We start from the raw sequence: 55702 nt of genomic DNA, 5'->3' as shown, positions 1-55702 counted from the left end.
CGGCCTTTATCGGTGCAGCCTGCCTGGCGCTGTCCGTGCTCGTCGCCTCGCCGGTGCTGCAGTTCGCCTTCCTCTGCATTGCGGCCGCGGGCATCTTTGCCGGTCAGCCGGTGTTCTGGAGTCTGCCGTCGCGCTTCCTGAAGGGGGCGGGTGCGGCAGCCGGTCTTGCGGCAATCAACTCGGTCGGCAATCTCGGTGGCTTCATCGCCCAGAACGTCGTGCCCTGGATCAATGATGCGACGGGCAGCAATATCGCGCCGATGTTCTTCCTCGCGGCCTGCCTTGCCGCGGCCGGTGTGCTGGTCATCATCGTCGGCCAGATGCTGGCCCGGCATTCCGATGATGTCCCGCCCGCAGCAAGCACGGGCACCCGGTAGTCGCGAGGCGACTGGAGACAAACAAAAAGGCGGGCCTAGGCCCGCCTTTTCTCATGCCGTAACGGCAGATCTTATTCAGCAGAACCTTCTGCTGCCTTGGCTGCTTCTTCAGCGGCCTTGGCTTCAGCGGCTTCCTGAGCTGCCTTTTCGGCGGCCAGTGCCTGTGCTGCTGCTACCTTTTCGGCTTCCAGACGTGCCTTTTCCTCAGCGATGGCGGCGCGCTCGGCGTCGTTCAGCTTGCGGGCGCGGGTGCCGGTGTTCTCGACGATACGAGCCGACTTGCCGCGACGATCGCGCAGGTAGTAGAGCTTCGCGCGACGGACCTTACCGCGGCGAACGACTTCGACGCTTTCGACGAGCGGCGAGTAGATCGGGAATACGCGCTCTACGCCTTCGCCGTAGGAGATCTTACGAACGGTGAAGCTCTCGTTGATGCCGCCGCCCGAACGAGCGATGCAGACGCCTTCGTAAGCCTGTACGCGGGTACGGTTGCCTTCCTTGACGCGTACGTTGACGCGCAGGGTGTCGCCGGCGGAGAATTCAGGAAGCTTGCGCTGAGCTTCGATCTTGGCTGCCTGTTCGGCTTCCAGCTGCTGGATGATGTTCATCGGTCAAACCTTTTCAGTTCTTCTGAAACAGCCAGAGCGCCAACGTCCTTGGTCACCTCATCCGAGGGCCTCGCGACGCGCCTTGCGGCAGGCGGATTCTGCCATTCTTTGTTGCTGGTCGACGGGAATAATCCCATTTCCGCGGGCGGCAATACACCAAGCCCGAGCATTTGTCATCCCGTTGTCGTGATTTTTTGCCGCCAAAGGCCGTTGATGCACCGGCTGGAAGCAGATATCCCGATTTTCGGGAAGAGGAAACACCAATGACAATAACGATGATGCTGCTGCTGGCCGCGGCTGGCTTCCTGTCGGGCGCCGTCAACGCCATAGCGGGAGGAGGAACGTTCCTGACCTTCGGGGCGATGACGATCGCCGGCATTCCGCCGATTTCCGCCAATGCCACGTCCTCGATCGTCCAGTTTCCGGGTTACGTGACATCGACGCTCGCTTATCGCGCAGAGATCATGCATCGCTGGCGCAGCGTCGTCGTGCTCGGCGTGGTTTCGCTGTTCGGCGCGCTCGCCGGCGCCCTTATCCTGCTGTCGCTTGACAATCCGTCCTTCAGGGCGCTGGTACCGTGGCTGCTTGCCGCGGCGACCGCGATCTTCGCCGCCGGCCCATGGCTGAAGCCGAAGGTTACGGCGGAGCACAGCGCGAGCACGCCGACGAGCATCATCAGCCAGTTTCTGAACGCCATTTACGGCGGGTTCTTCGGCGCCGGCATGGGCATCATGATGCTGGCGGTGCTGGGGATCACGACGGGCGGGAGCTACCATCATCTGAACGCGATGAAGAACCTCTTCGCCATGCTGATTGCCGCCGTGGCGATCGTCGTCTTCATCGGCGGCGGCGTGGTGGCATGGCCGCAGGCGCTGGTGATGATCCCGGCCGGAGCGCTCGGCGGCTATTCGGGCGTGTGGCTTGCCCGTCGCGTGCCGCAAACTGTGCTGCGCTGGTGCGTGGTGGCGGTGGGCACGGCGCTGACGGTCTATTATTTCGTGACTGGGTAACAAGCCTCCTGAGCCCGAGCGAAGCGCCAGGCGAGCAGTTTGCCTTGCTCAGTCGCCGGTCAGCAGATCGGGCCGCCGCTGTTCGGTGAGGCGCAGTGCCTGTTCCAGCCGCCACTTCTCGATCGCGGCGTGATTGCCCGAAGTCAGCACTGGCGGGATTTCCCGGCCTTCGAAAACTGCCGGGCGGGTGTAATGCGGATGCTCCAGAAGGCCGTGCTCAAAGCTCTCGTTGGTGCCGGAATGGACATTGCCCATGACGCCCGGCAAAAGGCGTATGATGCTGTCGAGGACCGTCAATGCCGCCGGTTCGCCGCCGGAGAGAATGTAGTCGCCGATCGAGACTTCCTCGAGCTGGCGTCCGTCGATCACCCTTTGGTCGACGCCTTCGAAGCGGCCGCAGACGATGACCACGCCCTCGCCGTCCGCCAGTTCACGCACTCGGCTCTGGGTCAAAGGCTTGCCGCGCGGGCTCATCAGCAGGCGAGGCCGTGTGTCGGCGGCAACGCTGTCGATCGCGCTTGCCAGGATATCCGGTTTCAGCACCATGCCGGCACCGCCGCCGGCGGGGGTGTCATCGACCGTACGGTGCTTGTCTCCGGCAAAGTCACGGATCTGCACCGTGTCCAGCGACCAGTCGCCCCGTTCCATCGCCTTGCCGGAAAGCGAGTGGCCAAGATGGCCCGGAAACATTTCCGGGTAGAGCGTCAGGATCGTCGCGCGGAAGGTCATTCCTTGTCCCTGGACTTGCCCTTGGGGGGAGACCGAAACCCTTCGCGTCATCGTCGGGGTTCTCGATCAGGCCGGCGGCCTCGGGGTCGATGAGAATTCTGCGTGCTTCCAGGTCAATCTCCAGAACAGCAGCCTCGGAGAATGGAATGAGGGCAGGGCGGCGGCCCGGTCCTTTAAGCTCCAGAAGATCACCGGCGCCGAAATCGAAGACCGCGCTGACCGTGCCGTAGCTCTTGCCACTGGCGTCGACGGCCTCAAGGCCTTCGAGATCGGCATAGTAGAACTCGTCCTCCTCCAGTTCCTCGTCCGGCAGGTTCTCCCGTTCGACGAACAGTTCAAGGCCGTTCAGGGCTTCGGCGGCATTGCGGTCGTTGATCCCGCGGAAGCGAACGATGACGACGGTCTTCGCCTCACGGATCTCGAGGATCTCGAAAACCCGGCCGTCTTCGGCATAGAGATTGCCGTAGTCACCGAGCGCTGTCGGATCATCGGTGAAGGAGCGGACACGCACCTCGCCCCTGAGGCCCTGGGCTGCGCCGATCGTCGCCATGAGGATGGGGTTTTCGAGCTTTGTCATCCGATCTTTCCATTTGGCTGCGCTCATTTAATCAGACAGCCACGAAATGCAAACAGCAAAACGGGCGGCGCGTCACCGCACCGCCCGTCCGTCATGAAGTCGCAGCTATTATTCTGCGGAAGCTTCGGCAGCAGCTGCCTTTGCGTCTTCGATCTTCTGAGCCTTTTCAGCAGCGCGCTCGGTAGCCTTCTTGCCCGGCTTTGCCTTTTCCGGGTTGTTCTTGGCTTCGCGGGTCGCGATGTTGGCGTCAGCGAGGAAGCGCAGAACGCGGTCGGTCGGCTGGGCGCCCTTGGCGATCCATTCCTGGATGCGCTCGGCCTTCAGCTCAACGCGCTTTTCGTTGTCCTTGCCGAGCATCGGGTTCCAGGAACCAACGGTCTCGAGGAAACGGCCGTCACGCGGCGAACGGGCGTCGGCAACGACGATGTGGTAGTACGGGCGCTTCTTGGAACCGCCGCGAGCGAGACAGATCTTCAGGGACATTGCTTTACTCCTTGGTTGCCGATGGCCGCTTTCGGGCGGGTCGGGTCTTGTTTGGGGCCACCATCCGGTGGGCCATTTGGTGTTACGGGCCGCCTTCGGCGGGCCGCGGTTTGTGTGAGGCCGCCGTCAGACGGGCTCGGTTCATGCTGTTATTTCGCACCGCCGTGTTCGGCGGCGATGGCTTCATGGTGCCGGATGACTTCCTTGATGACGAAGTTCAGGAACTTCTCGGCGAAATCCGGATCCAGATTGGCTTCCTTCGCCAGACGGCGGAGGCGGTCGATCTGGTATTCCTCGCGCGCCGGGTCTGCCGGCGGCAATTCGTGCTGGGCCTTCAGGACGCCCACTTCCTTGGTGCAGCGAAAGCGCTCGGCCAGCATGTGCACCAGAGCCGCGTCGATGTTGTCGATCGACTGGCGGTAGCTCGAAAGCCGGGCCTTGATCTCGGGGTCAACCATCGTCGCTGCTCCTTACTTCTTCTTGCCCGGCAGGCCCGGGAAACCGCCGAGGCCGGGGAGCTTGGCTCCACCCAAACCAGGAAGGCCGCCCATTCCGCCGGGCAGGCCGCCGCCGGGAAGACCCGGCATGCCGCCCGGCTTCAGGCCCGCTGCTTCCGCCTGCTTCTGCAGGGCTTCAAGCTGCTTCGGATCCATCTTCGACAGGTCCGGCATTCCGCCCCCAAGGCCACCCATGCCCATCTTGGAGGCAAGGCCGCCCATCATCTGCTTCATCATGCCGCCCTTGCCCTTGCCGCCCATCATTTTCATCATGTCGGCCATCTGGCGGTGCATTTTCAGAAGCTTGTTGATTTCCGCAGCATCCGTGCCCGAGCCGGCAGCGATGCGCTTCTTGCGGGAGTGTTTCAGCATGTCCGGGTTGGCGCGCTCTGCCTTGGTCATCGAGGAGATAATGGCGAGCTGGCGGTCGAACATCTTGTCGTTCATGCCGGATGCGGCGAGCTTGTCCTTCATGCCGGCCATGCCCGGCATCATGCCCATGATGCCGCCCATGCCGCCGAGCGACTTCATCTGCTTCAGCTGTTCGGACAGGTCGTTCAGGTCGAACTTGCCGGACTGCATCTTCTTGGCCATCGCAGCGGCTTTTTCCGCGTCGATGTTTTCGGCGGCCTTCTCGACCAGCGAGACGATGTCGCCCATGCCGAGGATGCGGTCGGCGATGCGACGGGGATGGAATTCCTCCATCTCCGTCATCTTTTCGCCGACGCCGATCAGCTTGATGGGCTTGCCGGTAACGGCGCGCATCGACAGCGCTGCACCGCCACGGCCGTCGCCGTCCATGCGGGTCAGGACGAGGCCGGTAATGCCGACGCGCTCATCGAAATTGCGCGCCAGATTGACGGCATCCTGACCGGTCAGAGAGTCAGCGACGAGCAGGATTTCATGCGGATTGGACTTCCGCTTGATCTCCGCCATTTCCTGCATCAGCGGTTCGTCGATATGGGTACGGCCGGCAGTGTCGAGGATGACGACGTCATGGCCACCAAGTTTTGCTGCCTGCACGGCGCGGGCGGCGATATCGGTCGGCGACTGGCCGGCAATGATCGGCAGCGTGTCGACTTGCGTCTGGACGCCGAGCTGGCGCAACTGTTCCTGGGCTGCCGGACGGCGCGTATCGAGCGACGCCATCAGCACCTTTTTCTTCTCGCGATCGGTCAGCCGCTTGGCGATCTTGCCGGTCGTGGTCGTCTTACCCGAGCCTTGCAGGCCGACCATCATGATGACGACGGGGGCGGCTGCGTGAAGATCGATGCCGACGCCTTCGGAGCCGAGCATCTCGACCAGCTCGTCATGGACGATCTTGACGACCATCTGGCCGGGCTTGATCGACTTCAGGACCTCGGCGCCGACCGCCTTTTCACGGACCTTGTCGGTGAAGGCGCGCACGACTTCGAGCGCCACGTCGGCTTCCAGGAGCGCGCGGCGAACCTCGCGCAGGGCGGCGGACACATCCGCTTCGCTCAATGCGCCACGGCCGGTCAGTCCATTCAGAATGGAGCCAAGACGGTCCTGGAGGTTTTCAAACATCGTGTCTTCCTTCTTCGCTTCCGGGGAGGTCTCAGAAACGTCGGGTCTTTTGCCGGCAAAAACAAGACGCCCAAACGCGGGCAAAGCCAAAAAGCACCCGAGGGCGCAACGCGCTGTCGGATGTTGACCTCCGGGATCGATTTATACCTCGAGGGGTCCCGGTCGGTGGCTCCAAGTCTTGTAACTTGTCAGCAGATCGCCGGGCTTAAACAGGAAATGGGACGGAGAGTCAAGGTCCGCGGGCTGTTTTGCCGGCGGTTTGGGCCGCCGTCCAGCGAGGGCGGCCCCGGAGGATCACTTCTTGGCGTAGCGGGCGGCGTATTCGGCCTTGTATCTCGCTATGCCGCTACTCAGGCTCGCGGCTTCCGAATTGCCCGACATGCTTCTTTCACGCAACTGGCCGATCCAGTAAGCGCCGTCCTGGCTATATTCGTAGACAGTCAGCCCATGTTCTTCCAGAACCTTCTGCGGATCGATGCCGGCATCGGTGGCGGCCTCCATGTGACCGGTGACGCGGGCATAATCGTCGAAGCTGGCAAGCTTACGCTTCGTTTCCTGCGTACTGGCGGCAAAGCGGCCGGCATTCAGGTTGCTGAAGGCCTGGCCATAATAGGTGATCAGCTTGAAGTCCTTGTCGTCCTTCAAGGCCTTGGTGAAGGTCTCGTTGACCTCCTCGAACTGCTGCTTGTCGATCGAGAGCGTCTTCAGCACGTCGTCTTCGCTGGTCTTGTTGGAAAGGCGCGCCGCTGCAGAAGCCCATTCATCGAAGGTTACGCCGTGGACCGGCGCGGGGATTTCCTGGGCGGAAGTTACAGTGGCGAATAGCGAAATTGCGCCGGCGATCATCATTGTCTTGAGAAAATTCATTATCTGTCCATTAATTGTTGCGCTCTGAGCGCCGGGAATATGCATGGCCTAAATAGGCGCAGTGCAGCCTCAAGCAAGGCGCTGCCGTTGCTTGCGAGAATATTCATTTGGACTATATTGAATATTCATTTGGTTCCTTGTGGGTGGAGCAACGCCATGTCTCTTTATATACGCGATCCCAAGGTCAACGAGCTGGCTGATGAAGTCATGCGACGGCTTGGTACCAAGACCAAGACGGAGGCAGTGCGCGTGGCGCTGGAAAGCGTTTTGAAGCAGGCGGACGAAGTGCTTTCTGTCGAAGAGCGAGTCAGGCGAATTCAGGACCGGGTGGCTGCAAGGATGGGCCCATTCAATGTCGAGTTCGACGAAAAAGCGTATATGGACGAAATGTGGGGCGAGTGATGTTTCTCGATGCGTCCGCGGTTGTCGCTATCCTTACCCGTGAGAATGATGCGGCTGAGCTGCTTTCGAAAATATCCGCATCCCGTAGTCCTATCCGCTATTCATCAATTACAGTCTTCGAGGCCGTCATCGCCATCGCGCGCAAGAATGCCATCACTGTTCATGGTGACCAACGCCCCACACCGCCGCATATGATCGAAGAGGCCCGACAGGATGTGACCGCTTTCATGGCAAGCATCAACGCCACCGAAATCGATCTCCCTGTCGGCCTCCACGAGACTGCGCTCAATGCCGCAAAGACTTACGGTCGCTTCGTCGACCATCCGGCAAAACTCAATTTTGGCGATTGCTTTGCTTATGCCGCGGCGAAAAACCTGAAAGTCCCGCTGTTATATGTCGGCGACGATTTCTCGCGGACGGATATCGAGGTCGCGTGAACGTGTTCACATCTTGCGCATCGGCTATCTCCCCTTGACGTAACCTCCTGTTACACAAGTTCTATGAACAGACGCGCATTTTTCAAATGGACCGGTCTTGTAGCCATTGCCACGCTTGCCGGCGGTGTTACGGCAAGGAGTGCCATGGCTGGCAACAAGTATTATTCCGGTCCAGTTTCCGATCATTTCGACGGGACGCATTTCTTCAATCCGGGTGGTGAAGAGCCGCGCGGTGGGCTCGATCTGCTGCGCTGGAAATTCGGCAACGGCAATATTCCCTGGCCGGATACGTTTGCCAGCCCGTTTCCGCAGGCGGTGCCGGAAACACGCGTCACCGGCGATCGCATCGTAGTGACGATGATCGGCCACGCCTCGATGCTGATCCAGGTGGCGGGCCTCAATATTCTGACCGATCCGGTCTGGTCGGAGCGCACGAGCCCCTTCAGCTTTGCCGGGCCGAAGCGGGTCAATCCGCCGGGCGTCCGCATCGGTGATCTGCCGCCGATCGATATCGTGCTGGTCACGCATAACCATTATGACCATCTCGATCTCGAAACGCTCTGGGTGCTGCAAGGGCGCGACAAGCCGCATTTCGTCACGCCGCTCGGCAATGATGCGATTATTCGCACACGCGTGCCGGATGCTAGGGTCACGGTGATGGACTGGGGCGGAAGCGAGACGGTCGGGCCGGGCGTCATCTTCCATTGCGAGCCCTGCCATCACTGGTCGGCGCGGGGATTGGGCGACCGGCGTCAGGCGCTTTGGGCAGCCTTCGTGTTCGAGACGCCTGCGGGAAAGATCTACCATATCGGCGATACCGGCTTTCACGACGGGATCAATTATCGCGCCGTCGGCGAGAAGCATGGGCCGTTCCGACTGGCCAACCTGCCCTTCGGCGCCTATGAGCCGCGCTGGTTCATGAAACCTCAGCACCAGAACCCGGAAGAGGCGGTCGAGGGCATGCAACTTTGCGGCGCCTCCTTCGTTGCCGGTCATCACTGGGGAACAGTGAAGCTGACGGACGAGGGCATCGAGCAGCCGGTCGATGCGCTGCATGCGGCACTCGACGCCCGTGGCATTGCCCAAGAGCGGTTCCGGCCGATGCGGCCGGGTGAAATTTTCGAGGTTCCGGGTCCACGTCCGGCTTGACGTGACCCGGTTCGATTTGCTTCATGGGAAAACATGAGTGTGTGAGGAAAGAAATGCAGATCGAGCTCGAACGTCCGACGGAAGCCACCCGCATCCAGCGCCTGAAGGCGTTGACGACCGGCACCCATGACACGCTCGACAAGCGCATCATGCGGGCGGAACCATTCGCCAGCCGCGAGCGCTATGCTCTTTTCCTCGACGTTCAGCACAATTTCCACGCCGATGTGGCGCCGCTTTATGCATCCGCCGAACTCAATCGTATCCTGCCGGGCCTCGCCGACCGCTGCCGTCTGGAAGCGTTGCGGCAGGATGTGCTGGATCTCGGCGGCGTGGCGGATGATCTGCGTTCGACCACCGGTCCGCTGAGCCCGGCCGCAGCGCTCGGCTGGGTCTATGTCGCTGAAGGCTCAAATCTCGGTGCTGCCTTCCTGCGCAAGGAAGCGGCCAAGATTGGCCTGTCGGATGATTTCGGTGCCCGCCACCTTGCCGGCCATCCGGATGGCCGCGGCCTGCATTGGCGCAATTTCGTCGCTGCCTATAACGACCTGCCGCTGACCGAGGCCGAAGAGTTGGAAGCAGCGGAAGGCGCCAAGGCCGCGTTCCGCCGCGTGCATGGTCTGGTCGAAGAGATTTTCGGCTAAGCCTTTTTGACGGGGCGCTTCAGCGTTTCGTCGCTACCCAGATTACATGTTTTGCACCACGCTTGCCATTCGCCCGGGTGTTTACGACTTCGGTGTCGTAACCGCAGTTGTCGAGGCGTTTCGTGAAGGCACTGTCCGGGCCGGATGACCATACCGACAGGACGCCGCCCGGGCGTAGTGCCTGATGGGCAGTGCGCAAACCGCGCGTATTATAAAGCGCGTCGTTGCTCTCCCGCGTCAATCCGTCCGGACCGTTGTCGACATCGAGCAGGATGGCGTCGAACATGCTCTTCGATCCGCGGATGGGCTCGCCGACATCACCCTGATAGATTTTCGTGCGCGGGTCGTCGAGGCAACCCTTGAATACTTCCGCCATCGGTCCGCGCGCCCACCGGACGACGGCTGGAACCAGTTCGGCGACGGTGACGGTGGCTTCCGGTGGCAGAATCGAAAGTGCGGCGCGCAGGGTGAAACCCATGCCAAGCCCGCCGATCAGGATGGATGGCTTGGGGCGATCCTTGATCTTTTCCCAGGATAGCGTGGCAAGCGCTTCTTCGGATCCGCTCAGCCGGCTGTTCATCAGCTCGTTCGATCCGAGCATGATGGAAAATTCCTGGCCGCGCTGCTTCAGCCGCAGCTCGCCGCCATCGTCCGGTATCTTCGCGCTGTCCAGTTGAACCCAGGGGAGCATGATCAAAGCCTCTTTTTGCGGCTCCCCTAACACGCGACGGGGCGGCGCGCCAATCTTTAGGGCCATGTACCGGCACTGGTAATTTGTGGCACTTTCGGCCATATACGCCTTGAAGAAGCGGGCCATTGTTGGTTTGGCGCCCGCATGTGGATCAGCATCATGGCAGGACAGGTCGAATTCGCGCGCATGAACGGGCTTGGCAACAAGATCCTGGTCGTCGATATGCGCGGTCGTACCGACAAGGTGACGGCTCAGGCAGCGATCGCGCTCAATGCCGATCCCGCGACCCAGTTCGACCAGATCATGGCGATCCATGAACCGAAGGCTGAAGGCACTGATGCCTGGATCGACATCCTGAACTGCGACGGCACCAAGGCGCAGGCCTGCGGCAACGGCACGCGCTGCGTGGTGCAGGCGCTGGCCTCCGAGACGGGCCGCAAGACCTTCACCTTCCAGACCGTCGCGGGCATCCTCAACGCGCAGGAACACGAGGACGGTACGATTTCCGTCGACATGGGCAAGCCGGTGTTTGCCTGGGACAAGATCCCGCTCGCCGAAGAATTTTTCGACACCAGCCGCATCGAGCTGCAGATAGGGCCGATCGACAAGCCGATCCTGCATTCGCCAGCCGCGATGTCGATGGGCAACCCGCATGCGATCTTCTGGGTCGACAAGGATCCGATGAATTTCGACCTCGAGCGTTTCGGCCCGATGCTGGAAAACCATCCGATGTTCCCGGAAAAGGCTAATATCACGCTTGCGCAGGTCACATCGGGTGACTCGTTGCGCACCCGCACATGGGAGCGTGGTGCGGGCCTGACGCTTGCCTGCGGTTCCGCCGCCTGCGCCGCTGCCGTATCCGCCGCCCGCACCGGCCGCACGGGCCGCAAGGTCACGATCGATGTCGCCACGGCACCCACGCGCCAGCCGCTCGTCATCGACTGGCGGGAAGACGATCATGTCGTCATGACCGGCCCGGCCGAATGGGAATGGTCGGGCAAGGTCGATCCCGAGACCGGCGCCTTTTTCCGTGACGAAGAGCCAGAGGTGAAGGTCAATTGAGTGGCGTCGAAGTCATAACCTTCGGCTGTCGGCTCAATACCTATGAATCGGAAGTGATGCGGGCCGAAGCCGAAAAGGCGGGGCTCAACAATGCCGTGCTGGTCAATACTTGCGCCGTCACCGGCGAGGCCGTGCGCCAGGCACGCCAGGCGATCCGCCGGGCAAGGCGGGAAAACCCGCATGCGCGCATCATCGTCACCGGCTGCGCGGCGCAGACGGAAAAACAGACTTTTGCGGACATGGCGGAAGTGGATGCTGTCCTCGGCAACGAGGAGAAGCTGAAGAGCACCTCCTATCGCGGCCTGCCGGATTTCGGCGTTTCGGCGGAAGAAAAGCTGCGCGTCAACGACATCATGAGCGTCAGGGCGACCGCGCCGCAGATGGTCAAGCATATCGACGGGCATGTGCGCGCCTTCATCCAGGTGCAGAACGGCTGCGACCATCGCTGCACCTTCTGCATCATTCCCTATGGCCGCGGCAATTCCCGCTCGGTGCCAATGGGCGCCGTCGTGGAGCAGGCCCGCAGGCTGACGGAGAGCGGCTATCGCGAAATCGTGCTGACCGGTGTCGATGCGACGAGCTACGGTGCGGATCTGCCGGGCCAGCCGACATTGGGTTATCTCGCCAAGACATTGCTGAGGCAGGTGCCGGACATCCTGCGCCTACGTTTGTCTTCGATCGACAGCATCGAGGCGGACAATCATCTCTGGGACCTCATCGCCGACGAGCCGCGCTTCATGCCGCATCTGCATCTATCGCTGCAGCATGGCGACGACATGATCCTGAAGCGGATGAAGCGTCGTCACAGTCGTGCCGAGGCGCTGGCCTTCGTCGAACAGGCGCGGCGGCTGCGGCCCGGGATCACTTTCGGTGCCGACATGATCGCAGGTTTCCCGACGGAGACGGAAGATATGTTCGAAGGTGCGGCGACGCTGGCGGAAGAGGCCGGTATCTCCTTTCTGCATGTCTTCCCCTACAGCCCGCGTCCCGGCACACCGGCAGCGCGCATGCCGCAGGTGGGTCGCGCGCTGGTGAAGGAGCGCGCAGCGAGGCTTCGTGCGCGCGGCGAGGCGCTGCATCATGCGCATCTCGAACGGATGATCGGCACCGAGCAGGTGATCGTCGTTGAAAACAACGGCATGGCGCATACGGAAAACTTTTCGCTGGTTGCAGCGCCGGGGCTGGTTCCCCGTGACATTCAGCGCGTTATGATTACAGGACATAACGGCAAATATCTCGACATGCGGGTGATGGCTGCCCACGAGCAGGCGGCCTGACCGAAACGGATTGTAAGTAATGGTAAGCTTCATCAAACGCGTCTTCACCTTCGGCGACAAGCCCGTCGAGAAACCGACGGAGACGCCCGTTGCGGAACAGGTGGCCAAGCCGGCGCCGGAAGCCGCTGCCGTCCAGGCCGAGCTGGAGCCGAAGCCTCGGGACGAGGATCTGCCGATCGCGCCGGTTGATCCGGTGACGCCAGTGGAAATGGAAACAGCCGGCGGGCCTTCGGATGATGTTGCCGAAGATACGGCGGATGATGATGAGGCCGCTGCGGTTCTTCCCGGTGTCGAGGAGACGTCGGAGCTTGGCGTCGTGCCGCTCTCCTTGCTGGAGGCCGAGGCTGAAGCCGAGACGGCCCCTTCCGCGGAAACACCCCCTCTGCCCTGCCGGGCATCTCCCCCACAGGGGGAGATCACGGATGCGCCATTGCCGGCTGCATCTGGCCTGGGTGCGGAGGCTGGAGAAGACGCGGAGGAGACGCGCGATCCCTCGGGCAGGTCCGCAGTAAGCGGCGATGCATCGTTTGATCGCGACGGTATATCGGCGGGTACTTCGTCTGAGGTCGGGCAGAGCGCGAGCCCCTTGCCGATCTCCCCCTGTGAGGGAGATGTCCGGCAGGACAGAGGGGGTAGTGCTCCAAGTGCGAGCGAAACCGTATCCAATGAAATCGCAGAGCCCGTCCTCCCGAAGGGCTTCTCCACCTCGAAATCCGAGCCGGAAGTCGCAGCCGTCGTGCCACCGGCAAAACTGACTTGGTTCCAGCGCCTGCGCGCGGGCCTTGCGCGCACCTCGTCGCAGCTCACTGGCCAGATCGCGGCACTGTTCACCAAGCGCAAGCTCGACGACGAAACCTTGGAAGACCTCGAAGACTTGCTGATCCAGGCCGATCTCGGCGTCGAGACGGCGATGCGGATTACCGGCACGCTGTCTTCCGAACGCTACGGCAAGGATGTGACCGGCGAAGATGTGTCGCGCATCATGTCGGCGGAAATCACCAAGGTTCTAGCGCCGGTCGCAAAGCCGCTGCAGCTGGACCTCAATCACAAGCCGCATGTCATCCTCGTCGTCGGCGTCAACGGTACCGGCAAGACGACGACGATCGGCAAGCTGGCGGCGAAGCTTTCGGGTTCGGGCCTCAAGGTCATGCTGGCCGCCGGCGATACGTTCCGGGCCGCTGCCATCGAACAGCTGAAGATCTGGGCTGATCGCACCAATTCCGAATTCATCGGCACCAAGCTCGGCGCGGATGCGGCGGGTCTCGCCTATGATGCCTATGTGCAGGCGAAGGAAAAGAAATCCGACGTCCTGATCATCGACACGGCCGGTCGTCTGCAGAACAAGGCGGAGCTGATGGCGGAACTGGAAAAGATCGTCCGCGTTCTCGGCAAGCTCGATCCCGATGCGCCACATACCGTGCTGCAGACGCTCGATGCGACGACCGGGCAGAACGCGATGAACCAGGTGGAAATCTTCCGCAATGTCGCTGGCGTCAGCGGGCTGATCATGACCAAGCTGGACGGCACGGCGCGGGGCGGCATTCTGGTCGCCATCGCTGCCAAGCACAGACTGCCCGTTTATTTCATCGGCGTCGGCGAGGGCGTTGATGATCTTGAGCCCTTCGAGGCGAAGGATTTTGCCGAAGCGATTGCTGGGCTCGCGCCCGCGCCGCATTGATGACACAGAAAGACGATCTGGCTCCGCGCAACCATAGATTCTAAGTTGGACCCCATGCAGACGATCGAAAGCGATACCACGCCGACCAAGGAAGAGAAGCAGCATCCCGGCCTGAAAATGGCGCTGGAGCTCGGCCCGCTTCTGGTGTTCTTCTTCGGCAACCTGCGCGGCGAGTGGCTGGTCGGCAAGTTTCCGGCGCTGTCAGCGATCGGCGGCCCGCTGCTCATCGCCACCGCACTGTTCATGGTCGCGACCGTGATCTCGCTCATCATTTCCAAGATCGTCTTCAAGCACCTGCCGGTCATGCCCTTCGTCTCGGGCATCGTGGTGCTGGTGTTCGGATCGCTGTCGATCTGGCTGCAGGACGAGACCTTCATCAAGATGAAGCCGACCATCGTCAACACGCTGTTTGGCGTGCTGCTGCTCGGCGGTCTGTTCTTCGGCAAGTCGCTGCTCGGCTATGTCTTCAATTCGGCTTTCCAGCTGGATGCCGAAGGCTGGAAAAAGCTGACGCTGCGATGGGGCATCTTCTTCTTCTTTCTCGCCATCCTCAACGAGGTCGTCTGGCGCAATTTCTCCGACGAGACCTGGGTCAATTTCAAGGTCTGGGGCACGATGCCGATCACCATCCTGTTCACGCTGTCGCAGATGCCGCTGATCATGCGGCACACCGTTCAGGACGCAGCTGTCGTCGAGAGTGAGAAGTGACGATCCTGATTCCGGGCGAGACACATTCCGCCCGGCGCTGGCTGGTTGTCGCGCTTGCTCTTTTCCTGGCCCAGATCGTTATCCTCTATGCGATGGGCCGCATTCCGATCTGCGAATGCGGTTATGTAAAACTGTTCGAGCCGGGGGTGAATTCTCCCGGCAATTCGCAGCATCTGGCCGACTGGTACACTCCCTCCCACATCATCCACGGCTTCCTGTTCTACGGGCTCGGCTGGCTCATCCTGCGCCGTGCGCCGCTTTCGGCACGCCTGTCGCTCGCGGTGCTGATCGAGGCTGCCTGGGAGATCGCAGAGAATTCGCCCTTGATCATTGACCGCTACCGTACGGCGACGATGGCGCTCGGCTATTCCGGCGACAGCATCCTGAACTCGGCAATGGATACGGTGTTCATGGCGCTCGGCTTTCTGTTCGCTGCGCGCGTGCCGGCCTGGGCCACGGTCGTGATCGCCATCTGCTTCGAGCTTTTTACCGGCTGGCTGATCCGCGATAATCTCACCCTCAACGTGCTCATGCTCGTCTGGCCGGTGGAGGCGATCCGGACCTGGCAGGGTGCACTCGGCTGAGGCTTGCTCATGAAGGGTTTTCGCTTCCGGCTGACGTCAAATTGTTAAGGTTCCAAGCCTAGGAGTACCGGCTGATATCGATGGGAGCATGATGGCTTCCACTGCAGGGTCCGATGGAACAGACCGATAATTTTGCTTATTTGCTGCCGTTCATCTTTTTTGTTTTCGGCACTATTTTCCTGATCGCCAATCGCTGGTCTCCTGGCTCTGCCCGCTATTGGGGGCTCGGTTACATCTGCGCGGCACTGGGCTTTGCCTTTCCTCTTCTGGCTTACTGGTTGCCGTTTCCCATCCAGGCGATCTTTTCCAATCTGCTCTTTTTGCGGCTTTCTTCTCCTATGGCCAGGCGCTGCTTGTCCGCTTCAAGCGCCCTACCTGGTTCTGGACCCGCTTCGAGTTCGCGATCGGTGCCTTCGCCGTTGTCTGCTGGCTGATCGTCGTCCGTGAAGATCTCAGGTCGCAGCTCGCGATCGGCGATGCGTCGCTGGCCGTGCTGCTTGCCATCTCCATTGTGGCCGTGTGGAAACATGCCCGCTCCCCGATCGACCGCATGCTGGTCGGCACGGCATCGCTTGTGGTCGCAGAGACGGTCGTGCGGGTCGCCGTGCTGCTGGCTTCGACCTCGGCCGGCGATTTCGCGTCGCTCGACCAATTTTTCGTGTCCGACTACGCCTTCCTGATGCAGGTCTTCGCCAGCATCGTCGGCTTCGTCATGGCGCTGACGGTGCTTGGCTCTGTCGTGGTGGACGTCGTGACCGGCCATCGACGCGCCGCCGAACACGATCCGCTGACCGATCTTCTCAACCGGCGCGGTTTCGAGCAGGCGCTGCCGCAGGCAGTCGATGGGGCTTTCCCGGCCGGTGCGGTGATCATCGGCGATATCGATCATTTCAAGCAGGTCAACGACCGGTTCGGTCATGCGGCCGGAGATCACGTCATCATCGGCTTTGCCGAGCGCCTAAAGGCGAGCTTCAAGAATGCGTCGGCGATAGCGCGCTTCGGCGGCGAGGAATTCGTTACCTTCCTGCCGGATGTCAGCCGCGCGGATGCGGCCGACATGGCCGAGGAGGCTCGGCTCGCCTTCGAGGCGCTGGACTGGAGCGGGCAGGGCGTGCTGGGCTCGATCACGGCGAGCTTCGGCGTCTCGACCACGGCGCCTGGCGACCATTCGGTGCATGACGCGATCGCGCGGGCGGATGCCTGCCTCTATGTGGCGAAGAATGCCGGGCGCAACCGGGTGATCAGCGAAGGTCAGAGGCCGCCGGATAGTCCGCCGACGCTTAGGGTTGTGTCCTAAGAACCGGCCTTGGCCGAAGCCTTCTCGATCGCCGGCATCAGGTCCTGCGTCAGGCTGCGCTCATCGAAGGGGCCGACCTTCTTGTAGAGGATCGTGCCGTCGGGGCCGACGAGATAGCTTTCCGGAATGCCGTAGACGCCCCAGTCGATTGCCGCCTTGCCGTTCGGGTCGATGCCGATCGCCTTGTAAGGGTTGCCGAGTTCGCCAAGGAAACGCAGCGCATTGTCGTTGCGGTCCTTGTAGTTGATGCCGACGATATTGAGGCGGCTGTCGTTCGCCAGTTCCTTGAGGATCGGGTGCTCCTGCCGGCAGGGCACGCACCAGGAGGCAAAGACGTTGACCAGCGTCAGCTTGCCCTTCATCGCAGCATCATTCAGCGCCGCGGTATTGGAGCCTTCCAGCGGCGGTAGCGTCAGTGATGGCGCGGTCTTGCCGATCAGGGCAGACGGGATGGCGGAGACGTCCAGCCCGTTGACGTCCTGGTCGTAGAGCATCTTGCCGGCGATCGTGGCGAAACCCGCAAAGACGGCAAGCGGAATGAGCGCCAGCGCGTAGCGGCGCGGCTGCGGCTTGGCTTCAGTTCGGTATTGTCGGCATCGGTGCTCATGCCGCGCCTCCGGTTTCATTGGGGGCCGCAGGTCGCGCCGAGCGTCGGCGGATGCCAGAGGCTTCGAGTTCGGCCAGCTCCTTTTGCCGGGCGCGGCCATCCAGCCACACCCAGGCGGTAAGACAGAGCGTGACGATGCCGGCGACGATATAGGACGCGCTGATATAGAAGAGGTGGGTCATATCAAGCCTCTTTCCCGGCCATGCGGGCAGCCATGCGGCGCTGGGCTGTGACGCGGCGGCGCCAGATCTCGTTGCGCATGGCGGCGACATGCAGGGTGAAGAACAGCATGGTAAAGGCAATCGCCATGATCAGCAGCGGCCAGAGGAAGGACTGGTCGATCGTCGGGCCATCCATGCGGATGACGCTGGCCGGCTGGTGCAACGTGTTCCACCAGTCGACGGAAAACTTGATGATCGGAATGTTGACGAAGCCGACGAGGATCAGCACGGCGGAAACGCGCGCCGCCTTGCCCGGATCGTCCATGGCGCGGTTGAGCGCGATCAGGCCGAGATACATCAGGAAGAGAACGAAGACGGAGGTCAGGCGCGCATCCCATACCCACCATGTGCCCCACATCGGCTTGCCCCAGAGCGAGCCGGTGGCAAGAGCAACCAGGGTGAAGGCGGCGCCGAGCGGCGCGGCGGCCTTGTGGGAGACATCCGCCAGCGGATGACGCCAGACAAGCGTGCCGATCGCCGACAGGGCCATCACCGTATAGCACATCATCGACAGCCAGGCGGCCGGCACATGGACATACATGATGCGCACTGTCATGCCCTGCTGGTAATCGCCTTCGCCGGAAAAGCTCAGGTAAAGGCCGATCGCAAACAGGATCGCGGTGATCGCAGCCATCCAGGGCAGGAGGCGCGCGGCGAGGCCCAAAACCGGGTCGGGTTGGCGAGATCGCTCAGTTTGGTGATCGCGAGACTGTCGGACATCGTATCTTCTACTCGATGGGGCTTCTTACTCGGCAAGCCGCCCGTTGACTTTGCTTCTAGTCAATCGGCTGCATTTCTCAAAGCCAGAGCGGCGCCTGCCGGACCGATTACCGCAAAAAACATCGTGATGGCCAGCAATATCAGGAAAGGCGGCATAAACGGGGCGGGATCCTGCACGGCGGCATAGGAGGCGCTGACGCCGAAGATCAATACCGGAACGGCAAGCGGCAGGACGAGGATCGAGACGAGCAGGCCGCCGCGCGGCAGCGCCACGGCGACGGCAGCGCCGACCGCACCGATGAAGGTGAGCGCCGGCGTGCCGACGAGCAGCGTCAGCATGGTCGCGCCGATCGCCACCTCGTCCATGTTCATGAACAGGCCGAGAAGCGGCGAGGCGATGACCAGCGGAAGGCCGTTGCCCAGCCAGTGCGCTAGGCATTTGACGAGCACCGTCAGCGCCAGCGGATGCTCCTGCATGAGAATGAGGTCGAGAGAACCGTCTTCGCGGTCGGTCTGGAACATGCGGTCGAGGCCGAGAAGGGCGGACAGGAGCGCGCCGATCCAGACGATGGCGGGGCCTATGCGGGAGAGAAGGTTGAGATCGGGGCCGACGCCGAAGGGGATGACTGCGACGACGGTCATGAAAAACAAGACGCCGATCAACGCGCCGCCGCCGGCGCGCACCGAGAGTTTCAGGTCGCGGAGGAGGAGGGCGGTCATCGGGTGGGCTTTCGGCTGTCGTTGCCTGCAGTGGGTGTCGGACTGCTGCCTTGGTGGATGGAGTTACCCCCTCTGCCCTGCCGGGCATCTCCCCCACAAGGAGGGAGATCACAACAGGCCTGACCTTCGCTTCTTTAAAAGTCGTGCGTTTTGCGGATAGGTGAAGGTGATCCTTTGAGCTTGCGTCTGGCCAATCTCCCCCTGTGGGGGAGATGCCCGGCAGGGCAGAGGGGGGTCGGTTGTGCAAACGATCACCACACATCCTCCATTACTCCCGCAAACCCTATCATCTTCAGCTCCTGCGCATTCTCCAAACCCAGCGGCTGGTGTGTAGCGGCAAGCACGATGCCGCCCTTGCCGAGATGATCCTTGATCAGCCCGGTAAAGACGTTCTCGGCGCTCACGTCGAGCGCTGCCGTCGGTTCATCGAGGATCCAGACCGGGCGCCAGGCGACGAGCAGCTTGGCGAAGGCCATACGGCGCTGCTGGCCGGCGGAAAGATAGCCGAAAGGCAGATGGGTGATGCCGCCGAGGCCGACAGCTTCCGCCGCCTCGCCGATGGAGACGCTCCCGAAGGGCGATCCCGCATGTCCCGCGAAGTCGCCGAGAAACTCCTTCCAGAAACAGAGGTTTTCGGAGACCGACAACTCGGCCTTCATCGCGTTGCGGTGGCCAAGGTAATGGCAGGCCTCGGCAGCGCGGATGCCGGGTTCGGAACCTTCGGAAACCCAGGTGACACGGCCGCTCTCCGGGCGCAGAAGGCCAGCGACCGTGCGCAGCAGGGTCGACTTGCCCGAGCCGTTGCGGCCGGTCAGGATAAGACTTTCGCCTGCACCTAGAGTGAAGGAAATATCCTTGAAAATCAGATCTTCACCGCGCCTGGCGCTCAAATCTTCGGCGGTCAGCCGCATTGCCTGGACCTTGTTTGGGTTTTCAATATCTAGCCGCAAAAAATCTGCCGTGCCCTGCGACAAAGGGTCTGGAAGGGTTCTTAGAAACTATCTATATACATGGCAACCACGCCAGCGGCCGGCGTGATTTCCACTCAGCGCCGGACCTGAAGACCAAAATCTTCTCGTGCGGACAGCGGAAATGGTCGCACCCGCATCCTATAGTGCATCTTAAAAGTGCATAGGTGTCCGCACGCGCGTGTTGGCTCTTGATATCAGCGGGGTTATAATCCGTGACCAAATCTATCGATAGCTTTCAATGTCGCTCCGTCCTTACCGTGGGCGGTAAGGACTATATCTATTACAGCCTGCCGAAGGCCGAAGCGAACGGCCTGCTCGGCGTTTCCAAGCTGCCTTTCTCGATGAAGGTTTTGCTTGAAAACCTGCTTCGCTTCGAAGACGGCCAGTCCGTTACCAAGGAGCAAATCCTTTCGGTCGCCGAATGGCTCAACAACAAGGGCCTGACCGAGGCCGAAATCGCCTATCGCCCGGCCCGTGTCCTGATGCAGGACTTCACCGGTGTTCCGGCGGTTGTCGACCTTGCCGCCATGCGTGACGGCATCAAGTCGCTTGGCGGCGATCCGGAAAAGATCAACCCGCTCGTCCCCGTTGATCTGGTCATCGACCATTCGGTCATCGTCGACGAATTCGGCACGCCGACCGCATTTTCCCGCAATGTCGAACTGGAATACCAGCGCAACGGCGAGCGTTACCGCTTCCTCAAGTGGGGTCAGCAGGCGTTCAAGAATTTCCGCGTTGTGCCTCCTGGCACCGGCATCTGCCACCAGGTCAATCTCGAATATCTCGGCCAGACCGTCTGGACCAACGAAGAGGACGGCGAGACTGTCGCCTACCCGGATACCTGTGTGGGCACCGACAGCCATACGACGATGATCAACGGTCTCGGCGTTCTCGGCTGGGGTGTTGGCGGTATCGAAGCGGAAGCCTCGATGCTCGGCCAGCCCGTCTCGATGCTGCTGCCTGAAGTCATCGGCTTCAAGCTGACCGGCAGGCTGAAGGAAGGCGTGACCGCGACCGACCTTGTTCTGACCGTCGTGCAGATGCTGCGCAAGAAGGGCGTGGTTTCCAAATTCGTCGAATTTTTCGGACCGGGCATGGACAACATGCCGCTCGCCGACCGTGCGACGATCGGCAATATGGGTCCCGAATACGGCGCGACGTGTGGTTTCTTCCCAGTCGACGGCGAAACCATCAACTATCTCACCATGTCCGGCCGCACCCATGACCGGATCGCGCTGGTCGAGGCCTATTCAAAGGCTCAAGGCATGTGGCGCGATGGCGATGGTTCCGACCTCGTCTTCACCGATACGCTGGAGCTTGATCTCGGCGATGTCGTGCCGTCGATGGCCGGACCGAAGCGTCCGGAAGGCCGCATTCCGCTGGAAAACATCGCGTCCGGTTTCGCCGGCTCGATGGATGCCGACTACAAGAAGCCGGGTCAACTCGATAACCGCTATCCGGTCGAGGGTGCCGATTTCGATCTCGGCCATGGCGACGTTGCGATTGCCGCCATCACGTCCTGCACCAACACGTCGAACCCGAGCGTGCTGATCGCCGCCGGTCTGCTTGCCCGCAATGCCGTTGCCAAGGGCCTGAAGACGGCTCCATGGGTGAAGACCTCGCTTGCACCGGGATCCCAGGTGGTCGGCGAATATCTCGCCAAGTCGGGCCTGCAGAAGGATCTCGATGCGCTCGGCTTCAATCTCGTCGGTTTCGGCTGCACGACCTGCATCGGCAATTCCGGTCCTCTGCCGGCGCCGATTTCCAAGACGATCAACGACAAAGGGCTCATCGTTTCGGGTGTTCTCTCGGGTAATCGTAACTTCGAAGGCCGCATCTCGCCGGACGTCCAGGCCAACTATCTTGCTTCGCCGCCGCTCGTCGTCGCTTATGCGCTCGCCGGAACGGTGCAGAAGGACCTGACAAATGAGCCGATCGGCGAGGACAAGGATGGCAAGCTCGTCTATCTAAAGGATATCTGGCCAAGCTCGCACGAGGTGCAGGACTTCATCCAGAAATACGTCACCCGTGAGCTTTATGAAACGAAATACGCGGATGTCTTCAAGGGCGACGAAAACTGGCAGGCCGTGCAGATACCAGATGGCGATACCTATGCCTGGGACGACAAGTCGACCTATGTGCAGAACCCGCCTTACTTCGTCGGCATGGGCAAAAAGGGCTCCGGCTTGAAAGATATCAAGGGCGCCCGCGTGCTGGGTCTCTTCGGCGACAAGATTACCACCGACCATATTTCTCCGGCCGGTTCGATCAAGGCGTCCTCGCCAGCCGGCGCGTATCTGACGGAAAACGGTGTCGCCGTTGCGGACTTCAACCAGTACGGCACGCGCCGCGGCAACCACGAAGTGATGATGCGCGGCACCTTCGCCAATATCCGCATCCGCAACCACATGCTCGGCCCGAACGGCAAGGAAGGTGGCTACACCATCCACTATCCGTCGAAGGAAGAGATGTCGATCTATGATGCGGCCATGAAGTACAAGGAAGAGGGCACGCCTCTCGTCATCTTTGCCGGTGTCGAGTACGGCAACGGCTCGTCGCGTGACTGGGCGGCAAAGGGTACCAACCTGCTCGGCGTCAAGGCCGTCATCGCCCAGTCCTTCGAGCGTATCCACCGTTCGAACCTGGTCGGCATGGGCGTCGTGCCCTTCGTCTTCGAAGAGGGTACGACCTGGGCTTCGCTCAACCTCAAGGGTGACGAGACGGTCACCATCGAGGGGCTGGAAGGCGACATCAAGCCGCGCGAGTGGAAGGTGGCCAAGATCACTTACGGCGACGGCACGGTGAAGGAGATCAACATTCTCTGCCGCATCGATACGCTGGACGAGGTCATCTACATGAACAATGGCGGCATCCTGCAGACGGTTCTGCGGGATCTCGCCGCTTAAGGCTCACACATAGCGCCCGCCGGTCATCCGGCGGGCGTTTCTCTTTCCGACTAGTCCGCAGCGCATCGCATCTTTTCAGGCTCTCCTCCCGTGTCCCTCATCATCTTTATCGGAATGGCAGTCACCGTCTTTCTGACGTCGCTGCTCTCGGGCATCTTTGGCATGGCAGGCGGTTTGATCCTGCTCTGGGTGCTTCTCTTCCTCTATCCGGTCGGCACCGCAATCGCGATCCAGGGTGTCATCCAGATGGTGTCGAACGGATCGCGGGCATGGTTTTCCCGCGCCTATATCGACTGGAAGATACTCTCCATCCTCTGCTCGGGCGTGGCGGTATCCGCTCTCATCCTGTTCATCACCAACTATACGCCAAGCCTGATCGTGGTTTTGATCGGTGTCGGTCTGATGCCGATCCTCGTCTGGCTGCCGGTCAGCAAGCTGCAGCTTGACGCTTCCCGTCCCTCGCACGCTTTTCTGGCGGGCTTGCTTTCGGGTGGCATGACGATCAGCGTCGGTGTTGCTGGTCCGACGGTCGACATCTTCTTCATCCGCACCCAGATGGACCGGCGCAAGGTGATCGCTACCAAGGCCTCGATCCAGACGCTATCGCATCTCGCCAAGATCGCCTTCTATTGGGATGCCGCCTCGCAGCTGCCGACGGTGGACATGATCGCCGTGTTGATTGCGGCTCCAATCGCCATCCTCGGTGCGCTGGCCGGTAACGGCATTCTGCAGAAGATGACGGATGCGAATTTCCGCTCCTGGACCCGCTGGGTCGTGACCGGCGTCGGCGCCGTCTACCTTGCCCAAGGCATTCTCAAGCTGATCTGATCAAGATCGAGTGACAGCCGCAAATTTGTCTTTGAAAATCGAGATAGGATCACATTTACCAATCTCACCCGTTCGTGACTTTCTCTTGAAATTGTGGATGGTTACTTTCCGCCAGCCCGCCTGATAGTTGTTGTCTCCCGTTGGTCGCCTATGCCTGTGATTGCTCCTGCCAAAAGAGGTCCGCTGCCCATGCCGTTTTGCTTCCGCGCCCTGATCGTCCTTGCGGGACTGCTCGTCAGCAGTGCCGCATTCGCCGGCGAGACGCGGACGCCCAAAGGCGTGATCGAGCTTTTCACCTCCCAGGGCTGTGCCTCGTGTCCGCCGGCAGATTCGGCTCTGTCGCAGCTGGTCGCGCAGGGCGATATGGTGGTCCTCTCTTACCATGTCGACTACTGGAACTATCTCGGGTGGACCGACACGCTGAGCTCGAAGGAAAATACCGAGCGTCAGTATGGTTATGCCAAGACGATGGGACGCAGCGGCGTCTACACGCCGCAGGCCATCATCAACGGCCGTGAGCACGTCAAGGGAACCGACACAGCTGTCGTCAACGCCAAGGTCGACGGCATGCAGAAGAGCGGCCAAGGACTGACCGTGCCGATCGGTGCAGCCATTCACTGCGACGAGATCGAGATCGAGATCGGCGAAGGGCAGGGCCAGGCGGAAGTCGTCGTCGCCTATTTCACCAAGCGCCAGATGGTGGATGTGACAAAGGGCGAGAACAGCGGCAAGAACATGGAATACTGGCACAGCGTTTATGACGTTCAGTCGGTTGGCATGTGGAACGGCAAGAAGATGACGCTGACGCTTCCGGGCAAGGCGCTCGGCAAGACGAAGAAGGACGGCTGCGCGATTTTGCTGCAGACCTCTGGCCCAGGAGGCGAACCTGCTGCCATAATCGGGGCCACAGTTCTGATGGCCGGCCGCAAGAAGAACTGATCCGTACTTTGTCTGGATGAAGCGCGTTGGCTGATGGCCCGGCCCAGAAACATTGGGGGCTGGGGGTAAGGGTCAATGCACCAAACCGGGCCAATGGCGCTAGGACGCGCCAACCAACAACCGCAAGATGGATGGCGAATTGGGCGCTCTTTTGTCCGAATTTGGGCAGATCAAAAAAACCGCAAGGTTCATGTCGGCGGGCTTTTGACGGCGCGTTACAGCCGCAACGGCAGGCTTGCATTTTTATCCCGCTGGGGCACACTGTCATACCAACGACATGTAACCATTGGAGCTTTGATGGCTGATCAACCTGATTTGCCAAGGGGCGCAAAGGCGCAGGGCGCAGGCGTCGTCGTCAGTCTCAACGAATATCGACAGAACCTCGATCCAATCCCGGTGACGTTTCACCGCCGGGAGCTCGATGCCATTCTATGGATCTATGGCCGGATGGTGGGCGAAGGCGAGTGGAAGGACTACGCCATCGATCACATGAAGGACAAGGCGGTGTTCTCCATCTTCAAGCGATCCGGTGAAATGCCTCTCTTCACGATCGAGAAGAACCCGAAGCTGGCGGCGAAGCAGGGCGCCTATTCGGTGGTCAATACCAACGGTATGATCCTGAAGCGCGGTCACGAACTGCCGCAGGTGCTGAAAGTCTTCGACAAAGTACTGAAGCTGGTCGATTGACGGGCTTGTGCCCGGTCATCCGACGAAAAGCGAACCGGGATAGGCGGAGAGATGCGGGTCCGTTTCCTTGCCCTCGCCAAGCGCGATCTGCATCAGCGTCGTATCCAGCCATCTGCCGTGCTTGAAGCCGGTGCCCTTGAGGGTGCCGGTCAGTTCGAAGCCGAGGCTCTTGTGGACGGCGATCGAAGCGGGGCTCGCGCCGCCGATGACCGCCACCATCTGGCGGAAGCCGAGTGTCTCGCAACGCGCAAGCAATTCTTTCAACAGCGCCTTGCCGATGCCTTTTCCCTGGGCTTCCTTTGCCAAGTAGATCGAATCCTCCACCAGCCAGCGATAGGCGGGGCGGGTGCGGAATGCCGAGGCATAGGCATAGCCGAGAAGCGTGCCGTCATCGGCCTCGGCGACAATATAGGGATAGCCTTTCTCCACTATACCGGCATGCCGGCTGGTCATTTCCGTAAGGTCCGGCGGAGTGATCTCGTAGCTCGCCGTGCCGGTCAGCACGCTGTCGCGGTAGATTTCGGTAATGGTGGAAAGATCGGCGGGGGAGGCGTCACGGATCGAAAATGTCATGGTGCGAAGGCTATGCGCTCGTGAAATCGACAATTGCCGCAGGCTAAGCCAGCCCCGAAAATCGGGCAACAAAAAAGGCGGCCCGGGGGCCGCCTTCTCTGGTCTCGTTTCCGAGCTGCTTATTCGTCGCGGTTGCCCATGAACTGCAGCAGGAAGGTGAAGAGGTTGATGAAGTCGAGATACAGGGTCAGCGCACCCATGATAGCCATGCGGCCGGTCGCGGTGGCGTCGTTGCCTTCCCAGTACATTTCCTTGATCTTCTGCGTGTCGTAGGCGGTGAGGCCGGCGAAGATCAGCACGCCGATCGCGGAGATGGCGAAGCCCATCGCGGACGACTGCAGGAAGATGTTGACGATCGACGCGATGATCAGGCCGAACAGACCCATGATCAGGAACGAGCCGAGACCCGACAGGTCCTTCTTCGTCGTGTAGCCGTAGAGCGACAGTGCGCCGAACGAGGCCGCGGTGACGAAGAACGTCTGGACAATGCTCTCACCGGTGAAGACCAGGAAGATCGAGGACAGCGAGAGACCCATCAGTGCGGCATAGACCCAGAAGGTCATCTGCGCAGCCGGAACGCTCATCGAGTTGATGCGGAAGCTCAGGAAGAAGACCATAGCCAGCGGAGCCAGCATGATAACCCACTTGAGCGGACCGCCGTAAAGCGCCTGCGCTACAGCCGGGTTGGAGACTGCGAAAGCGTAGGTGCCGTATGCAGCAACACCGGTGATCGCAAGACCGAGAGCCATCAGGTTGTAAACCCGAAGCATGTAAGAGCGAAGGCCCTCATCGATCATCGCGCCCGACTGAGCGCGGGACTGCGCCATTCGGTTCTGGTAGTTGTTGAAGTCAGCCATTGTTTCCTCTTTAAGCTCCGGAATTAGTCACGGTGTCGGGCCCCCATAATTCTGACCCAGGCGCCGCTGCGGAGCTCCAGCAAGCCTATCGCAGAATATGATGCGAGATCGCCTTACATACAAGGGGCGTCGTGCGGGAAAAACATCAATCATCGGCGTGATTTAGCAACCTATAGGACATTCTGACGCGAATTTGATTGGCGATGCGGCCAATGATGCAACTAATGCGCGATTAAAGTTCCCGCAGGACTGGCGCAGCTTTTTGGCCAAGAACTCGCCAGGTCCCAATCAGACCTATGCCTACCGTCAAGACGAGTGACAAGATGATCGTCGTCACCGCAACATCCGGCAGGAAGGCCGACTGCATGCGCATGATGCGGGCAACGACGAACCATGCCGCGACACCACCGGCCAGGAGGGCGAAGATCGCGGTTGCGGCGCCCAGGATGACATATTCGTAGCTGAAGGCGCGCATCAACATCGCGCGCGTTCCGCCAAGCGTCTTCAAGACGACCGCATCATGGGTGCGCGCCCGGTTTCCGGCCGCAAGCGCACCGGCGAGAACGAGAACTGAAGCAACGAGCGCTACGGCGGCGGCGGCACGGATCGCGGTTGCCAACTGGCCGATCAGCTGGTCGACGATGTCGATCGCGTCCTTCACACGCACGCTGGTGATGGTCGGATAGGTATCTGTGACCGTGCGCAGGATTTCCGCTTCCTTCGCGGCCGAAGCCGAAGGATCGGTCAGGGTCGCAAGCCAGGCATGCGGCGCGCCGCGGAACGTGTTGGGCGAGAAGATCATGACGAAATTTATCGACAGGGATTCCCACTGAACATCGCGAAAGCTCGCGATCTTGGCTGTGACGTTGCGGCCGAGCACGTTAACCGTCACCGTGTCGCCGAGCTTCAGGCCGAGCTCACCTGCTTCTTCGGCGGAGAAGGAAACGAGCGGCTCGCCCTCATAGTCCGCAGGCCACCATTCGCCCGCTGTGAGGGCCGAGCCTTCCGGCAGGTTCCGGGCATAGGTGGTGCCGCGGTCGCCGCGCAGAACCCAGCGGCCTTCCGGCGGTACGTTCATCTGGCTCACGTCCTGGCCGTTGAAGGCGACGATGCGGCCGCGCATCATCGGCACCTCGAAGACCTTGGCCTCGGGCGCCTGCTGTTTCAGAAGCTGGCGGAAGCCTTCCACTTCTGCGCTCTGGATGTCGACGAAGAAGAAGTTCGGCGCCTGCGCGGAAATGCGTCCGTTCAGCTGGTTGCGCAAATTTCCGTCGATCAGTGCCAGCGTCACCAGCAGTGCCAGGCCGAGGCCGAGCGACAGCACGACGGACGGGGTCAGCGCGCCCGGGCGGTGAATGTTGCCGATCGCAAGCCGCAGCGCCGGTGAATTGACGCGCGGGCTCCTGCGGGCAAGGGCGGTAATGCCGGCTGCGACGACACGCAGAAGCAGGAACGCGCAGGCGACGGAAATGAGGAAGAGCGAGGCGATGCGACGGTCATCGGCCCAGAGGATGGCGAGTGCTGCGAGTGCGGCAAGTGCGATGCTCGCGGCAAGAAGATAAGGCCAGGACGGCAGGCGTCGCGCTTCAAAGCCTTGTTCGCGGAAGAGCGCGGTCGCGGGCACTTCGCGCGCATGGCCGAGCGGCAGGATTGCGAAAGCGAAGGTGACGATGATGCCGAAGGCTGCGGCGATCGCGAGGGCAGAAGGATAGAGGGTGCCGCTTGCGGGCACGGGCAGCACGCCCTGCAGGTAATGGAACGCAATGAAGGGCGAGACGGCGCCGATGACTAGGCCGATCAGGATGCCGATCGCAGCGAGGAGCATGATCTGGATAAGGTAGATCATGGTCACGACCGAGGCCGGGGCGCCCAAACATTTGAAGGTCGCAATCGTGGTGCGCTTGGCATCGAGGAAGGCGCGCACCGCATTGGCGATGCCGACGCCGCCGACGATGAGAGCGGTGAGGCCGACGAGAGTGAGGAATTGTGAGAAGCGGTCGACATTTTCGGCCAGGGCCGGTGCTGCGCGGTCGCTGGTACGGACCGACCAGCCGGCGTCGGGGAATTCCTTGTTGGCGCGCGTGACGATCGCTCCACGTGTCGAAGGCTCGGCAAGGCGGATCTTGTAGGAATGCTCGACAAGGCTGCCGACCGTGATCAGGCCGGATGCCGCAAGCGCGTCGCGGCTTACCATCAGCCGCGGTGCAAAGCCGAAGCCGTCGGACAGTGCGTCGGGCTCGTTGGTGATCGTGCCGTGGACGACAATGCGCGTGTTGCCGAGAAGGAGCTCGTCGCCCGGCGAAAGCCCGAGGCGGTCCATCAGCAGGGGAGCGGCGAGCGCACCATAGGCGTCGTTTTCCTGCTTGAGGAGATCGAACACCGGTTGCTGCGGCTGCGTTTCGACCGCGCCATAGAGCGGATAGGCGCCATCGACGCCCTTGACCTCGACAAGCGTCTGGCCGGAGCCGTCCGCCTTGCGGACCATGGAACGCAGGCCGGTCGAGACGCTGACCTCGCCGAGGCTGTTCAGGAAGGCCGCTTCCGGTTCGCTTGCCTCGCGATTGTTGAGTTCAAAGCGCAGATCGCCGGCAAGCAGCGACTGGCCCTGGCTCGAAATGGCGCCGGTGATGGCCGTCGATACGGAATTGACGGTGGCGATCGCGCCGGTTCCGAGCGCTATGCAGGCGAGGAAGATGTAGAAGCCGCCGAGGCCGCCGCGCATTTCGCGAAGCGCTAGGCGAAAGGCTATCGAGAGCCGCGCCATGGCCGGGCTCATGCAGAGACCGCCCGGCTGGTGTTGCGATCGGCGCTGTCTTCCACTATCTCGCCGGACCGCACACGGATCTGGCGGGTGCAGCGGGCGGCGAGACTGTTGTCATGGGTGACGAGAAGCAGCGTCATGCCGCGTTCGGCCTGTTTGCTGAACAGAAGGTCGGCAATCTGGCGCCCGGTCTCGGTGTCGAGGTTTCCGGTCGGCTCGTCTGCGATCAGCAGGGCAGGCGAAGGGGCGAGCGCGCGGGCGATCGCGACACGCTGCTGTTCGCCGCCTGAGAGTTGGCCCGGATAGTGGTTCAGCCGCTCGCCAAGGCCGACGGCCGTCAGTTCGCCTTTTGCGATATCGAATGCGTCCTTCGCGCCGGCAAGTTCCAGCGGCACGGCGACGTTTTCCAGCGCCGTCATATTTGCGATCAGGTGGAAGGACTGGAAGACGATGCCGATATTGCGGCCGCGGAACTCTGCCAGCTTGTCCTCGGAGAAGGTATGAAGGGGAGCGCCATCGATGACGATCTCGCCGCTGTCGAGCCGTTCCAGTCCCGCCAAGACCATCAGCAAGGTCGACTTGCCGGAGCCCGACGGACCGATGATGCCGACCGCTTCGCCGGCCTCGATCGACAGATCGATGCCCTTCAGGACATGGACGGAGGCCGCGGCGCTTCCTAGAGTAAGGTCGGCATTTTTGAGGTCGATAACGGTTTTAGTCAAAATGAACGGCCCTATATCAAAGGATATGCCGAGCATTTTCGCCCGGCCTCGGCAGAAAATCTAGGAGACGTCGTGTGAGTTTTAAAGCAAGCCTTCTTCACTTCGCCGTCATGGTGGTCGTTTGTCTTGGATTTTCTCCTGCAGGTGCCCAGGAGCGAGCGGTCAATCTGGTTGGTTTCGGCGATAGTCTGATGGCGGGTTACCAGCTCGCACCCAATGAATCCTACACGGCCCAACTGGAAGCGGCGCTGAAAGCGAAAGGGCAGAACGTCACGATCACCAATGCCGGGGTTTCCGGCGATACAACCTCGGGCGGCCTGTCGCGCATCGACTGGTCGGTGCCGGACGGCACTGACGGTGTCATTCTCGAACTCGGCGCAAACGATGCGCTACGGGGCATCGCGCCCGAGCAATCGGAAAAAACCTCGATCTGATGCTTTCCAGGTTGAAGGAGAGGAAGATCCCGGTGTTGCTCATCGGCATTCTTGCGCCACCCAATATGGGAGGCGATTACGCCGAAAAGTTCAACCCGATCTACAAACGGCTTTCGGAAAAATATTCCGCGCCGCTTTATCCGTTCTTCCTCGACGGCGTGGCGACGGTCAACGGCATGCAGCTCGAAGACGGCATGCATCCTAATGCGAAAGGTGTGGCCGTTATGGTCGAACGTTCGCTTCCGCTTGTGGAAGCATTTCTAGGGGACATTAGTTCGGCAAATAAATAACCGCTTGCGCGGAACGGCATTGCATGATTCGCTGTTAGTATCTGCAAGAGATTCGAGGAGGTTCTGCGTATGCCGAGACTTTTCACCGCCCTCGAAGTTCCGCGCAATGTTGCCATGTCACTGTCTCTCCTGCGGGGAGGTATACCAGGCGCGCGATGGATAGACGTTGAAAACTATCACATTACTCTGCGCTTCATTGGTGACGTCGACAACCGCACCGCCGACGAGATCGTTGACCGGCTAGATCGTATCGACCGGCCCGAATTCCAGACGCAACTGACCGGGATCGGTTCATTCGGATCGAAAAAGCCGCATTCAGTCTGGGCTGGAGTATCCGTTTCGCCTGAGCTTATGGCGCTTCAGGGTGAGATTGAGCGGATTTGCCAGCAGCGCATCGGTCTGCCGCCGGATCCGCGTAAATTCATGCCGCATGTTACGCTCGCACGGCTGAAGAACTGCCGCCTTGATGACGTGGTTCACTATCTTTCGGGTCGCGGCAATTTCTACACTGCTCCCTTCACCGTCTCGCGCTTCGTATTGATGTCATCGAAGGAATCGGTCGGCGGCGGGCCGTATCTGACTGAGGAGATTTTCTCCCTGTCCGAGGTTCATTCGGCTTACGAATATGGCGAGATGGAGCCGGCGAAGCAGTATTTCTGAGGTCTATCCTCATGGCTTATGAATTGCTGGATGCCGAGGCAGTATCGCGGGAATTGGTCAGTCTTGACAGTTGGCATCTCAGCGCCGACGGGCTGTCCATCTCGAAAAGCTTCAAATTCGACAACTTCATCGAGGCTTTCGATTTCATGACCGAAGCGGCGATCGTTGCGGAAAAACTCAACCATCATCCTGACTGGAGCAACAGTTATTCGCGCGTCGATGTTAGCCTGACGACGCATGCGAAGAAGCAGCTGACCGATCGCGACTTCAAGCTTGCGGCGGCGATGGACAAGGCGGCGGCTCGCCGCTCGTGAAACCAACGCCTTTGAATTCCCGCCTGGCCGGTCCCATATGGATGATGGGTAACTCGACGGAGCTTCCATGGACGACGTGAAAATCGGTGAAATTCTTCTTCCCGGTGACGAGGATACGCAGAGCCGCCGCGAAAAGCAGGTGCGTGCCAAATTCTGGCCGACGCTGAAGCGTGCTGCGCGTTACGTCCCGTTCAGCCGGGATCTCGTCGCATCTTATTATTGTGCCGTTGATCCCAAAACACCGATGCGCGTGCGCGGCATTCTTCTGGCGGCGCTCGCCTATTTCATTCTGCCGTTCGATTTTCTGCCGGACGTTCTGGTCGGCGTCGGCTTTACCGACGATATGGCTGTCATCGCCGCAGCGCTCAAGATGATACAGGGGCACATCGCCGATCGTCACTACGATGCGGCTGATCAGGTCCTTGCCGACAATCCCGATATCGAAACTCCTGCGGCAGGCAAGAAGGTTTGAAGAGGCTCTAGCCGGGCGAAGGGTCTTCGAGTGCCTTGCGCAGATGCTGGAAGGCCAGCCGGATACGCGACTTGACCGTGCCGAGCGGCAAGCCTGTCGCCGCGGCGATCTCCGAATGGGACTGGCCAAGAAAGAAGGCAGCCTGCACGAGCTTCATCTGCTCGCCGGGGATCTGGCTCAGGGCGCGGCGAACGCGGGCATCGCGCTCTTCGCCCTCCAGCAGCGAATCCGTAGCCTCCATCTCCAGCAAGAGCCATTCGGTTTCGCCAAGAGCCTGCTTGCCGCGCGCGCCGCTGGGCGTCGAGTCTTCGGTTGCGGGCGATACGGAAAAGCCACGTCGATAGTGAGGATTTCTGCGGGTCGTAGAGCGATGCGCGGTGCCAGAGGATGGTCATCACTTCCTGGACCAGTTCCTCCGCTTCATCAACGGCAACCGACTGATGAACCAGCCAGGATTTCAGGCGCGGGCCAAAATGGTCGAAGAGCAGGCCGAAGGCTGCTTGATCGCGCTGCTCGGCCACTGCTTTCGCCAGGCGCGCAAAATCGTCCCTGTCTTCACCCTGCATCCAGACTACGCAATTTTTCTGACTGAGATTCGCATCATGTGCGGCCATACTAATGTCATTGCCGGAGTTTGGAAGAGGACAAACTCTTGCCCAATTCCTTATGTCATTGACATGACAACCCACCGAGTTCCCGCTCATGCCGCAAGGGGCAATCTCACCTTCGAGCCGAGGCTCATGGAATGATCTGCAAAGTAAAGCGCAGATGATTTCGGCGTTGACGGATTGGTAACCAGAATTAAGTCAAAATGAACCTAATCATGGCCCGTCTCAAACAGTTCTTCGGCTGAGACGCTACGTATAACAGACCCGGCAGGAACCCCATGTTCGCACGCACAGTCGCACTCGCACTCGCTCTTACATTCGTAAGCGCAGGCCTCGCCTCGGCCCAGACGCCGACCCGTATCCAGCAGTTCAAGGCCTGGGGTGCCTATTCCTACAAGCAGGGCAACAGCACCGTCTGCTACGTGTTGTCCGTGCCGACAACCAAGGAACCAGCAAATGTCGACCACGGCGACATCTTCTTCATCGTGTCGCAGCGCCCGGGCCAGAACATTTCCTACGAACCGCAGGCCATGGTCGGTTATCCGTTGCAGGCCAATTCCAAGGTTACGGTAACGATCGACGGCAAGAACTTCACCATGTTCACCAAGGATAAGGCTGCCTGGGTCGAGAACGCGGCCGAAGAGCCGGCACTCGTGGCCGCCATGAAGGGCGGAAGCTCGATGACCGTCGGCGCGGTTTCCGGTCGCGGCACCAAGACTTCCTACACCTATCAGCTTGCCGGCATCTCCGCCGCGCTGAAGCAGATCGAATCCTGCAAGTAAGCAAGTCTGCCATCAGAATTCAGCAAAAGGCCGGCTCGTCCGGCCTTTTCGCATTGCAGCCCTGCTCTGCAACAATAGTGACGTGGCTCCGATTTGATGCTAAAGGCGCCGCAACACTGGTTCCGCGCCGGCTTTTGCAAATAGCGCTTTGGTGAACCACAGGAATTCACGGATAGTTATGCCAGGCGATGCACCTTGATGACGTGCGTCCTACGGCATCTGTTGGACAGGATAGAAGACATGACGGTTTCCGCGGCTCTCGCACCCGCCATCAAGGCGCCTCTGGTTGCCAATCCGGATCTGTTCAGCGCCAAGCCATCGCTGATCGGCCTGACGCGCGACATGATGGCGGCTGCTCTGAAGGAAAAGGGCGTGCCGGAAAAGCAGGTACGCATGCGCGTCAGCCAGTTGTGGCACTGGCTCTATATTCGCGGCGTGTCCGATTTCGACGCGATGACGAACGTGGCGAAGGACATGCGCGAAATGCTGAAGGCGCATTTCACCATCGCCCGTCCGGAAATCGTCGAAGAGCAGATATCCAATGACGGCACGCGGAAGTGGCTGCTGCGCTTCCCGCCGCGCGGCGCCGGTCGTCCGGTCGAGGTCGAGACCGTCTATATTCCGGAAGAAGGTCGCGGTACGCTCTGCATTTCGAGCCAGGTCGGCTGTTCGCTTACCTGCTCCTTCTGTCACACCGGCACGCAGAAGCTCGTGCGCAACCTGACGCCGGAAGAAATCCTGGCGCAGCTCCTGTTGGCCCGTGATCGGCTGGGCGATTTCCCCGGTGCCGATACGCCTCCGGGCGCCTTCGTGCCGACCGGCGAGCGCAAGGTCACCAATATCGTGATGATGGGCATGGGCGAGCCGCTCTACAATTTCGAGAGCGTCAAGACCGCGCTCTTGATCGCGACCGACGGTGATGGCCTGTCGCTGTCGAAGCGGCGTGTCACTCTGTCTACTTCCGGTGTCGTGCCGGAGATCTATCGCACGGGTGAAGAGATCGGCGTCATGCTGGCGATCTCGCTGCATGCCGTGCGCGACGAGTTGCGCGACATGCTGGTGCCGATCAACAAGAAGTATCCGCTGAAGGAACTGCTGGACGCCTGCCGCGCCTATCCGAGCCTGTCGAACGCACGTCGCATCACTTTCGAATATGTGATGCTGAAGGATGTCAACGACAGCCTGGAGGACGCCAAGCTGCTGACCCAGCTCCTGAAGGGCATTCCCGCCAAGATCAACCTCATCCCGTTCAACCCTTGGCCGGGCACGAACTACCAGTGCTCCGACTGGGCGACGATCGAGAAGTTTGCCGATTTCATCAACCAGGCGGGCTATGCCTCGCCGATCCGCACGCCGCGCGGGCGCGACATCCTTGCCGCCTGCGGTCAGCTGAAGTCGGAATCGGAGCGCATGCGCAAGACCGAGCGTCTGGCGTTCGAGGCGATGATGATTGCGGGCCACGGCGAAGACGATTGATCAAAAGGCCGGTTTATCCGGCCTTTTTCTTATTTTGCCTGGGTGAAAAAGATCTTCGCTGCGAAGATGGAGAATACACCGGCGAAGGTGTAGTCGATGCCGCGCAGGACCTTCGGGTTGGCCTGCAGCCATTTCGAGAGACGATCGGCCGCGAGCACGACGATCAGGTTTACCGGCATGCCGATGACGATGAAGTAGATCCCGAAGAAGATCAGCTTGCCCGTGACATGCGGGTCCGTCGCAGTGACGAACTGCGGCAGGAAGGTCATGAAGAAGATGATGACCTTCGGGTTCAGGATGTTCACCCAGAAGCCGACGGAAATATTTGCGAGCGCGCTGCTTTGCGGCCGCTCTACCTTTTCGACCGACAGGCTGGAACCGAAGCGGATCGCCTGGATGGCGAGCCACAGAAGGTAGGCGGCGCCACCGGTTTTCAGGATGAAGAAGGCGGTCGGCGAGGCGGTGATCAGCGCCGAGATGCCGAAGGCGACCAGCAGCGTGTGGCAGACGACGCCGAGGCTGGTGCCGAGTACCGTATAGAGTGCGGGACGGCGACCTTCACCGAGTGCCCGGCTGATCGACAGCGTCATGTCCGGGCCCGGCGTGATAGCCAGCAGAAGGCCAGCGGCGGTGAAGGCAAGCAGGGCAGGCAGGCTCGGCAGGAATTCCATGGTCACACTCGAAAGCCGGATGATCGAGGATGTCGTTTATCCGGCTTTCAAGCGCCTGCCAAATCAATGAATCAGTTGCCTGCAATGAATTGTTTTGATGCGTCGGCAAAATCCGGGTGCCAGCGCGAAAGCGGTGGGCGGTTTTCGATGACGTCGCCGATCGCCCAGGCCATGCGGCGCTCGTCGGTTGCGCGGTCGACATCGTTGTCGGGGCAGAGGATGTAGAAGTCACCGCGTTCAAGACTTTGCAGCATGAACTCGACCGTTTGTTCCGAGGTCCAGGCGCCTGTCGGCTTTTCGGTGCGGCCGCCGGCCGCAAGCGGCGTGAACACGAAGCCGGGGATCAGCAGATGCGCCGATACCTGGCAGCCCTCGGTGTTGCGCAATTCGTGCTGTAGCGCTTCGGTGAAGGTTTTCACGCCGGACTTCGAGACATTATAGGCCGGGTCGCCGGGCGGCGTGGTGATGCCCTGTTTGGAGCCGGTATTGATGATCAGCGCCGGTTCGCCATGGGCGATCATCGCCGGGCCGAAAATGCGGCTGCCGTTGACGATGCCCATCAGATTGACGGCGAGTACGTTGTCCCAGTTGGCCTGCGGGCCAAAAATGCTGCTGCCGGGCTGGATGCCGGCATTGTTCATCAGCACATGGACCCGGCCGAAGCGCTGGACGACCGCGCGCTCCAGCGCGGCCAACTCTTCCGGCTTGGAGACGTCGGTGCCGATCGCCGCGACATCATGCTCGCCGCCTTCGGCAAGGCTCGCCACGTCGCGCGCGGCCTCGGCCAGCTTGTCGCCCTCCAGATCGACCAGCACGACGGACAGGCCCATGCGGGCAAATTCCTTGGCCGCGGCAAGCCCGATGCCCGAGGCGGCACCAGTGACGACGGCAACATTGTCTTTCTTCAAAGCAGGATGAGTAACGGCCATGGGAGGTCTCCTCTTGGGCGCTTCCATTAAAAGGTACGGTTCAAAGGTTGGGCGGATATGGTATGTCTGGCTACTGCGTCAACATGACGGGATATTGAAGCGGAGCCAAGCCGGTGGGCGAGATCAAGTCGATCAAGGTGGACGAGGAACTGACGGCGTTCGTTAGGAAGCAGGTCGACGAAGGGCGCTATGCGTCCGAAAGCGAGGTCGTCGAGGAGGCGCTAAGGCTGCTCAAGGAAAGCGAAGAGGAAGCTATCGAGGCGATCCGCACGGCGATCGATGAGGGCGAGGCATCAGGAGAGCCGCAACCGTTCGATTTTGATGCTTTTATCGAACGTAAACGGGTACAGCGCGCGCAGCGATGAAGGCGCTTGTCTTCTCGCCCAAGGCTGAGGCCGATATCGACGATATTTACGACTATACCGAACAGCATTGGGGTTTCGAGAATGCAGAGGTTTATACCTTTGAGCTCAGAGACGCCTGCCGATCTTTGGTCGAAGGGCCTCGACACGGTCGAAAGATTGGCGACGAGATAAGACGGAACTACTTCGTGCTGTCTTGCAAAGCTCATTTCATCATCTATCGGGAAACCGTAAGCCGGATCGTCATCGTGCGCATCCTCCATCAGCGCATGAACGTGCGACGCCATCTCTGATACCGGATCACCCGGTTTTTCTTGCGCACCTTCGCAAACTCGCTAAAAGTGCCGCCATTCCCGATCAGACGGCCCTCACCAGGCTGTCACCACCACAGACGGACGCAAATCGATATGGCACTTCCGAAAGACGTAAAGAAGGTCGTTCTCGCCTATTCCGGCGGTCTCGACACCTCGATCATCCTGAAATGGCTGCAGACCGAACTCAACGCCGAAGTCGTGACCTTCACGGCCGATCTCGGTCAGGGCGAAGAGCTCGAGCCGGCGCGCAAGAAGGCCGAGATGCTGGGCATCAAGGAGATCTATATCGAGGACGTCCGCGAAGAGTTCGTCCGCGATTTCGTCTTCCCGATGTTCCGTGCCAATGCCGTCTATGAAGGCGTGTACCTGCTCGGCACATCGATTGCCCGCCCGCTGATCTCCAAGCATCTCATCGAGATCGCCAAGAAGACCGGCGCCGACGCGATCGCCCATGGCGCGACCGGCAAGGGCAACGACCAGGTTCGTTTCGAACTGTCGGCCTATGCGCTGAACCCGGACATCAAGGTCATCGCTCCGTGGCGCGACTGGTCGTTCAAGAGCCGTACGGATCTCCTGAACTTCGCCGAACAGCACCAGATCCCGGTTGCCAAGGACAAGAAGGGCGAAGCGCCTTTCTCCGTTGACGCCAACCTGCTGCACTCCTCGTCCGAGGGCAAGGTTCTGGAAGATCCGGCGATCGAGGCTCCGGAATACGTGCATATGCGCACCATTTCGCCGGAAGCTGCTCCGGACAAGGCGACCGTCATCAAGGTCGGCTTCCGCAAGGGTGATGCCGTCTCGATCAACGGCGTCGAGATGTCGCCTGCGACGCTGCTCAAGACCCTCAACGATTATGGCCGCGACAACGGCATCGGCCGTCTCGACCTCGTCGAGAACCGTTTCGTCGGCATGAAGTCGCGCGGCGTCTACGAGACCCCCGGCGGCACGATCCTGCTCGCCGCCCACCGTGCGATCGAATCGATCACGCTCGACCGGGGCGCTGCTCACCTCAAGGATGAGCTGATGCCGAAATATGCCGAGCTCATCTATTACGGCTTCTGGTTCTCGCCGGAGCGCGAGATGCTGCAGGCCCTGATCGACAAGAGCCAGGAGCATGTCGAAGGCGAAGTGACGCTGAAGCTCTACAAGGGCAATGTCATGGTCACCGGTCGCGAAAGCGCGAAGTCGCTCTACTCCGACCAGCTCGTCACCTTCGAGGACGACCAGGGCGCCTACGACCAGAAGGATGCGGCAGGCTTCATCAAGCTCAATGCCCTTCGCCTGCGCACTCTCGCAAAGCGCAACCAGATCAAGTAAGCTAGCTGTCGGCTATTGCCAAACTAAAGCCCCGTTGCCATCCGGCCGCGGGGCTTTTTCATTGCCTGCGGCTGATGGTCCGGAAGGCGAAATAGCTTCCAACGGCAATGAACTCCATCAGTGGTATGATCGTGCCGAAGGAGGCGAGCGGCGTCGCGAAAGCCGCAGCCGCAAGGCCGCCGGCAAATCCGCCGCCCATCTGGATGAAGCCCATCAGCGCCGAGGCCGAGCCCGCCACCCTAGGAAAGGGCGCCAGTCCGGCGGTGACGATGTGCGGTGTCAGGAAGGCGATGCCGAAGGTGCAGATGCCGACCGGCAGCATGATTGACAGGAAGCTCGGGTCGATCAGGTGAGCCGACAGGAATATCAATGTGCCGCCGACAGCGCTGCATGCGATGCCGATCGAGACGGTCCTGGGGCCTGACATATGCTTCGATGTCATGCGCAGAGTGATCGAGCCTGCGAGATAGGCGCCGGTCTGCGCGAGCATGCCGATACCGTATTCGGTCGGCGTGAGACCCACGACGTCGATCAGCACGAAAGGCAGCATCGTGCCCTGGGCGTAGAGAGCGCCGACCGAGCCGCCGAGGATGAGAGCCGGAAGGAGAAACCGCATGTCGCCGAGAAGGCCGACATAGGTGCGTACGAGCGTCGCCGGCTTGAGGCGCGAGCGATCCGGGATTGCGGTTTCCTTGAGTAGAAAAATGCAGCTCAGCAGCAGGCCGCCGCCGAATGCGATCATCAGCAGGAAGATCGATTGCCAGCCGAAGGCGGAAAGCGCCAGCCCACCCACGGTCGGACCGAGTGCAGGTCCAATGGCGAGGATGATGCCGATCATGTTCATGATCCGCGATGCTTCGGTGCCGGTGAACTGGTCGCGGACGGCGGCACGCGCAACGGTGACACCGACGGATGCGCCGATACCCTGGATCAGCCGTCCGGCCAGGATGACGTCGACCGTGCTGGCCATTGCGGCCATCAGTGAGCCGAGGACATAGATCGCGAGAAAGGCAATCGAAGCGGCGCGGCGGCCGAAGGCATCTGAAACGGGGCCGGCAAGGAGCTGGGCGATCGCGAAGCCGCCGAAATAGAGCGAGAGTCTCAGCTTGATGGCCGCTTCCGTCGTGTCGAAGGCGCGCACCAGTTCGGGCATGGCCGGCGTATAAACGGCCATCGAGACGGGGCCGATGGCCGTCAGGAAGGCGCCGAGCACCGTCGTGCGCCGTTCACTCATCAATGGGGCAGGGGCTGCGGGATCAGCGGCTTTCATTGGATCCGGAGGAGGGCGGCAGGCTGGCCTGAAGGTTCTTGTTCAGTTTCGCGAGCGAGACAGCGAGGTTGCGTCTTTCCGTATCCGGCATGCCGGATGTGGCCTGCGCGACGATCGTTTCGAATTCAGCCCGGATCCGGCGCAGCATGTCGTCCGATGCCGGCGTCAGGATGATCCGTTTGGCGCGCCGGTCGGCGGAGCACTTGTGGCGTTCTATCAGCCCAAGCGCCTGAAGCTTGTCGAGATAGGCACAGAGCGTCATCGGCTCCACGCCCATCCGGGTCGCGATATCGAGCTGACGATTGCCCTCGAGATCGGCGATATTGATCAGTGCTCTCGCCTCACCGGCGGTAAGACCCAGACCGGCCTCGGCAATGCGCTGCTCGAAGGCCGCACGCATCAGTCGCGCAGCGTCGACGATGAGGAAGCCCAACGGGTCGCGCTGGGGCGTAGCGGACGATACTTCGGCCAAACTGGTCATAAGTCTGCCTTACTATCTTTCAGTTGTAGCGCAAATGGAAAAGCGCCGCGGCTGCGGCACGTCTACGTGACCCAAGACGGTTAGGATTGAAATGATGGGGTGGACACATCGCCGATATCCATCATTTTTGCCGTTGGCTTATTGCAGGGATGCGTGCCGCCTCACACTTGATGCAGGCGTACCTTATCCTATGCTTACCACCAGTCATTTTCGCAGAAGGAAGATTCCATGGCCCAGGCTCCCGTCAATCGCGCTCTCGTCGAATGGGATGGTCACCACGGCCTTCCGAAATTCGATCTGGTCAAGGACGAGGATTTCGCGGAGGCCTTCGACGCCGCGATTGCCAGCCACGAGGCGGAGATCGATGCGATCAGCGGCAATCCGGAGCCTGCTACTTTCGACAATACCGTCGTTGCGCTGGAAGTCGCCGGCGACGAATTGTCCAGGGTATCCTCGCTGTTCTGGGGCAAGGCCGGTGCCCATACCAACGACACGATCCAGGCTCTGGAACGCGTGATGGCGCCGAAGATGTCGCGCCATTATTCCAAGATCGGCACCAATGCGGCGCTTTTTGCCCGCATCGACACGCTCTGGGACAAGCGCAAGGAACTCGATCTAACGCTCGAACAGGAACGTGTGCTTGAGCGCCACTGGAAGGGCTTCGTCAAGGCCGGCGCCAAGCTGGAAAAGGCCGAGCAGGACCGGCTGGCGGAAATCAATGAGAAGCTCGCCGGCCTCGGCGCTCAGTTCGGCCAGAACGTCCTCGGCGACGAGAAGGACTGGTCGCTTCTGTTGACGGAAGAGGCGGACCTTGAAGGGTTGCCGACCTTCCTGCGAGACGCGATGGCGTCGGCTGCCAAGGATCGCGGCGAGCAGGGCGGCTATGCGGTGACGTTGTCGCGTTCGATCATCGATCCGTTCCTCACCTTCTCGGCGCGCCGAGATCTCCGTGAACAGGCCTTCAAGGCCTGGGTGGCGCGCGGCGAGAACGGCGGTAAACGGGACAATATCGCCATCGTGCGCGAGACGCTCGGGCTTCGCGCAGAGAAGGCAAAGCTGCTCGGTTACGACAATTACGCGGCGCTGAAGCTCGACGACACGATGGCCAAGACCGCTGCATCCGTGAACAGTCTTCTCAACAAGGTGTGGGACAAGGCACGCAGCAAGGCGCTGGAGGAAGAGGCGAGCCTCGCCGGGCTTATTGCCGAGGAAGGCAAGAACCATCCGGTCATGCCGTGGGACTGGCGCCATTATGCCGAGAAGCTGCGGGAGCGCACCTTCTCCTTCTCGGAATCGGAACTGAAGCCCTATCTGCAGCTTGAAAAGGTCATCGACGCCTGCTTCGATGTCGCAGGCCGGCTGTTCGGCATCAAGGCGAAAGAGGTCAAGGGAGTGCCCGTCTATCATCCGGATGTCCGGGTGTTCGAGATCTACGACGGCGAGGGCAAGCTGAAGGCGCTGTTCCTCGGCGACTATTTCGCCCGTTCCTCGAAGCGCTCGGGCGCCTGGATGAGTTCCTTCCAGTCGCAGCACAAGCTGCCGCTGAAGAACGGTTCGGTTGGTGAATTGCCGATCATCTACAATGTCTGCAATTTCGCGAAGCCCGCCGAAGGCAAGCCGGCTCTGCTGTCGCTCGAGGACGCCCGCACGCTGTTCCATGAGTTCGGGCATGCGCTGCATGGGATGCTGTCAGATGTCACCTACCCGTCCGTCTCGGGAACCGGCGTCTCGCGCGATTTCGTCGAACTGCCGTCGCAGCTTTACGAACACTGGCTGACGGTGCCGGAAATTCTTGAAAAATACGCCGTGCATTACGAGACCGGCGCGCCGATGCCGAAGGATCTGCTCGACAAGGTTTTGGCGGCGCGCACCTTCAATGCCGGCTTCGCCACCGTCGAGTATACGTCTTCGGCGCTGGTCGACATGGCCTTTCATACGAAGGCGGTTGTCGACGATCCGATGGCCGTCCAAGCCGAGGTCTTGGCGGAACTGAACATGCCTGCCTCGATCGTGATGCGCCACGCCACCCCGCATTTCCAGCATGTCTTCTCCGGCGACGGCTATTCGGCCGGCTATTATTCCTACATGTGGTCGGAAGTGCTCGATGCGGATGCCTTCTCTGCCTTCGAGGAGGTCGGCGACGTGTTCGATCCGGTGACGGCGCGCAAGCTGAAGAACAATGTTTATTCGGTCGGCGGTTCCATCGACCCGGAAGTCACCTACAAAGCCTTCCGTGGCAAGCTGCCCGATCCGGAGGCGATGCTGAAGAAGCGCGGCCTTTCCATGATCGCAGAACTTGCTGGCGGCGACGCCTAGTTGAGCAGGGGTCTCGATTTGTAGGTCTGGCTCTACTCTGGGTTTCTATCACCCTGTATGGCGACCTTGAGTGGGCGGCTGTCACATGACTGTCATCGACGCTTAATAATCAACCGGCATCGCCCTCCCGATGCCGGTTTTTCATGACTTCTGAGCCCAACGCGACCTCCGCCGCTGTTTCGACGGCTGACCTCCAGCTGCATTACGGGCAGACGGCGGTGCTGAAGGGTATCGACATCGCCCTTGGCCGCGGCAAGACCTTGGCGTTGCTCGGCCCATCCGGCTGCGGCAAGACCACGCTCCTGCGTCTGGTTGCGGGCCTGCTGGCACCAAGCAAGGGTTCAGTCTCCATCGCGGGCAAGGTCGTTGCGGATGCCGCGAGCGGTGCCTTCGCTCCGCCGGAGAAGCGTAATCTCGGCATGGTCTTTCAGGACTATGCGCTCTGGCCGCATATGACGGTCGGCGGCAATGTTGCCTTTCCTCTCGAAATGCGCGGCGTCGGCCGTGCCGATCGGCAGGCGCGGACCATGCGGGCACTGGACCGCGTCGGGCTTTCTGCCTTCGCCGATCGCCGCCCGAGCGATCTCTCCGGTGGCCAGCAGCAGCGCGTGGCGATCGCCCGCGCCATCGTCGCCGAGCCGCAGCTCATCCTGTTCGACGAGCCGCTTTCCAACCTCGACCGCGAGCTGCGCGAAAACATGGTGGGCGAACTGGCGGAACTGATCGCCTCGCTCGGCCTCACCGCGATCTACGTCACTCATGATCACTCGGAAGCGCTGACGCTGGCCGACCAGGTCGCCGTCATGCGCGCCGGTCGCGTGGAACAGCTGGCCTCGCCGGATGCACTGATCGCCAATCCTGCCACGCCAGAAGTCGCCGACTTCCTGCGGCTCGGCGGCATTGCCGAGCTGGAGCGTCGCGGTGAGCTGGATTTTCAAAGGCAGCGACATCGCGCTGATGCCGGCTGCGGCCGATGCTTCGGATTCCGCCCGCGTGCTCATTCCTGTCGCGGCGATCACGCCCGGCGACGTTCAATCCGGCCGTCTGGCGGCGACCGTGCTGCGTTCGCAATTCCGCGGCGATGGGCATCTGGCCACCGTCTCGCTTGTCGGTACCGACCATGTCGAGCTGCAGGTCCTGAGCCGCATCAAGCTGCGCCCGGGGAAAGCGTCGGGCTCGCCATCGATTCCAACCAGGTCCGCTGGTTTGAAAACTCTCTGCCCTCACCCCAATAGGAGATTTTGGGATATGTTTAAGTCGCTGAAGAGCCTTACCCTCGGCGTTGTTGCCGCCACGCTTCTGGCCGGCGTCGCCCATGCCGACATCACCGTTTATACCGCCGGCCCGCAGAGCCTGATCGACAAGATGTCGGAAGGTTTCACCAAGGAGACCGGCATAAAGGTCAACGTCTTCCAGGCGACGACCGGCAAGGTCATGGCCCGTATCGAAGCCGAGGCGTCCAACCCGGTTGTCGACGTTTTGATCTCGGCATCCTGGGATACCGCGACGGACTTCGCCAAGCGCGGCTGGCTCGTGTCCTATACCAGCCCGAACGCTGCCAAGGTTCCGGATTTCCTGAAGACCGACACGGCCGTCGCCCAGGGCATTTCGGCGCTCGGCATTGCCTGGAACACCAAGAGCGGCACGCCGAAGCCGTCCGAATGGGCTGACCTGACCAAGCCGGAATACAAGGACATGGTCAACATTCCGGACCCGGCCCAGTCCGGCTCGTCCTTCGAACTGACCGCCGCTTTCGCCGGCCAGGACGATTTCAAGCTGTTCAAGGACCTGCAGGCCAATGGCGCGATCATCGCCGGCGCCAATGCCGAAGCGCTGAACCCGGTGCTGCAGGGCGCCAAGGCTGCCGTCTTCGGTGCCGTCGACTACATCACGCTCGCCGCCGCCAAGAAGGGCGAAACGGTCGAGGTTGTCTTCCCGGCATCCGGCACGGTCATCGCGCCGCGTCCGGCGATGATCCTCAATTGGTCGAAAAACCAGGACGAGGCGAAGAAGTTCATCGACTACATGCTGTCCGACGCAGGCCAGAAGATGGTTGCCGCCCAGATGCTGATGCCGGCCCGCACCGACATCCCGGCCGACCGTCCGCTGATCGGCGACCTCAAGCTGCTGAAGTTCGACAACGCTGCCGTCTACGGCAAGCGCAAGGAAACGCTCGGCGAGATCACCAAGATCTTCGGCGGCAAGTAAGACGCTCGGGCAGGGGACAGCATCATGAAGGGACATGCTAGTGGCGGGTCGGCTCCGGCCGCCTCGCTGGCGATTGCGGGACTGGTTCTCGTCGTCGCCATTCCCTTCACCGCGGTCGTCCTGCAGGCCGTTTTCCCCAATCTCGGACAGGGCTCGTTTTCGGGCCCTTTCTCCTCCTTCGTCGCGACGCTGAATGACGCTGCGCTGATCGGCATGGCCGGCAACACGATCCTGCTCGGTGCCTGCGTCGTCTTGGTCTCGGCGCTGGTTGCCGTGCCGCTCGGCGTGTTTCGCGCGCTCTATCGCGTGCCGCTGGCGCCGCTTTGGGACGTGCTCCTGCTCGTGCCATTCATGATCCCGCCCTATATCGCCACGCTCGGCTGGATCATGACGCTGCAACCGCGCGGCTATCTGCAGCAGATCTTTGGCTTCAATCTCGCATCCTTCCTGTTTTCGCTGGCCGGCATGACGGTGGTCATGGCGTTCAACACCTTTCCCGTCGTCTATTTTGCCGTGTCTCGCACGGTAGAAGCGGTCGGCGCGCGCTATGCCGATGTCGGTCGCGTCTTCGGCGCCACGCCGGCCAAGGCCTTCTGGCGCATCACGCTGCCACTTTCCGCTCCCGGGCTCGCTGCCAGCCTGATGCTGGTCTTTGCCGCCGCGATCGAGGAATACGGCACGCCGGCAGCGCTTGGCCGCCGCGCCGGTTTCCAGGTTCTCGTCACCGGTATCGATCTTCGCATTTCGGACTGGCCGATCGACCTGCCGGGCGCGTCCATCATGTCTCTGCTGCTGGTTAGCCTGTCGCTCGTCACCTTCCTCGGCCAGCGCTGGATCCTGTCGCGCCGTTCCTATCAGACGGTCAACGGCAAGCCGATGGCAAAGGACAAACGACCTCTGGGTGCAATGAAGCTGCCGGTCGTGCTGGCCTTCGCTGTCGTCTCGTTCCTGGCAACGGGCGTGCCGCTGCTGTCGATCCTGGCGACCGCCCTGTCCCGGACGATCTCAGGCGGGCTTGCACTCGACAATCTCAGCTTCGGCAATTTTGCCCTGGTCTTCCACAACAGCGCCGGGGCGCTTGGCGCGCTCGCCAACAGCTTTTCGCTCGGGATCGGTACGGCTCTGATCACCGGCCTGATCGGCGTCACCGCCGCCTATACCGTGGTGAAAACCAAGATCCGCGGGCGATTGGCGATCGATACGCTGACGATCATTCCCAACGCGCTTCCCGGCATCGTCGTCGCTGTCGGCCTGATCCTCGCCTGGAACATGCCCTGGCTTCCGGTGACGCCCTACAATACCGGTTTCATCCTGCTTCTCGCCTATTGCTGCATCCTGCTGCCGCAGCCGATGCGTTATGCGACGGCCGCCTTCCAGCAGATCGGCGACAATCTGGAAGCCGCGGCCCGCGTCTTCGGCGCCTCCAGCGTCACGGCCTTTCGGCGTATCCTTCTGCCGCTGGTCTTTCCGAGCCTCGCTTCCGCCATGCTGCTCGTCTTTGCGCTCGCCTCACGCGAACTTGTTGCCTCCGTCGTCATCGCCCCGGTCGGCATGCAGACGATCGCGACCTTTATCTGGCGGCAGTTCGAGCAGGGATCGATCGGGCTCGGCATGGCCATGGCCTTCATCGCCATTCTTATCACAACCCTCCTGCCGCTCATGCTTTTGGCGCTTCTGAGGCGCAGCGGATTGGTGGCCGAATAGTGATCAAAAGCCCACTGTGCGCTCGCCCCCTTTCGCTAAGGCGAAAAACAGGGTAAGAGCGCGCCAACGAAATTAGGCGCCTCCTCCCTTTTGCGCGCCCCAACTTCAGAGAACCCCAATATGGCACTTCGCAACATCGCGATCATCGCGCACGTTGACCATGGCAAAACGACCCTCGTTGACGAGCTCCTGAAGCAGTCCGGTTCGTTCCGCGAGAACCAGCGCGTTGCAGAACGCGTCATGGACTCCAACGACCTCGAAAAGGAACGCGGCATCACCATTCTTGCGAAGGCGACTTCGGTTGAATGGAAGGGCGTTCGCGTCAACATCGTCGACACCCCCGGCCACGCCGACTTCGGTGGCGAAGTCGAGCGCATTCTCTCGATGGTGGACGGCGCGATCGTTCTGGTCGACTCGTCTGAAGGCCCGATGCCGCAGACCAAGTTCGTCGTCGGCAAGGCGCTCAAGGTCGGCCTGAAGCCGATCGTCGCGATCAACAAGATCGACCGTCCGGACGGTCGCCACGAAGAAGTCATCAACGAAGTTTTCGACCTGTTCGCAAACCTCGATGCCACCGACGAACAGCTCGACTTCCCGATCCTTTACGGTTCGGGTCGTGACGGCTGGATGAACTTCAACCCGGAAGGCCCGAAGGACGAAGGCCTGGCGCCGCTGCTCGATCTCGTGCTGAAGCACGTTCCGGAGCCGAAGGTCGAAGAAGGTCCGTTCCGCATGATCGGCACGCTTCTCGAAGCCAACCCGTTCCTCGGCCGTATCATCACCGGTCGCGTCGCTTCCGGCTCGATCAAGCCGAACCAGGCCGTCAAGGTTCTGTCCCAGGACGGCAAGACGGTCGAAACCGGCCGTATCTCCAAGATCCTCGCATTCCGCGGCATCGAGCGTCAGCCGATCGAAGAAGCGATCGCGGGTGACATCGTCGCTATCGCCGGCCTCTCCAAGGGTACCGTCGCCGACACGTTCTGCGATCCGTCGGTCACCGACGCCATGCAGGCTCAGCCGATCGACCCGCCGACGGTCACCATGTCCTTCATCGTCAACGATTCGCCGCTCGCCGGCACCGAGGGCGACAAGGTTACCTCGCGCGTCATCCGTGACCGCCTGTTCAAGGAAGCCGAAGGCAACGTTGCGCTGAAGATCGAAGAAGCCGAAGGCAAGGATCTCGTTCTACGTATCCGGCCGCGGCGAACTTCAGCTTGCCGTTCTGATCGAAACCATGCGCCGCGAAGGCTTCGAGCTTGCCGTGTCGCGTCCGCGCGTCGTCATGCACAAGGACGAAACGACCGGCCAAACCATGGAGCCGATCGAAGAAGTCGTCATCGACGTCGATGAAGAACATTCCGGCGTCGTCGTGCAGAAGATGTCCGAGCGCAAGGCCGAGATGACCGAACTGCGTCCTTCGGGCGGCAGCCGCGTTCGTCTGAAGTTCCTCGCTCCGACCCGCGGCCTGATCGGTTACCAGTCGGAACTTTTGACCGACACGCGCGGCACGGCGATCATGAACCGCCTGTTCCACGACTACCAGCCTTACAAGGGCGAGATTGCCGGTCGTACCAATGGCGTTCTCCTGTCCAACCAGGCAGGCGAGGCGGTTGCCTATGCCATGTTCAACCTGGAAGACCGCGGTCCGATGATCATCGAGCCGGGCGACAAGGTCTACATGGGCATGATCATCGGTATTCATACCCGTGACAACGACCTCGAAGTCAACGTTCTCAAGGGCAAGCAGCTGACGAACATCCGTTCGGCCGGCAAGGACGAAGCCGTTCGCCTGACCCCGCCGATCCGCATGACGCTCGACCGCGCTCTCTCCTGGATCCAGGACGACGAGCTGATGGAAGTCACGCCGAAGTCGATCCGTCTTCGCAAGATCTATCTTGATGCGAACGACCGCAAGCGCTTCGACAAGTCGAAGGCAGCTCTTTAAAAGAGCAGCATTTCAATGCTTTCAAACCCCGGCAGCAATGCCGGGGTTTTTTCTTGTGTCCTCGCGTCGCTCAAGGCTTGTTACGAAGGTTAAAAAGGCGTTAACGTCACCGGCGTTGTCCCCATGAAAACCCTGTGGGCAATCCGTCTGGTTAATGGAAGATCAGTAGCGGGTTGGGCACGGCTGGACCTAAAGTTGCGTTATGAAGACGTTGTCGATCGATGTTCGGCGGGCTGATCCGCAAGACGCGCGAGCTATCTCGGAAGTGCACCGGGAAGCCTGGGCACAGGCCTATGCGGGTCTCATTCCGCATAAGCCTCTGACCCAGATGCTGGAGCGTCGCGGCGAGGGCTGGTGGCGCAAGGCAACCGATGGCCCGGCGACGTTGCTGGTTCTCGATGTCGCCGGCAAGATCGCCGGTTACGCGACGATCGGCCTCAACAGGGCGCGTGCGCTCCCCTATGACGGCGAGATCTACGAAATCTACCTACGTCCCGAATTTCAGGGCATCGGGCTTGGTCGCCGCCTGTTCGGCGAAAGCCGCAGGCTGCTGAAGTCGCTCGGTTGCGAAGGCCTCGTCGTCTGGTGCCTTGAAGACAGCGAGCATGCCAGCAGCTTTTTCCGTCGCCACGGCGGCGTGGATGCGGTCGAAGGCATGGAAGATTTTGGCGGTACCCAACTGCGCAAGCTCGGCTTCGTCTGGCCCGCAGCCTGACGTAATCTACTCGCCAAGAGCAAGATTCTGCCACATCTTACGTGCGCAATCAGAGACTTATTGCCTTGCCAGGCAATTCCCGCTATCGACGTTTTGATTGAAATTGAACCTGATTGAGGATCAAAATGCGTATCGATGCAATTTCCATTGGCAAGAACCCGCCGGAAGACGTCAACGTCATCGTTGAGGTTCCGGTCGGCGGCCAGCCCATCAAGTACGAGATGGACAAGGAAGCCGGCGCGCTGATCGTCGACCGTTTCCTCTACACACCGATGACCTATCCGGGCAATTACGGCTTCATCCCGCACACGCTGTCGGAAGACGGTGATCCGTGCGACGTCTTGATCTGCAATACCCGTCCGCTGGTGCCGGGTTGCGTCATCAACGTGCGCCCGGTCGGCGTGATGATCATGGAAGACGATGGCGGCAAGGACGAGAAGATCCTGGCTGTGCCGGTCCCGAAGCTGACCCAGCGTTACGACAAGGTCAAGAACTACACCGATCTGCCGGAAATCACGCTGAAGCAGATCGAGCACTTCTTCGAGCACTACAAGGATCTGGAACCCGGCAAGTGGGTGAAGATCGGCGGCTGGCAGGATGTGGATGTTGCCAAGCGTCTCATCACCGAGGCCATCGACCGCTACAAGGCCTCGAAGTAAGCTTCAGCCTTCGCTCAGGGCTCTGAGCCTTTCCGACAAATCCTCCGGGTCACCATCGATCCGGAGGATTTTTTACGCGCGGTTTCGCCGGAGATGAAACCGACGGCGCTTTTCGCAACTCGGAGTTTCTTGGAAAGAAGCGCGATCAGCGCCTTGTTGGCCTTGCCGTTCTCGGGCACGGCGGCGACGCGGGCTTTCAGGTGATCCTGGCCTTCGGCATCCGTCTCGATGCCGTCTATCGCGTCCCGTCCGCCGTTGGGTGTCAGGCGGACGGTCAGTCTTACATGGTCTGGAAAAGCGCTGAACGCGCTCACGCGACCATCGGATAGAGCGTCGTCCACATGAACGAACGCAGGAAGAAGATGATCAGAAGAACGATGATCGGCGAAATGTCGATGCCGCCGAGATTGGGCATGACACGGCGGATCGGCCGCAGTACCGGTTCGGTGACGTTGTAGAGGAACCGGCCGATAGCATTGACGAACTGGTTGCTCGAGTTGATGACGTTGAAGGCGTAAAGCCATGAGAAGATCGCGCTTGCGATCAGTATCCAGGTGTAGAGGTTCAAGGCCAGGTCAATGGTCTGAAACAGCGCGAGCATTCACGTCTCCAATTGCGTTACCGGGTCCGTCCTGCCAGGGCAGCAGCGAACGGGGCCGTAATTCCTAGTTGACAGACATGTAGACATTGGAGAACTAACGGGCAAGTGCCGCGTCCGCCGCGTCATACCCAATCTCGGCGGCATGTTTAACGCCAGTGGTTGCCAGTTGGCCCGAACGGGCTCCGAAAGATCTCTCGATGTCCATTCCCGCCGATGGCGACCGTTTCGCAGCTTTCCGACACTCTGCTTACACGCGGTTCTTCCTGTCCCGCTTTTTTGCCGCCTTCGCGATCCAGATCATCAGCGTCTCGGTCGGCTGGCAGATGTATGACGAGACGCGCAACCCGCTCTATCTCGGCCTGATCGGCCTCTTCCAGTTCCTGCCCTCGCTGCTGCTCATCCTTGTCACCGGCACCGTGGCAGACCGCTACAATCGCCGCATGATCATGGCGATCTGCATGGTGGTCGGGGCCGCATGCTCGGCGGCGCTGCTGGGCCTGACGATCACAGGCACGTTCTCGCCATGGATCGTCTTCGCCATCCTCGTCGTCTTCGGCATAGAGCGCGCCTTCATGGGGCCGGCGGTACAGTCGCTCGGCCCCAACCTCGTGCCGGAGCGGGATCTTGCCAATGCGGTCGCCTGGAATTCCTCGTCCTGGCAGACGGCATCCATCTTGGGTCCCGTCATGGGCGGCCTGCTCTACGGCCTCAGCGCCATGGCCGCCTATGGCGTCGCCTTCTTGCTGCTCGCGATCGCCGCGCTGCTGGTCTTCCTCATTCCGAAGCCCGCGCAGAGGACGTCGGCCACCAAGGTGGACCTCGAACATATCCTTGCCGGCTTCCGCTTCATCTCGCAGGAGAAGGTCGTGCTCGGCGCGATCTCGCTCGATCTCTTCGCCGTGCTTCTCGGAGGTGCGGTGGCGCTGATGCCGATCTTTGCGCGCGACATCCTGGATCTCGGCCCTTGGGGTCTCGGCCTGCTGCGCGCCGGTCCTGGTATCGGGGCGATCTTCGTGGCGATCTGGCTCGCCTTTCACCCGATCCGCCATCATGCGGGCCTCGCCATGTTCATCGGCGTCGGCTTCTTCGGTCTCGGCACTCTGATCTTCGGCCTGTCATCGACCCCGTGGCTGTCGATCGCGGCGCTGATGCTGATGGGCGCGGCCGACATGATCTCGGTGTATATCCGCGAGACGCTGATCGCGCTCTGGACGCCGGACGAGGTGCGCGGCCGTGTGAACGCCGTCAACATGGTCTTCGTCGGTGCCTCTAACGAGCTTGGCGAATTCCGCGCCGGCACGATGGCTCATGCCTTTGGCGCGGTTCCGGCGGTCGTCATCGGCGGCGTGGGCACGCTGGCGGTGACGGTAATCTGGGCGCTCGGCTTCTCAAAGCTGCGCCGCATCGACACGCTGGAAGCACCCGAACGCGCTTAGGCCGAGCGCAGATCAAAGGCGGGCTGACCGTTGGCGGCGTTCTTCGCCGCTGCCTCTTCGCGCAGGAAGACCAGATCGAGGAAATCCGACAGCCACGCTCTGAGCGGTGCGTCGAAGATCATCCGGCCTTCCAGATGCTCACGGCCCTGCTGGGCATTGGGTAGCGAAAAATGCTCGGCACCATGCACGACCCAGCGCTGCATCATGGCGCGGGTGAGTTCCGCGTGGAACTGCACGCCCCAGGCATTGTCGCCATAGCGGATCGCCTGGTGAGGATAGGCATCACCTTCCGCCAGCAATTTCGCGCCGCGTGGCACGTCGAAGCCTTCGCCGTGGAAGTGATAGACCATGTTCGGCCATTTCATCAGCGTGCGGCCCTGTTCGGTCGGGCGCAGGGGATACCAGCCGATCTCGGTCGTGCCCTTGCCATCCGCTTCGACCTTGCCGCCGAGATGGCGCACCATCATCTGGGCACCAAGGCATATGCCGAGATAGGGCTTGTTTTCCTTCAGCGGTACGCCGATCCATTCGATCTCTTGCTTGACGAAGGGATCGGGGGCATTGGCGCTCATCGGGCCGCCGAAGATAACGGCGCCGGAGTGATGGGCAAGCGTATCGGGCAGCGGATCTCCCAAAACCGGGCGGCGAATGTCGAGCGGAAAACCCTTCTCGATCAGCATCTGGCCAACGCGACCGGGCGAGGAAAGCTCCTGATGGAGAATGACGAGGATCGGCAGCCGGTCCGTCTTCCCGACGGGAAGCATCAGCATAGTCTAGTCCTTACTCTCCTCCCGCAAGCCGCGCGGCAGCCTCCTGCCGTTGCAGCACCCGGTCACGGGACGATACGCCCAAGAGATCCGCGATCCTCCAAATCACATGATCCTCGATCTCGCTCCGCTGGCCATCGGCATAAACGATGTCCCAGAGGATGCCGAGAAGCTCGACACGATCGTCCTCGTTCACCAGATGTCTTCTTAGATCGGAAGTGAAGCGGTAATAATCAACCGCCTCGCTGCCGGCGCGATGGCCGGTCTCGATCAGCGCCTTCAACTTGTCGTCGCTGAGGTCGTAGCGTTCGCGCAACAGATCACGAAACTTCTGCTGCTCTTTTGGCGAAACGTTGCCGTCCGCTTCCATGACCTGGAAACAGAGGGCCACGAAGGCGACGCGTGGATCATCCGGCGCGAATTCGCCGTCGTGATGGGATGAGGTCAGCGTGTGGAGAAAGGCCTGAATGCGGTCCAACATGGATAAGGCCTTGCCCCTTTTTGCTAGAACAGCCGCAGCCTCGTCTTGGTCTCGTCGGCGTTCTGATCCTTCACGCCCGGATCATCTGGCGGGCGCCCGAAAAATGGAACAGGTTCCTCGCCAGTTTCTTGCGTTTTGGCAGGTGGCGGCGCGGTTTTCTCCGGCGATGTTGTCTTTGCTGCAACAGCGTCGGTATCAGGGTGCGTCGCCGCAGGTGGTAGGGTGACCTTCGCCGGCTCAGCTTCTTCGGCGCGCGGCTTCGTTTCGACCGGTGCGACGGGCGGGCGGGGGCTGCTTTCCGTCACGGCGGGCAGGTTGGCGATCGCCTCATCGGCGGCGACCCTGCCTTCCACGACCGGGGCCTCCAGCTGGCTGAACGGCACCTTCCATTCGAAGGCATCGAGCTTGCCGCTGACCGGCGAGACCGGCAGCCAGTTTTCCGATACGAAACCGTCGGCGACCCAGGAGGGTCGCGCGGCGCACGCAGCGCCTGTTGCATCCAGTGGCGGATGCGGCCCTGGTCGCCCGTTTCGGCTTCCTCGATATCGGCGAGAAGCAGGTAGACGCGTTCGCTCGCCTCCATGCGGGCGGCTGCCTCTGCCCGGGCGCGGGCCTTGGCGAAATCCTGGGCGTCGAGCGCTGCCTGCGCCACGACCAGCAGGGATTCGAGATTGTTCGGGCGCAGTGCTTCCAGCTTCTCGGCGCGCTTCAGGCGGTCGAGCGTGCTGTCGCCGCTGCGGGCTCGGACATAGGTGCGGGCGATCTCCGGGTGGGGCGCAAGCTTCCAGACGCCTTCCAGCACGGAGGCCGCCTTGCGCACATTATCTTCGCGCAGATAGGCCTTGGCGGCGATGATTGCCGCAGGCACGAGATTCTAGCCAGCTTCAAAGCCGCCGTGGCGTCTTCCCGGGCCCCCTTCGGATCGCTTTCGAGGCGATCGCCGGCGCGGGCGGTGAGCAGGACCGCCTTGAGGCGATCTGCCTCCGACTTCGCGACGATGTTTGCAGCTCGCTGCTGGCCGAGCGTCTGCAGGGCCTCGTCCCAACGGGCCGACTGGCTCTGGGATTCAAGCGTCGCCTGCGATGCCCAGGGCAGATAGGGCGCGTGTTCGACGGCACGTTCGGCATATTGCCGTGCGGCCTCGTTGGCGCCGAGACGACGGGCTTCCATGTAGAGGCCGCGCAGGCCGAGTTCGCGCGTTTCGGGGTCGTCGGCCATGCTCTCGAACTTGGCGCGGGCGTCATCATACTTGCCCTCGATCAGCGCCGTCTGGGCATCGAGCAAGTGGATCAATGGCTCCTGATCGGCACTCAGCAGGCCGCGGGTGCGGATGCTCATCTTGCGGGCCAGCAGTGAATTGCCGGCGCCGGCGGCGATAAGGCCGGTCGACAGTGCCTGATAGCCACGATCACGCTTGCGGGCGCGAAAATAGCGGCGCACCAAATAGGGCGAGGTCCAGATCACGCCGATAATCCACCAGAGCAGCATGACGGCGCCGATCAGTGCCACCAGCACAGTGGCGGCAACCATAAGGCTCGTTTCGATCAGGTGGTCCTGCCAGGTGATGGACAGCAGGCCAGGGCGATCGGCGAGCCAGGAAAAGCCCCAACCGAGACCGAGGATGATGATGAGGAAGATGAAAAGCCTGATCATTCCGTTATTCCGTCCTCACCCTTGCGTGCCGGCAATCGCGCGGGTCAGAGCCCCACCGACGAGATTTTCCACCTGGATACGGGCATCGAGCTCCTGCTTGAACTCCTGGGATGCCGCCTTTGCCGCATCGGGCAGCGTATCCCACTCGCGCGCGGCGGCAGGCAGGTCGCCCGAGCGCAGCCGGTCTTCGAAGCGCGCGACGATCGCATCCGGCGTGTCGCCCTCGACATCGCCGACCCGGCGCACCTTCACCACCGACATGGCGGACGACAGAAGCCGCGAGGCGATGCCTTCGTTGGGATCGGGCTGAGAGACGGCGTCGATCATGCTGTTGGCGACGCTCGATGCCTGGCGTTGCAGCTCGGTGCGCGACAGGACGCCCTTCGTGGCGAAGGGCTGGAGTTCGGCAATCGCCTGGTCTCCGCCCGAAACCGTCTCATAGGTCCGCAGCTCGGCCTCGAAGGAGCCGCCGCGGTCGATGGCGCCCTTGAGCGCTGCAGCGGCAACGGCGCGCGCCGCCTGCTGCTCGGGGCCACGGTCGTTGATCTGCGCTTCCGCCTGTTGCAGGCGGCCGGCATTGGCCTCCGTGGCAGACTTGATGGTGGAGAGTTCGCTTTCCAATGCCGCAAGACGCTGCGTCATGGCCTCATCCGGCGCACCGGTCGACGTGTTGCTTTCGAGCGTGGCCACGCGGCCTTCAAGG

Annotated in this window: 54 protein-coding genes and 7 pseudogenes (2 of these 61 only partly in view); 33 read left to right on the top strand and 28 right to left on the bottom strand. The window is 61.2% G+C overall.

The genetic code is table 11. The annotated features are described in order from the left end of the window. A protein-coding gene (locus N7E02_RS13400) for an MFS transporter (RefSeq protein WP_286582457.1) crosses the window boundary here: on the top strand, positions 1-377 show its final stretch. It extends 928 nt beyond the left edge of the window; the window shows 377 of its 1305 coding nt (coding positions 929-1305); its start codon lies off the left edge, out of view; its stop codon occupies positions 375-377. Between the two features lie 71 nt (positions 378-448). Here N7E02_RS13400 and rplS read toward each other — a convergent pair whose 3' ends face one another. Next, positions 449-985 carry a 50S ribosomal protein L19 gene (rplS, locus tag N7E02_RS13395; protein ID WP_286582456.1) on the bottom strand — a complete coding sequence of 179 codons (537 nt, stop codon included), beginning with the start codon at positions 983-985 and terminating at the stop codon, positions 449-451. 263 nt (positions 986-1248) lie between these two features. On the opposite strand from rplS, the gene N7E02_RS13390 reads away from it, so the two are divergent. Then, positions 1249-1995 carry a sulfite exporter TauE/SafE family protein gene (locus N7E02_RS13390; protein ID WP_286582451.1) on the top strand — a complete coding sequence of 249 codons (747 nt, stop codon included), beginning with the start codon at positions 1249-1251 and terminating at the stop codon, positions 1993-1995. A 48-nt stretch (positions 1996-2043) separates the two neighbouring features. On the opposite strand, the gene trmD is transcribed toward N7E02_RS13390, so the two are convergent. From trmD to N7E02_RS13360, 6 genes and pseudogenes are all read right to left on the bottom strand, one after another. Further along, complete coding sequence (gene trmD / locus N7E02_RS13385; RefSeq protein ID WP_286582449.1) at positions 2044-2724, bottom strand: tRNA (guanosine(37)-N1)-methyltransferase TrmD; 681 nt, start codon at positions 2722-2724, stop codon at positions 2044-2046. Positions 2725-2746: 22 nt separating this feature from the next. Further along, a pseudogene (gene rimM, locus N7E02_RS13380) lies at positions 2747-3301 on the bottom strand (ribosome maturation factor RimM); the annotation flags it as partial. 108 nt (positions 3302-3409) lie between these two features. Then, positions 3410-3784, bottom strand: a complete 375-nt coding sequence (gene rpsP, locus N7E02_RS13375; RefSeq protein WP_286582448.1) for a 30S ribosomal protein S16 — start codon at positions 3782-3784, stop codon at positions 3410-3412. Between the two features lie 149 nt (positions 3785-3933). Then, positions 3934-4242, bottom strand: coding sequence for a chorismate mutase (locus N7E02_RS13370; protein ID WP_286582446.1), 309 nt, complete (start codon positions 4240-4242; stop codon positions 3934-3936). 12 nt (positions 4243-4254) lie between these two features. Next, the gene (gene ffh / locus N7E02_RS13365) at positions 4255-5829 is read right to left on the bottom strand and encodes a signal recognition particle protein (protein WP_286582445.1); all 1575 of its coding nucleotides are present in this window, start codon (positions 5827-5829) and stop codon (positions 4255-4257) included. Positions 5830-6123: 294 nt separating this feature from the next. After that, on the bottom strand, positions 6124-6696 hold the full coding sequence (locus tag N7E02_RS13360) for a DUF6620 family protein (protein ID WP_286582443.1): 573 nt from the start codon (positions 6694-6696) through the stop codon (positions 6124-6126). A gap of 156 nt (positions 6697-6852) precedes the next feature. Between N7E02_RS13360 and N7E02_RS13355 the strand changes: the two genes are divergently transcribed. The 4 genes from N7E02_RS13355 (at position 6853) to N7E02_RS13340 (ending at position 9325) form a co-directional block, all read left to right on the top strand. Beyond that, complete coding sequence (locus N7E02_RS13355; RefSeq protein WP_286582441.1) at positions 6853-7098, top strand: type II toxin-antitoxin system VapB family antitoxin; 246 nt, start codon at positions 6853-6855, stop codon at positions 7096-7098. Further along, a complete protein-coding gene (locus tag N7E02_RS13350; protein WP_286582439.1) occupies positions 7098-7535 on the top strand; it encodes a type II toxin-antitoxin system VapC family toxin in 438 nt (145 codons plus the stop codon). Before N7E02_RS13355 ends, N7E02_RS13350 begins: the two co-directional genes overlap by 1 nt. Before the next feature lie 63 nt (positions 7536-7598). Next, on the top strand, positions 7599-8684 hold the full coding sequence (locus N7E02_RS13345; protein ID WP_286582438.1) for an MBL fold metallo-hydrolase: 1086 nt from the start codon (positions 7599-7601) through the stop codon (positions 8682-8684). Positions 8685-8737: 53 nt separating this feature from the next. Continuing rightward, positions 8738-9325, top strand: coding sequence for a biliverdin-producing heme oxygenase (locus tag N7E02_RS13340; RefSeq protein ID WP_286582437.1), 588 nt, complete (start codon positions 8738-8740; stop codon positions 9323-9325). Positions 9326-9344: 19 nt separating this feature from the next. On the opposite strand, the gene N7E02_RS13335 is transcribed toward N7E02_RS13340, so the two are convergent. Further along, a complete protein-coding gene (locus tag N7E02_RS13335; protein ID WP_286583811.1) occupies positions 9345-10016 on the bottom strand; it encodes a spermidine synthase in 672 nt (223 codons plus the stop codon). Positions 10017-10175: 159 nt separating this feature from the next. Between N7E02_RS13335 and dapF the strand changes: the two genes are divergently transcribed. The 6 genes from dapF (at position 10176) to N7E02_RS13305 (ending at position 16622) form a co-directional block, all read left to right on the top strand. Continuing rightward, positions 10176-11078 (top strand): diaminopimelate epimerase, encoded by a 903-nt coding sequence (gene dapF / locus N7E02_RS13330; protein ID WP_286582435.1) that lies wholly within the window; start codon positions 10176-10178, stop codon positions 11076-11078. Continuing rightward, positions 11075-12355 (top strand): tRNA (N(6)-L-threonylcarbamoyladenosine(37)-C(2))-methylthiotransferase MtaB, encoded by a 1281-nt coding sequence (gene mtaB, locus N7E02_RS13325; RefSeq protein ID WP_286582433.1) that lies wholly within the window; start codon positions 11075-11077, stop codon positions 12353-12355. Before dapF ends, mtaB begins: the two co-directional genes overlap by 4 nt. A 19-nt stretch (positions 12356-12374) precedes the next feature. Next, a complete protein-coding gene (gene ftsY, locus N7E02_RS13320; RefSeq protein WP_286582432.1) occupies positions 12375-14033 on the top strand; it encodes a signal recognition particle-docking protein FtsY in 1659 nt (552 codons plus the stop codon). A gap of 54 nt (positions 14034-14087) precedes the next feature. Next, positions 14088-14741, top strand: a complete 654-nt coding sequence (locus N7E02_RS13315; RefSeq protein ID WP_286582430.1) for a septation protein A — start codon at positions 14088-14090, stop codon at positions 14739-14741. A gap of 5 nt (positions 14742-14746) precedes the next feature. After that, positions 14747-15325, top strand: coding sequence for a DUF2585 domain-containing protein (locus N7E02_RS13310; protein ID WP_374730721.1), 579 nt, complete (start codon positions 14747-14749; stop codon positions 15323-15325). Positions 15326-15542: 217 nt separating this feature from the next. Then, positions 15543-16622 carry a GGDEF domain-containing protein gene (locus N7E02_RS13305; RefSeq protein ID WP_353622884.1) on the top strand — a complete coding sequence of 360 codons (1080 nt, stop codon included), beginning with the start codon at positions 15543-15545 and terminating at the stop codon, positions 16620-16622. On the opposite strand, the gene N7E02_RS13300 is transcribed toward N7E02_RS13305, so the two are convergent. The 5 genes and pseudogenes from N7E02_RS13300 to ccmA form a co-directional block, all read right to left on the bottom strand. Next, positions 16619-17248, bottom strand: a complete 630-nt coding sequence (locus N7E02_RS13300) for a DsbE family thiol:disulfide interchange protein (RefSeq protein WP_286582428.1) — start codon at positions 17246-17248, stop codon at positions 16619-16621. The two genes, N7E02_RS13305 and N7E02_RS13300, sit on opposite strands and share 4 nt — an antisense overlap. After that, a complete protein-coding gene (ccmD, locus tag N7E02_RS13295) occupies positions 17226-17411 on the bottom strand; it encodes a heme exporter protein CcmD (protein ID WP_286582426.1) in 186 nt (61 codons plus the stop codon). Before ccmD ends, N7E02_RS13300 begins: the two co-directional genes overlap by 23 nt. Position 17412: 1 nt before the next feature. Next, positions 17413-18170: pseudogene (locus N7E02_RS13290) on the bottom strand (heme ABC transporter permease). Between the two features lie 60 nt (positions 18171-18230). After that, positions 18231-18890, bottom strand: a complete 660-nt coding sequence (gene ccmB / locus N7E02_RS13285; RefSeq protein ID WP_092999586.1) for a heme exporter protein CcmB — start codon at positions 18888-18890, stop codon at positions 18231-18233. 251 nt (positions 18891-19141) lie between these two features. Continuing rightward, on the bottom strand, positions 19142-19801 hold the full coding sequence (gene ccmA / locus N7E02_RS13280) for a heme ABC exporter ATP-binding protein CcmA (protein WP_286582424.1): 660 nt from the start codon (positions 19799-19801) through the stop codon (positions 19142-19144). A 272-nt stretch (positions 19802-20073) separates the two neighbouring features. Between ccmA and acnA the strand changes: the two genes are divergently transcribed. The 4 genes from acnA to N7E02_RS13260 all read left to right on the top strand — a co-directional run bounded on the left by acnA (position 20074) and on the right by N7E02_RS13260 (position 25221). Further along, on the top strand, positions 20074-22767 hold the full coding sequence (gene acnA / locus N7E02_RS13275; RefSeq protein ID WP_286582423.1) for an aconitate hydratase AcnA: 2694 nt from the start codon (positions 20074-20076) through the stop codon (positions 22765-22767). 90 nt (positions 22768-22857) lie between these two features. Continuing rightward, on the top strand, positions 22858-23595 hold the full coding sequence (locus tag N7E02_RS13270) for a sulfite exporter TauE/SafE family protein (RefSeq protein WP_286582421.1): 738 nt from the start codon (positions 22858-22860) through the stop codon (positions 23593-23595). A gap of 189 nt (positions 23596-23784) precedes the next feature. Further along, positions 23785-24534: a DUF1223 domain-containing protein gene (locus N7E02_RS13265; protein ID WP_286582420.1), complete on the top strand. Its 750-nt coding sequence runs from the start codon at positions 23785-23787 to the stop codon at positions 24532-24534. A gap of 297 nt (positions 24535-24831) precedes the next feature. Next, positions 24832-25221, top strand: a complete 390-nt coding sequence (locus N7E02_RS13260) for a DUF2794 domain-containing protein (protein WP_286583808.1) — start codon at positions 24832-24834, stop codon at positions 25219-25221. Between the two features lie 15 nt (positions 25222-25236). On the opposite strand, the gene N7E02_RS13255 is transcribed toward N7E02_RS13260, so the two are convergent. From N7E02_RS13255 to N7E02_RS13240, 4 genes are all read right to left on the bottom strand, one after another. After that, on the bottom strand, positions 25237-25794 hold the full coding sequence (locus tag N7E02_RS13255; RefSeq protein ID WP_286582418.1) for a GNAT family N-acetyltransferase: 558 nt from the start codon (positions 25792-25794) through the stop codon (positions 25237-25239). Between the two features lie 119 nt (positions 25795-25913). Next, complete coding sequence (locus tag N7E02_RS13250) at positions 25914-26651, bottom strand: Bax inhibitor-1/YccA family protein (protein ID WP_286582417.1); 738 nt, start codon at positions 26649-26651, stop codon at positions 25914-25916. A gap of 232 nt (positions 26652-26883) precedes the next feature. Continuing rightward, the gene (locus N7E02_RS13245) at positions 26884-29427 is read right to left on the bottom strand and encodes an ABC transporter permease (RefSeq protein WP_286582416.1); all 2544 of its coding nucleotides are present in this window, start codon (positions 29425-29427) and stop codon (positions 26884-26886) included. Further along, complete coding sequence (locus N7E02_RS13240; protein ID WP_286582415.1) at positions 29424-30134, bottom strand: ABC transporter ATP-binding protein; 711 nt, start codon at positions 30132-30134, stop codon at positions 29424-29426. The genes N7E02_RS13245 and N7E02_RS13240 overlap by 4 nt, the downstream gene beginning before the upstream one ends. Positions 30135-30208: 74 nt before the next feature. On the opposite strand from N7E02_RS13240, the pseudogene N7E02_RS13235 reads away from it, so the two are divergent. The 4 genes and pseudogenes from N7E02_RS13235 to N7E02_RS13220 all read left to right on the top strand — a co-directional run bounded on the left by N7E02_RS13235 (position 30209) and on the right by N7E02_RS13220 (position 32304). Further along, positions 30209-30858, top strand: a pseudogene (locus N7E02_RS13235) (arylesterase). A 69-nt stretch (positions 30859-30927) separates the two neighbouring features. Next, positions 30928-31518, top strand: a complete 591-nt coding sequence (thpR, locus tag N7E02_RS13230) for an RNA 2',3'-cyclic phosphodiesterase (RefSeq protein ID WP_286582414.1) — start codon at positions 30928-30930, stop codon at positions 31516-31518. An 11-nt stretch (positions 31519-31529) separates the two neighbouring features. Further along, entirely contained in the window at positions 31530-31832 is a 303-nt protein-coding gene (locus N7E02_RS13225; protein ID WP_286582413.1) for a 4a-hydroxytetrahydrobiopterin dehydratase, read from the top strand. A 67-nt stretch (positions 31833-31899) separates the two neighbouring features. Then, on the top strand, positions 31900-32304 hold the full coding sequence (locus N7E02_RS13220) for a YkvA family protein (RefSeq protein WP_286582412.1): 405 nt from the start codon (positions 31900-31902) through the stop codon (positions 32302-32304). Positions 32305-32311: 7 nt separating this feature from the next. Here the strand turns inward: N7E02_RS13220 and N7E02_RS13215 are convergent. After that, positions 32312-32870 (bottom strand): annotated as a pseudogene (locus tag N7E02_RS13215) (sigma-70 family RNA polymerase sigma factor). 320 nt (positions 32871-33190) lie between these two features. Between N7E02_RS13215 and N7E02_RS13210 the strand changes: the two are divergent. Together N7E02_RS13210 and rlmN are read left to right on the top strand one after the other, a co-directional pair. Continuing rightward, positions 33191-33694 (top strand): invasion associated locus B family protein, encoded by a 504-nt coding sequence (locus N7E02_RS13210; RefSeq protein ID WP_286582410.1) that lies wholly within the window; start codon positions 33191-33193, stop codon positions 33692-33694. Between the two features lie 240 nt (positions 33695-33934). After that, positions 33935-35170: a dual-specificity RNA methyltransferase RlmN gene (rlmN, locus tag N7E02_RS13205; protein ID WP_286582409.1), complete on the top strand. Its 1236-nt coding sequence runs from the start codon at positions 33935-33937 to the stop codon at positions 35168-35170. A 29-nt stretch (positions 35171-35199) separates the two neighbouring features. On the opposite strand, the gene N7E02_RS13200 is transcribed toward rlmN, so the two are convergent. Both N7E02_RS13200 and N7E02_RS13195 read right to left on the bottom strand, forming a co-directional pair. Continuing rightward, complete coding sequence (locus tag N7E02_RS13200) at positions 35200-35841, bottom strand: LysE family translocator (RefSeq protein ID WP_286582408.1); 642 nt, start codon at positions 35839-35841, stop codon at positions 35200-35202. A gap of 71 nt (positions 35842-35912) precedes the next feature. Continuing rightward, positions 35913-36770: an SDR family NAD(P)-dependent oxidoreductase gene (locus N7E02_RS13195; protein WP_286582407.1), complete on the bottom strand. Its 858-nt coding sequence runs from the start codon at positions 36768-36770 to the stop codon at positions 35913-35915. Positions 36771-36883: 113 nt separating this feature from the next. On the opposite strand from N7E02_RS13195, the gene N7E02_RS13190 reads away from it, so the two are divergent. The 3 genes from N7E02_RS13190 (at position 36884) to N7E02_RS13180 (ending at position 38763) form a co-directional block, all read left to right on the top strand. Then, positions 36884-37135 (top strand): type II toxin-antitoxin system ParD family antitoxin, encoded by a 252-nt coding sequence (locus N7E02_RS13190; RefSeq protein ID WP_286582405.1) that lies wholly within the window; start codon positions 36884-36886, stop codon positions 37133-37135. After that, a complete protein-coding gene (locus tag N7E02_RS13185; RefSeq protein WP_286582403.1) occupies positions 37132-37425 on the top strand; it encodes a type II toxin-antitoxin system RelE/ParE family toxin in 294 nt (97 codons plus the stop codon). The genes N7E02_RS13190 and N7E02_RS13185 overlap by 4 nt, the downstream gene beginning before the upstream one ends. A gap of 114 nt (positions 37426-37539) precedes the next feature. Further along, positions 37540-38763 (top strand): argininosuccinate synthase, encoded by a 1224-nt coding sequence (locus tag N7E02_RS13180; protein WP_286582402.1) that lies wholly within the window; start codon positions 37540-37542, stop codon positions 38761-38763. Positions 38764-38821: 58 nt separating this feature from the next. Here the strand turns inward: N7E02_RS13180 and N7E02_RS13175 are convergent, their stop codons facing one another. Both N7E02_RS13175 and N7E02_RS13170 read right to left on the bottom strand, forming a co-directional pair. After that, positions 38822-39997, bottom strand: a complete 1176-nt coding sequence (locus N7E02_RS13175) for a multidrug effflux MFS transporter (RefSeq protein ID WP_286583806.1) — start codon at positions 39995-39997, stop codon at positions 38822-38824. A gap of 22 nt (positions 39998-40019) precedes the next feature. Continuing rightward, positions 40020-40514 carry a MarR family winged helix-turn-helix transcriptional regulator gene (locus N7E02_RS13170; protein WP_286582401.1) on the bottom strand — a complete coding sequence of 165 codons (495 nt, stop codon included), beginning with the start codon at positions 40512-40514 and terminating at the stop codon, positions 40020-40022. 228 nt (positions 40515-40742) lie between these two features. Here N7E02_RS13170 and N7E02_RS13165 point away from each other — a divergent pair, with 228 nt between their 5' ends. From N7E02_RS13165 to ppa, 7 genes and pseudogenes are all read left to right on the top strand, one after another. After that, complete coding sequence (locus N7E02_RS13165; RefSeq protein ID WP_286582400.1) at positions 40743-42830, top strand: M3 family metallopeptidase; 2088 nt, start codon at positions 40743-40745, stop codon at positions 42828-42830. Positions 42831-42973: 143 nt separating this feature from the next. Then, positions 42974-44065, top strand: a complete 1092-nt coding sequence (locus N7E02_RS13160; protein ID WP_374730691.1) for an ABC transporter ATP-binding protein — start codon at positions 42974-42976, stop codon at positions 44063-44065. 13 nt (positions 44066-44078) lie between these two features. Next, the gene (locus N7E02_RS13155) at positions 44079-45038 is read left to right on the top strand and encodes an ABC transporter substrate-binding protein (protein WP_286582399.1); all 960 of its coding nucleotides are present in this window, start codon (positions 44079-44081) and stop codon (positions 45036-45038) included. 24 nt (positions 45039-45062) lie between these two features. Then, complete coding sequence (locus tag N7E02_RS13150) at positions 45063-46742, top strand: ABC transporter permease (protein ID WP_286582397.1); 1680 nt, start codon at positions 45063-45065, stop codon at positions 46740-46742. Positions 46743-46862: 120 nt separating this feature from the next. Next, positions 46863-48687: pseudogene (gene typA / locus N7E02_RS13145) on the top strand (translational GTPase TypA). Positions 48688-48889: 202 nt separating this feature from the next. Continuing rightward, positions 48890-49402: a GNAT family N-acetyltransferase gene (locus N7E02_RS13140; RefSeq protein WP_286582395.1), complete on the top strand. Its 513-nt coding sequence runs from the start codon at positions 48890-48892 to the stop codon at positions 49400-49402. A gap of 125 nt (positions 49403-49527) precedes the next feature. Then, a complete protein-coding gene (ppa, locus tag N7E02_RS13135; protein WP_286582394.1) occupies positions 49528-50061 on the top strand; it encodes an inorganic diphosphatase in 534 nt (177 codons plus the stop codon). Positions 50062-50064: 3 nt separating this feature from the next. On the opposite strand, the pseudogene N7E02_RS13130 reads toward ppa, so the two are convergent. Next, a pseudogene (locus tag N7E02_RS13130) lies at positions 50065-50375 on the bottom strand (DUF167 domain-containing protein). Continuing rightward, positions 50372-50662 carry a YggT family protein gene (locus N7E02_RS13125; protein ID WP_286582392.1) on the bottom strand — a complete coding sequence of 97 codons (291 nt, stop codon included), beginning with the start codon at positions 50660-50662 and terminating at the stop codon, positions 50372-50374. Before N7E02_RS13125 ends, N7E02_RS13130 begins: the two are co-directional and overlap by 4 nt. A 197-nt stretch (positions 50663-50859) precedes the next feature. Between N7E02_RS13125 and N7E02_RS13120 the strand changes: the two genes are divergently transcribed. Further along, the gene (locus tag N7E02_RS13120) at positions 50860-52098 is read left to right on the top strand and encodes an MFS transporter (protein ID WP_286582391.1); all 1239 of its coding nucleotides are present in this window, start codon (positions 50860-50862) and stop codon (positions 52096-52098) included. Here N7E02_RS13120 and N7E02_RS13115 read toward each other — a convergent pair. The 4 genes and pseudogenes from N7E02_RS13115 to N7E02_RS13100 form a co-directional block, all read right to left on the bottom strand. Next, a complete protein-coding gene (locus tag N7E02_RS13115) occupies positions 52095-52868 on the bottom strand; it encodes a glutamine amidotransferase (protein ID WP_286582389.1) in 774 nt (257 codons plus the stop codon). The two genes, N7E02_RS13120 and N7E02_RS13115, sit on opposite strands and share 4 nt — an antisense overlap. A gap of 10 nt (positions 52869-52878) precedes the next feature. After that, positions 52879-53346, bottom strand: a complete 468-nt coding sequence (locus N7E02_RS13110; protein WP_286582388.1) for a tellurite resistance TerB family protein — start codon at positions 53344-53346, stop codon at positions 52879-52881. A 23-nt stretch (positions 53347-53369) separates the two neighbouring features. Further along, positions 53370-54999, bottom strand: a pseudogene (locus N7E02_RS13105) (heme biosynthesis protein HemY). Between the two features lie 15 nt (positions 55000-55014). Beyond that, positions 55015-55702, bottom strand: partial view of a COG4223 family protein gene (locus N7E02_RS13100; RefSeq protein WP_286582386.1) — the 3' portion only. The gene runs 632 nt beyond the window's last position; 688 of the gene's 1320 nt are visible here — the last part of the coding sequence; its start codon lies beyond the right edge, outside the window — the gene reads right to left on this strand; its stop codon occupies positions 55015-55017.

This window comes from Terrirhizobium terrae (genome assembly GCF_030323265.1).
In the GTDB taxonomy this organism is placed as follows: domain Bacteria; phylum Pseudomonadota; class Alphaproteobacteria; order Rhizobiales; family Rhizobiaceae; genus Neorhizobium.
The sequence above is the reverse complement of the archived record's forward strand: the minus strand, read 5'-3'. Positions and strand labels throughout refer to the sequence as shown.

Bases quoted from the DNA above. Each gene is read 5' to 3' on its own strand.
- N7E02_RS13180 (WP_286582402.1), top strand. From the start codon at position 37,540: ATGGCACTTCCGAAAGACGTAAAGAAGGTCGTTCTCGCCTATTCCGGC.
- N7E02_RS13210 (WP_286582410.1), top strand. From the start codon at position 33,191: ATGTTCGCACGCACAGTCGCACTCGCACTCGCTCTTACATTCGTAAGC.
- N7E02_RS13335 (WP_286583811.1), bottom strand. From the start codon at position 10,016: ATGCTCCCCTGGGTTCAACTGGACAGCGCGAAGATACCGGACGATGGC.
- N7E02_RS13110 (WP_286582388.1), bottom strand. From the start codon at position 53,346: ATGTTGGACCGCATTCAGGCCTTTCTCCACACGCTGACCTCATCCCAT.
- rlmN (WP_286582409.1), top strand. From the start codon at position 33,935: ATGACGGTTTCCGCGGCTCTCGCACCCGCCATCAAGGCGCCTCTGGTT.
- N7E02_RS13340 (WP_286582437.1), top strand. From the start codon at position 8,738: ATGCAGATCGAGCTCGAACGTCCGACGGAAGCCACCCGCATCCAGCGC.
- N7E02_RS13370 (WP_286582446.1), bottom strand. From the start codon at position 4,242: ATGGTTGACCCCGAGATCAAGGCCCGGCTTTCGAGCTACCGCCAGTCG.
- N7E02_RS13355 (WP_286582441.1), top strand. From the start codon at position 6,853: ATGTCTCTTTATATACGCGATCCCAAGGTCAACGAGCTGGCTGATGAA.
- N7E02_RS13260 (WP_286583808.1), top strand. From the start codon at position 24,832: ATGGCTGATCAACCTGATTTGCCAAGGGGCGCAAAGGCGCAGGGCGCA.
- rplS (WP_286582456.1), bottom strand. From the start codon at position 985: ATGAACATCATCCAGCAGCTGGAAGCCGAACAGGCAGCCAAGATCGAA.
- N7E02_RS13265 (WP_286582420.1), top strand. From the start codon at position 23,785: ATGCCGTTTTGCTTCCGCGCCCTGATCGTCCTTGCGGGACTGCTCGTC.
- N7E02_RS13140 (WP_286582395.1), top strand. From the start codon at position 48,890: ATGAAGACGTTGTCGATCGATGTTCGGCGGGCTGATCCGCAAGACGCG.
- N7E02_RS13250 (WP_286582417.1), bottom strand. From the start codon at position 26,651: ATGGCTGACTTCAACAACTACCAGAACCGAATGGCGCAGTCCCGCGCT.
- N7E02_RS13245 (WP_286582416.1), bottom strand. From the start codon at position 29,427: ATGAGCCCGGCCATGGCGCGGCTCTCGATAGCCTTTCGCCTAGCGCTT.
- N7E02_RS13160 (WP_374730691.1), top strand. From the start codon at position 42,974: ATGACTTCTGAGCCCAACGCGACCTCCGCCGCTGTTTCGACGGCTGAC.
- ccmA (WP_286582424.1), bottom strand. From the start codon at position 19,801: ATGCGGCTGACCGCCGAAGATTTGAGCGCCAGGCGCGGTGAAGATCTG.
- N7E02_RS13255 (WP_286582418.1), bottom strand. From the start codon at position 25,794: ATGACATTTTCGATCCGTGACGCCTCCCCCGCCGATCTTTCCACCATT.
- ppa (WP_286582394.1), top strand. From the start codon at position 49,528: ATGCGTATCGATGCAATTTCCATTGGCAAGAACCCGCCGGAAGACGTC.
- N7E02_RS13360 (WP_286582443.1), bottom strand. From the start codon at position 6,696: ATGAATTTTCTCAAGACAATGATGATCGCCGGCGCAATTTCGCTATTC.
- N7E02_RS13175 (WP_286583806.1), bottom strand. From the start codon at position 39,997: ATGAGTGAACGGCGCACGACGGTGCTCGGCGCCTTCCTGACGGCCATC.
- N7E02_RS13185 (WP_286582403.1), top strand. From the start codon at position 37,132: ATGAAGGCGCTTGTCTTCTCGCCCAAGGCTGAGGCCGATATCGACGAT.
- N7E02_RS13150 (WP_286582397.1), top strand. From the start codon at position 45,063: ATGAAGGGACATGCTAGTGGCGGGTCGGCTCCGGCCGCCTCGCTGGCG.
- N7E02_RS13350 (WP_286582439.1), top strand. From the start codon at position 7,098: ATGTTTCTCGATGCGTCCGCGGTTGTCGCTATCCTTACCCGTGAGAAT.
- N7E02_RS13125 (WP_286582392.1), bottom strand. From the start codon at position 50,662: ATGCTCGCGCTGTTTCAGACCATTGACCTGGCCTTGAACCTCTACACC.
- N7E02_RS13200 (WP_286582408.1), bottom strand. From the start codon at position 35,841: ATGGAATTCCTGCCGAGCCTGCCTGCCCTGCTTGCCTTCACCGCCGCT.
- N7E02_RS13220 (WP_286582412.1), top strand. From the start codon at position 31,900: ATGGACGACGTGAAAATCGGTGAAATTCTTCTTCCCGGTGACGAGGAT.
- N7E02_RS13155 (WP_286582399.1), top strand. From the start codon at position 44,079: ATGTTTAAGTCGCTGAAGAGCCTTACCCTCGGCGTTGTTGCCGCCACG.
- ccmD (WP_286582426.1), bottom strand. From the start codon at position 17,411: ATGACCCACCTCTTCTATATCAGCGCGTCCTATATCGTCGCCGGCATC.
- ftsY (WP_286582432.1), top strand. From the start codon at position 12,375: ATGGTAAGCTTCATCAAACGCGTCTTCACCTTCGGCGACAAGCCCGTC.
- dapF (WP_286582435.1), top strand. From the start codon at position 10,176: ATGGCAGGACAGGTCGAATTCGCGCGCATGAACGGGCTTGGCAACAAG.
- N7E02_RS13300 (WP_286582428.1), bottom strand. From the start codon at position 17,248: ATGAAACCGGAGGCGCGGCATGAGCACCGATGCCGACAATACCGAACT.
- N7E02_RS13120 (WP_286582391.1), top strand. From the start codon at position 50,860: ATGTCCATTCCCGCCGATGGCGACCGTTTCGCAGCTTTCCGACACTCT.
- N7E02_RS13225 (WP_286582413.1), top strand. From the start codon at position 31,530: ATGGCTTATGAATTGCTGGATGCCGAGGCAGTATCGCGGGAATTGGTC.
- N7E02_RS13195 (WP_286582407.1), bottom strand. From the start codon at position 36,770: ATGGCCGTTACTCATCCTGCTTTGAAGAAAGACAATGTTGCCGTCGTC.
- N7E02_RS13115 (WP_286582389.1), bottom strand. From the start codon at position 52,868: ATGCTGATGCTTCCCGTCGGGAAGACGGACCGGCTGCCGATCCTCGTC.
- trmD (WP_286582449.1), bottom strand. From the start codon at position 2,724: ATGACCTTCCGCGCGACGATCCTGACGCTCTACCCGGAAATGTTTCCG.
- ccmB (WP_092999586.1), bottom strand. From the start codon at position 18,890: ATGACCGCCCTCCTCCTCCGCGACCTGAAACTCTCGGTGCGCGCCGGC.
- N7E02_RS13345 (WP_286582438.1), top strand. From the start codon at position 7,599: ATGAACAGACGCGCATTTTTCAAATGGACCGGTCTTGTAGCCATTGCC.
- N7E02_RS13165 (WP_286582400.1), top strand. From the start codon at position 40,743: ATGGCCCAGGCTCCCGTCAATCGCGCTCTCGTCGAATGGGATGGTCAC.
- N7E02_RS13315 (WP_286582430.1), top strand. From the start codon at position 14,088: ATGCAGACGATCGAAAGCGATACCACGCCGACCAAGGAAGAGAAGCAG.
- N7E02_RS13170 (WP_286582401.1), bottom strand. From the start codon at position 40,514: ATGACCAGTTTGGCCGAAGTATCGTCCGCTACGCCCCAGCGCGACCCG.
- thpR (WP_286582414.1), top strand. From the start codon at position 30,928: ATGCCGAGACTTTTCACCGCCCTCGAAGTTCCGCGCAATGTTGCCATG.
- ffh (WP_286582445.1), bottom strand. From the start codon at position 5,829: ATGTTTGAAAACCTCCAGGACCGTCTTGGCTCCATTCTGAATGGACTG.
- rpsP (WP_286582448.1), bottom strand. From the start codon at position 3,784: ATGTCCCTGAAGATCTGTCTCGCTCGCGGCGGTTCCAAGAAGCGCCCG.
- N7E02_RS13390 (WP_286582451.1), top strand. From the start codon at position 1,249: ATGACAATAACGATGATGCTGCTGCTGGCCGCGGCTGGCTTCCTGTCG.